This is a genomic window from Adhaeribacter rhizoryzae, from assembly GCF_008629685.1.
GTDB lineage: Bacteria > Bacteroidota > Bacteroidia > Cytophagales > Hymenobacteraceae > Adhaeribacter > Adhaeribacter rhizoryzae.
Genome location: NZ_VWSF01000002.1, coordinates 266,854 through 317,944, shown reverse-complemented (window position 1 = coordinate 317,944; position 51,091 = coordinate 266,854). Strand labels below are relative to the sequence as shown.

The 51,091-nt window shown below is 42.6% G+C and carries 35 protein-coding genes, 1 tRNA gene and 1 pseudogene; 18 read left to right on the top strand and 19 right to left on the bottom strand.

Features of this window, described 5'->3' with window-relative positions:
* Together F0145_RS04440 and F0145_RS04435 are read right to left on the bottom strand one after the other, a co-directional pair.
* A partial coding sequence (locus F0145_RS04440; protein WP_150087218.1) for a glycosyltransferase family 2 protein occupies positions 1 to 776 on the bottom strand: 776 nt, incomplete at its 3' end.
* Positions 777 to 1,455: 679 nt separating this feature from the next.
* Entirely contained in the window at positions 1,456 to 2,289 is an 834-nt protein-coding gene (locus F0145_RS04435) for a glycosyltransferase family 2 protein (protein ID WP_150087090.1), read from the bottom strand.
* Between the two features lie 930 nt (positions 2,290 to 3,219).
* On the opposite strand from F0145_RS04435, the gene F0145_RS04430 reads away from it, so the two are divergent.
* The 8 genes from F0145_RS04430 to F0145_RS26925 all read left to right on the top strand — a co-directional run bounded on the left by F0145_RS04430 (position 3,220) and on the right by F0145_RS26925 (position 12,538).
* Positions 3,220 to 3,405, top strand: coding sequence for a hypothetical protein (locus F0145_RS04430; protein WP_150087089.1), 186 nt, complete (start codon positions 3,220 to 3,222; stop codon positions 3,403 to 3,405).
* A 506-nt stretch (positions 3,406 to 3,911) separates the two neighbouring features.
* A complete protein-coding gene (locus F0145_RS04425) occupies positions 3,912 to 4,658 on the top strand; it encodes a hypothetical protein (RefSeq protein WP_150087088.1) in 747 nt (248 codons plus the stop codon).
* 658 nt (positions 4,659 to 5,316) lie between these two features.
* Positions 5,317 to 8,142 carry a T9SS type A sorting domain-containing protein gene (locus F0145_RS04420; RefSeq protein ID WP_150087087.1) on the top strand — a complete coding sequence of 942 codons (2,826 nt, stop codon included), beginning with the start codon at positions 5,317 to 5,319 and terminating at the stop codon, positions 8,140 to 8,142.
* 352 nt (positions 8,143 to 8,494) lie between these two features.
* A complete protein-coding gene (locus tag F0145_RS04415) occupies positions 8,495 to 8,962 on the top strand; it encodes a hypothetical protein (protein ID WP_150087086.1) in 468 nt (155 codons plus the stop codon).
* 440 nt (positions 8,963 to 9,402) lie between these two features.
* Positions 9,403 to 10,323, top strand: a complete 921-nt coding sequence (locus F0145_RS04410) for a hypothetical protein (protein WP_150087085.1) — start codon at positions 9,403 to 9,405, stop codon at positions 10,321 to 10,323.
* A gap of 399 nt (positions 10,324 to 10,722) precedes the next feature.
* Positions 10,723 to 11,289: a hypothetical protein gene (locus F0145_RS04405; protein WP_150087084.1), complete on the top strand. Its 567-nt coding sequence runs from the start codon at positions 10,723 to 10,725 to the stop codon at positions 11,287 to 11,289.
* A 281-nt stretch (positions 11,290 to 11,570) separates the two neighbouring features.
* Positions 11,571 to 12,335 carry a PA0069 family radical SAM protein gene (locus F0145_RS04400; RefSeq protein ID WP_317133165.1) on the top strand — a complete coding sequence of 255 codons (765 nt, stop codon included), beginning with the start codon at positions 11,571 to 11,573 and terminating at the stop codon, positions 12,333 to 12,335.
* On the top strand, positions 12,293 to 12,538 hold the full coding sequence (locus tag F0145_RS26925) for a hypothetical protein (protein ID WP_317133166.1): 246 nt from the start codon (positions 12,293 to 12,295) through the stop codon (positions 12,536 to 12,538). Before F0145_RS04400 ends, F0145_RS26925 begins: the two co-directional genes overlap by 43 nt.
* A 30-nt stretch (positions 12,539 to 12,568) precedes the next feature.
* Here the strand turns inward: F0145_RS26925 and F0145_RS04395 are convergent, their stop codons facing one another.
* The 3 genes from F0145_RS04395 to F0145_RS04385 all read right to left on the bottom strand — a co-directional run bounded on the left by F0145_RS04395 (position 12,569) and on the right by F0145_RS04385 (position 19,235).
* A complete protein-coding gene (locus tag F0145_RS04395; RefSeq protein WP_150087083.1) occupies positions 12,569 to 12,817 on the bottom strand; it encodes a hypothetical protein in 249 nt (82 codons plus the stop codon).
* A gap of 260 nt (positions 12,818 to 13,077) precedes the next feature.
* Positions 13,078 to 18,117 carry a putative type IX secretion system sortase PorU2 gene (gene porU2, locus F0145_RS04390; RefSeq protein WP_150087082.1) on the bottom strand — a complete coding sequence of 1,680 codons (5,040 nt, stop codon included), beginning with the start codon at positions 18,115 to 18,117 and terminating at the stop codon, positions 13,078 to 13,080.
* A 14-nt stretch (positions 18,118 to 18,131) separates the two neighbouring features.
* The gene (locus tag F0145_RS04385; protein WP_223815811.1) at positions 18,132 to 19,235 is read right to left on the bottom strand and encodes a putative type IX sorting system protein PorV2; all 1,104 of its coding nucleotides are present in this window, start codon (positions 19,233 to 19,235) and stop codon (positions 18,132 to 18,134) included.
* Positions 19,236 to 19,569: 334 nt separating this feature from the next.
* Between F0145_RS04385 and F0145_RS04380 the strand changes: the two genes are divergently transcribed.
* A complete protein-coding gene (locus tag F0145_RS04380; RefSeq protein ID WP_150087081.1) occupies positions 19,570 to 19,908 on the top strand; it encodes a PadR family transcriptional regulator in 339 nt (112 codons plus the stop codon).
* A gap of 4 nt (positions 19,909 to 19,912) precedes the next feature.
* Complete coding sequence (locus F0145_RS04375; protein WP_150087080.1) at positions 19,913 to 22,435, top strand: PspC domain-containing protein; 2,523 nt, start codon at positions 19,913 to 19,915, stop codon at positions 22,433 to 22,435.
* 191 nt (positions 22,436 to 22,626) lie between these two features.
* Here the strand turns inward: F0145_RS04375 and F0145_RS04370 are convergent, their stop codons facing one another.
* Positions 22,627 to 24,048, bottom strand: coding sequence for a CCA tRNA nucleotidyltransferase (locus F0145_RS04370; protein WP_150087079.1), 1,422 nt, complete (start codon positions 24,046 to 24,048; stop codon positions 22,627 to 22,629).
* Positions 24,049 to 24,126: 78 nt separating this feature from the next.
* Positions 24,127 to 24,528 (bottom strand): methylmalonyl-CoA epimerase, encoded by a 402-nt coding sequence (gene mce, locus F0145_RS04365; RefSeq protein WP_150087078.1) that lies wholly within the window; start codon positions 24,526 to 24,528, stop codon positions 24,127 to 24,129.
* A gap of 129 nt (positions 24,529 to 24,657) precedes the next feature.
* On the opposite strand from mce, the gene F0145_RS04360 reads away from it, so the two are divergent.
* The 3 genes from F0145_RS04360 to F0145_RS04350 all read left to right on the top strand — a co-directional run bounded on the left by F0145_RS04360 (position 24,658) and on the right by F0145_RS04350 (position 26,923).
* Entirely contained in the window at positions 24,658 to 25,872 is a 1,215-nt protein-coding gene (locus F0145_RS04360) for an IscS subfamily cysteine desulfurase (RefSeq protein ID WP_150087077.1), read from the top strand.
* A gap of 156 nt (positions 25,873 to 26,028) precedes the next feature.
* Positions 26,029 to 26,442, top strand: a complete 414-nt coding sequence (gene iscU / locus F0145_RS04355) for a Fe-S cluster assembly scaffold IscU (RefSeq protein ID WP_150087076.1) — start codon at positions 26,029 to 26,031, stop codon at positions 26,440 to 26,442.
* Positions 26,443 to 26,596: 154 nt separating this feature from the next.
* A complete protein-coding gene (locus F0145_RS04350) occupies positions 26,597 to 26,923 on the top strand; it encodes a HesB/IscA family protein (RefSeq protein WP_150087075.1) in 327 nt (108 codons plus the stop codon).
* Positions 26,924 to 27,523: 600 nt separating this feature from the next.
* Here the strand turns inward: F0145_RS04350 and F0145_RS04345 are convergent.
* From F0145_RS04345 to F0145_RS04335, 3 genes are all read right to left on the bottom strand, one after another.
* Entirely contained in the window at positions 27,524 to 30,853 is a 3,330-nt protein-coding gene (locus tag F0145_RS04345; protein ID WP_150087074.1) for a UTP--glucose-1-phosphate uridylyltransferase, read from the bottom strand.
* A 78-nt stretch (positions 30,854 to 30,931) separates the two neighbouring features.
* Positions 30,932 to 31,882 carry a UTP--glucose-1-phosphate uridylyltransferase gene (locus tag F0145_RS04340; RefSeq protein WP_150087073.1) on the bottom strand — a complete coding sequence of 317 codons (951 nt, stop codon included), beginning with the start codon at positions 31,880 to 31,882 and terminating at the stop codon, positions 30,932 to 30,934.
* Positions 31,883 to 32,105: 223 nt separating this feature from the next.
* Positions 32,106 to 32,179 (bottom strand) — tRNA-Ile (locus F0145_RS04335).
* 106 nt (positions 32,180 to 32,285) lie between these two features.
* Here F0145_RS04335 and F0145_RS04330 point away from each other — a divergent pair.
* Together F0145_RS04330 and F0145_RS04325 are read left to right on the top strand one after the other, a co-directional pair.
* A complete protein-coding gene (locus F0145_RS04330; RefSeq protein ID WP_150087072.1) occupies positions 32,286 to 32,915 on the top strand; it encodes an HAD family hydrolase in 630 nt (209 codons plus the stop codon).
* Entirely contained in the window at positions 32,905 to 34,044 is a 1,140-nt protein-coding gene (locus tag F0145_RS04325) for a site-2 protease family protein (RefSeq protein ID WP_150087071.1), read from the top strand. The genes F0145_RS04330 and F0145_RS04325 overlap by 11 nt, the downstream gene beginning before the upstream one ends.
* A gap of 194 nt (positions 34,045 to 34,238) precedes the next feature.
* On the opposite strand, the gene F0145_RS04320 is transcribed toward F0145_RS04325, so the two are convergent.
* The 3 genes from F0145_RS04320 to F0145_RS04310 form a co-directional block, all read right to left on the bottom strand.
* Complete coding sequence (locus F0145_RS04320) at positions 34,239 to 34,535, bottom strand: rhodanese-like domain-containing protein (RefSeq protein ID WP_150087070.1); 297 nt, start codon at positions 34,533 to 34,535, stop codon at positions 34,239 to 34,241.
* Between the two features lie 11 nt (positions 34,536 to 34,546).
* Positions 34,547 to 36,394, bottom strand: coding sequence for a T9SS type A sorting domain-containing protein (locus F0145_RS04315; protein ID WP_150087069.1), 1,848 nt, complete (start codon positions 36,392 to 36,394; stop codon positions 34,547 to 34,549).
* A 131-nt stretch (positions 36,395 to 36,525) separates the two neighbouring features.
* Positions 36,526 to 37,308, bottom strand: a complete 783-nt coding sequence (locus F0145_RS04310) for a PASTA domain-containing protein (protein WP_223815809.1) — start codon at positions 37,306 to 37,308, stop codon at positions 36,526 to 36,528.
* A gap of 355 nt (positions 37,309 to 37,663) precedes the next feature.
* Here F0145_RS04310 and F0145_RS04305 point away from each other — a divergent pair, with 355 nt between their 5' ends.
* Positions 37,664 to 38,860 carry a phosphoglycerate kinase gene (locus F0145_RS04305; protein ID WP_150087068.1) on the top strand — a complete coding sequence of 399 codons (1,197 nt, stop codon included), beginning with the start codon at positions 37,664 to 37,666 and terminating at the stop codon, positions 38,858 to 38,860.
* 571 nt (positions 38,861 to 39,431) lie between these two features.
* On the opposite strand, the gene F0145_RS04300 is transcribed toward F0145_RS04305, so the two are convergent.
* The 4 genes from F0145_RS04300 to F0145_RS04285 all read right to left on the bottom strand — a co-directional run bounded on the left by F0145_RS04300 (position 39,432) and on the right by F0145_RS04285 (position 44,815).
* The gene (locus F0145_RS04300) at positions 39,432 to 41,345 is read right to left on the bottom strand and encodes a RecQ family ATP-dependent DNA helicase (RefSeq protein WP_150087067.1); all 1,914 of its coding nucleotides are present in this window, start codon (positions 41,343 to 41,345) and stop codon (positions 39,432 to 39,434) included.
* A 212-nt stretch (positions 41,346 to 41,557) separates the two neighbouring features.
* Positions 41,558 to 42,346, bottom strand: coding sequence for a hypothetical protein (locus F0145_RS04295; RefSeq protein WP_150087066.1), 789 nt, complete (start codon positions 42,344 to 42,346; stop codon positions 41,558 to 41,560).
* A 517-nt stretch (positions 42,347 to 42,863) separates the two neighbouring features.
* The gene (locus F0145_RS04290) at positions 42,864 to 43,517 is read right to left on the bottom strand and encodes an ABC transporter ATP-binding protein (RefSeq protein WP_150087065.1); all 654 of its coding nucleotides are present in this window, start codon (positions 43,515 to 43,517) and stop codon (positions 42,864 to 42,866) included.
* Positions 43,518 to 43,828: 311 nt separating this feature from the next.
* Positions 43,829 to 44,815: a glycosyltransferase gene (locus tag F0145_RS04285; protein ID WP_150087064.1), complete on the bottom strand. Its 987-nt coding sequence runs from the start codon at positions 44,813 to 44,815 to the stop codon at positions 43,829 to 43,831.
* A gap of 370 nt (positions 44,816 to 45,185) precedes the next feature.
* On the opposite strand from F0145_RS04285, the gene F0145_RS04280 reads away from it, so the two are divergent.
* Positions 45,186 to 47,675 (top strand): glycoside hydrolase family 31 protein, encoded by a 2,490-nt coding sequence (locus tag F0145_RS04280; protein WP_223815807.1) that lies wholly within the window; start codon positions 45,186 to 45,188, stop codon positions 47,673 to 47,675.
* Between the two features lie 68 nt (positions 47,676 to 47,743).
* Here F0145_RS04280 and fbaA read toward each other — a convergent pair whose 3' ends face one another.
* Together fbaA and F0145_RS04270 are read right to left on the bottom strand one after the other, a co-directional pair.
* The gene (gene fbaA, locus F0145_RS04275) at positions 47,744 to 48,823 is read right to left on the bottom strand and encodes a class II fructose-bisphosphate aldolase (protein ID WP_150087063.1); all 1,080 of its coding nucleotides are present in this window, start codon (positions 48,821 to 48,823) and stop codon (positions 47,744 to 47,746) included.
* A 161-nt stretch (positions 48,824 to 48,984) separates the two neighbouring features.
* A complete protein-coding gene (locus tag F0145_RS04270) occupies positions 48,985 to 50,352 on the bottom strand; it encodes a lysophospholipid acyltransferase family protein (RefSeq protein ID WP_150087062.1) in 1,368 nt (455 codons plus the stop codon).
* A 484-nt stretch (positions 50,353 to 50,836) separates the two neighbouring features.
* Between F0145_RS04270 and F0145_RS04265 the strand changes: the two are divergent.
* Positions 50,837 to 51,091: pseudogene (locus F0145_RS04265) on the top strand (ammonium transporter); the annotation flags it as partial.

The window sequence follows — 51,091 nt, the reverse complement described above, 5'->3', positions numbered from 1 at the left end:
ACTTGTTTAAGCATGCGCAGTTCAGGCGAAACAATGGCAAACTGCTGCAGTTTACGCAAAGGCTTCAGCATTAAGGTATAAAGCTTCGGGTTCAGCTTGTTGTACTCCCAGGCTAATCTATCTTCCCGGTTGGCTTTAAACCGGTTCAATAAACTGGCATTACTCACCCCTCCGGCCCGCATCTTCACCAATGTTTCCGGTATGTAAGCCACCGATATTTTAAACCGGTGAATAAAGCGCAGCATCAACTCGTAATCGGCCGCTGATTTTAAGCGCACATCAAACTGGCTGTACTTCTGGTACACGCTCCGCTGCACAAAAAAGGTCGGGTGCGGCGGCATCCAGCCTTCCAGGAAACTGCCTTCTTTGTACTGCCCGGATTTCCAGTAACGTACTATCTTGTTTACGTCGCTGGCATCTACGTACGCCAAATCGCTGTACACGCTTTCTACCTGCTGCTCCTGGAAAGTACGGGCTACTTTGCTCAACACCTGCTGGTCAGTATAAAAATCATCAGAGTTTAAGATGCCGATAATATCGCCGGTTGCCAGCTGTACACCTTTGTTCATGGCATCGTAAATGCCTTTGTCCGGCTCGCTTATCCAACGGATGCTCGGGTGGTCGTAAGACCGAATAATGTCTAAGGTCCCGTCCGTGGATTGCCCGTCTACTAAGATGTATTCAAAATCGGCGTAGTCCTGCGACAACACCGAGTCTATCGTGTCCCGTATCGTAGAACTGCTGTTGTAAGAAACCGTAATTATCGAAATCTTCATTTTCAGAAATATTATTAATCAAAAATAAGCCTAATATGCCTAAGAAACCTAACAAAAGTTAAACCACAAATTGTTTTCTTTATAGAAAGTTCAGAAATGCTTAACTTTTCTGGTATACTGTTTTATTTTGGCACTATTTAGCAATTAATTTCCATATATTCAAATTATCTAATATTATTTTAACTATTCTTTTTGTTCTGCCGCTTAAAGCCACAAAATAATATTATAAGATTACTATTTTTTAGGTTGTCCGGAGCATTATTTCTTCGGGCTGATAAGAGTTACTACTACGCTATTTCGGGTAAGATTAATGCAGACTGCGGGTAATAGATAAGCTGTAAAAAATATAGATCTGATAAAAATTTAATTAAAGCCCAACCTACTATTACCGGCTTGTAACTATTTGGTAACTTGCCCGGCAGCCGCATACTCATTTAAAGTACGGCTTTGTTATTCAGGATTAAAGAGAAAGCAAAATATTCGGGTTTAGGATTAAATAAAAATGTACCCTGTGCTATTCCGGAAGCAAGTGGCTCCCTTTAAAACAGGCAGTGGCCAGCTAAATATTTTGCTTTTAAATACTGGGCACATACTACAAACCCTCCTGAATAAAAATAAAAAAAGAAGTACCCTGTACTTCCTTTCTTTTACGACTTATATTAAAAAAATAGTGAACAGCTTAAAATGTCCGTTTGGCATGCCGACCCCGCAATATTAATCGGGCAATTAATTTCACGGCTTGTTTAAGCATGCGCAGTTCAGGCGAAACAATGGCAAACTGCTGCAGTTTACGCAAAGGCTTCAGCATTAAGGTATAAAGCTTCGGGTTCAGCTTGTTGTACTCCCAGGCTAATCTATCTTCCCGGTTGGCTTTAAACCGGTTCAATAAACTGGCATTACTCACCCCTCCGGCCCGCATCTTCACCAATGTTTCCGGTATGTAAGCCACCGATATTTTAAACCGGTGAATAAAGCGCAGCATCAACTCGTAATCGGCCGCTGATTTTAAGCGCACATCAAACTGGCTGTACTTCTGGTACACGCTCCGCTGCACAAAAAAGGTCGGGTGCGGCGGCATCCAGCCTTCCAGGAAACTGCCTTCTTTGTACTGCCCGGATTTCCAGTAACGTACTATCTTGTTTACGTCGCTGGCATCTACGTACGCCAAATCGCTGTACACGCTTTCTACCTGCTGCTCCTGGAAAGTACGGGCTACTTTGCTCAACACCTGCTGGTCAGTATAAAAATCATCAGAGTTTAAGATGCCGATAATATCGCCGGTTGCCAGTTGTACGCCTTTGTTCATGGCATCGTAAATGCCTTTGTCCGGCTCGCTTATCCAACGGATGCTCGGGTGGTCGTAAGACCGAATAATGTCTAAGGTCCCGTCCGTGGATTGCCCGTCTACTAAGATGTATTCAAAATCGGCGTAGTCCTGCGACAACACCGAGTCTATCGTGTCCCGTATCGTAGAACTGCTGTTGTAAGAAACCGTAATTATCGAAATCTTCATGATAATAACTTTAATGGTGTTAGTAGATAGCCCGCTTTGTAATAAAATTTATAGCGATATCAATACTGTTGTAACAATAATCAAACCAGATCTAAACAGTTAGTTATTGTTTCATTTTATTGATGTCGTCGAATAGTTAATTAAAATACTAATTAAATAATATTTCAGATAAAAACAAATATAGCTAAATTATTTTCAAACAATTCAGGCAATATTTACGATTAAATAAGAAAGAGGTTTACATATTTAAATATAAATATTAAAATTTATTATTATTATATTTTGAATTAATTTGCATAACAAATCTTATACTCTAAGCCTAAAAATTAACCGGACAAGATAAATTAAGGTAATTAAGCGAACCCTTTAATTATACGGCACCTGTATTTATTATTTATATTAGTTGGAGCTAAATTCACCTTAGTCTTACCCTATTGTTGTTGCTTTAAGCAAAGGCCTAAAAAATCGCGTATTTTGTTAAAAGGTTTAACACGCTAATATTACTATGGGTAAAACCAACGGGTGAGCAGCGTATAACTATAAAATATAATGTAAAACACTGGCAGTTTTGTATAATAAAGCTATTGCATACCCTTTATTCTACTTTTTAGCAGCAAGGTTTTTTGCTTTCCGAAGTAACATATTTAGTATACGCTAAAAAGCTAATCTTAGACTTTATTACTACATCTTCTTCTGATAGGTAGCTTACCCATTTAGCGCAGTGTTTGGTAAGAAATACTAATGCAACACTATTTTGGCCCACGCAGTAGTACAGATTTATACTGAAAAATAGAAATTAATACTTAATCTGAAGAAAGCATTTTGCGATTTTATCAATAATTTATTATTTTTAATACTACTTAATAAGGCGTATGCAAGATATAGATAAAAATATTCGAATATTATTGTACTAAAATAATTAAAAGTAAAATGGTAGTTCAGAATAAAGTAGATGAGGTAAGCCTTAGTAAATTAAATCAGTTTGATTGCCAGGAATACCTGTCGCATTTGCGCCAGTCGTTAGGGCAAGCGCAAAAAAAGGCCGTAATGAATGAAATGCGCCGAACCATCCATATTATTGAAAACCGTTTGCGTAAACTGAACGAGAGCAGATAATAAAAATAACGTTATTGTTAGTACCAGGTTAATTAAACCTTCTCTTTTTACTTCCGGCGTAATAATCCGTATACCTTAGTTTATTGGCTAAGGCCATAATGTAACTCCTTTCCAATCCGTTTAAACAACGGCTTTTTTATTATCCGGTTGAAATTTTTGGTTAGGCATAGCCATCACATTATATAACAGGTTGTATGTCCAAGCTAAGGGTATAAGCTTCGGAACAACCATAATTTTACGCAAACTGCATACTTTCCGCTTTCCTGCCTATTCAGCAAAATTCAAATAGCTGCAACACATCTTTAAAAGGCTTATTAAAGCATTTAGCGAAGTTCCTTAAGAAGCCTGTCTGTAAGTCAAAAAATTATTTATTTAACCCCCTGCCACTACAGAACTTCTAGTATGTAAATAAAAGATTTATTAACTAATATTAAATATATATATTTTTATATATTTGTACTGAAATTTAAATTAAGGTTATAAAATTTTATACTTAAACATCTCTTATGAGAACCACACACCTCCGGTTCCTGATCTTGCCAACTACTTTGGCCTTTGCCATTCCATTAATTATGCTGCTTTTGCCGGTTCAGCGGTATTTTTCTTTTTTGCCGTTGTTTAGCGGCGAACTTACCTGGCCCATTGGTGTTACTTTTGGCAGCATAGCTACGCCATTGCTGCTGCTAGCGGGAATTATGGTTACTCTGGCTGCTTTTAAAGAATATCAGCAAACGAACCTTGTACAGCAAAACATCCACACCTCTGAGAAAGAGCGGCTTCATGCCGAAGTAGCCACCCGGTATATTCTGGAATTGTTTACCCTGTTTAAACAAGAAAACGAAAAGTTTTGCCCCGAAGAAGTAGAAAAAGCCCTGAAAACAATTTTGGAGTCTCACCAGAATTACCACAACGGGCAAATTCCACCACTTATTTTTACCAGCCACTTACGATATACGCTGAAAACTTCACCGGTGGGTCAGCACCTGCACCACATTACGCGGCTGCTAACCCAATTAATTAAAGTAGTGCGCAGCAAGCAACCCACTTTGCCCCCCGACGAATACGCGTTAATACTTTCCTTTCTCGATGGTTTTAATACGGCTATTTATCCAAAGTTAAAAGCGCTGGTACAGCTTAATCATACTTGCGACCTTTGCGGGGCTAATCCTTACGAATATTTTGTAGGTAAAGACCAACTTACCGCCTTGAACAAGGCCTTAGAAAGTATAAATAGTATGCCTTACAAAGTTTAACAGAGAAGTATCAGCAAACAAGTAAAAAGCGGCATTCTGTTTACTTTAATAGTAATATTGATTACTGTTAAGGTTATAAATGTATAGTGCGTGTTATTACAGGTTTCAAAGTTTGATGACAACTAATTCTTTGTAAACATTATTAAATATATAACCAAAAATTTATAAACACTCAAGTAGTTCTAAGATCAGTTCAAAAAGCCTTTCTATGCAAATAGAGGCACTTTTTATTATATTAATAATAATATTTAAAATAATATTGCAAATTAAAGAACGTTTTTTGTATAATAGGATGTTGAACCTTCAATTCTTATTTAAATCTGTTTAATTAAACATCTAACATATATCATAAATAAGGCTTGCTGTTTATTTGTTTCTCACAGAATTAAGTAAGATAAATATTTAATAATCATAGAATATCTGATAGTCAGCTTTTACTCATCTAAAGAGTATAATGGTTCGGCGCGCAAAATTAACGATTAATCGAAACTTTATACAATCATCTCTTTATTAAGCCATATTTGTAACAGTAAACTATTACCTAATTAATAAATCCCTTGAACAACTTACAATTTAAAACAAAACGCCTCTTGTCGCTGGCTAGGCCCCAGGTATTAGCAAACCTAATAATCAACTAAACACCATTAAAAAACTATTTATGATTAAACACTTACCCCCCATTCTTTTAAGGGAAAACTCCAGGTGCTACGGCATCCTGCTTTTCCTATTCTTTAGTTTATTCCTCACGGCCGGCGCTTTTGCGCAAACGGTTACAACTGATAAGTTAGATTACCAACCGGGTGATATTGTTAAAGTAACTGGTACAGGATGGCAACCAGGTGAAACCGTGCAATTGCATTTTGATGAAACCCCTGCTGTTTGTGCTAATGGTCATAATCGTTATGCAGTAGCTGATGCAAATGGGAACATTTATAATGATCAATATCTAATTGAAATTAGACATTTAGGTGTTTCATTTGTTTTGACGGCTACAGGACAAACATCTCTATTAACTGCTCAAACTAAATTTACTGATGGTGGTTTTCAATTTGCAGCATCCGGTCTCCCAACTGGGACATCAGTAACAGTTAATTTTACCTCTGGAAATTCTCCTGGAACTGCAACTTTTACACCGCCATTAACGGCTGGAAGTACAGCTTCAAATAATACAGTTATTACTGTAAATAGCTTCACTCCAACCTTTATTGTGACTCCTTCTATTAGTTATTCTATTCTTAATTATAGTTATAGAGTAGGTACTAATTTGTCTCCAACTACTCAACAGACACGCAATTCATTCACCGCAGGCCCAAATAATGAAGCAAGTGCTATTTTATTTACGGCAAATTATGGTGCTTTAGAAGTAAGTAAAGTAGAGGGTTCTTACGGCGAAACAGTTTCACTAACTGCTACCTTTTATTCAAATTACCAAATCACGCCTAAAACAACACTAAATAATAAGCCTATTACATTTAAGATAGGAAATACAATTGTAGGAACAGTAAATACTAATGCAAATGGGATTGCTACACTTACCGGAGTTAATTTGGAAAATAGAAATGTTGGTAATTATACAATAACAGCATCATTTACAGGAGAAACAAATACTTATTTGCCAATTGAAGGAACTGGTGAATTAGTTATTACCAAAGCTAACCAGACCATTGCCTTTGCTCCTTTAGCAGGTAAGACGTTCGGTGATGCACCGTTTACTGTATCGGCTTCCGCTACTTCTGGTGATGCTGTAAGCTTCGCCATTGTAAGTGGTCCGGCTTCTATCAACACTACCACCAACACCATCACCATCACTGGTGCCGGTGATGTAACCGTAAGAGCTTCTCAGGCTGGTAATACTAATTACAATGCGGCTGAAAACGTAGATAGAACCTTCACGGTAGCCAAAGCTAACCAGACCATTGCCTTTGCTCCTTTAGCAGGTAAGACGTTCGGTGATGCACCGTTTACTGTATCGGCTTCCGCTACTTCTGGTGATGCTGTAAGCTTCGCCATTGTAAGTGGTCCGGCTTCTATCAACACTACCACCAACACCATCACCATCACTGGTGCCGGTGATGTAACCGTAAGAGCTTCTCAGGCTGGTAATACTAATTACAATGCGGCTGAAAACGTAGATAGAACCTTCACGGTAGCCAAAGCTAACCCTGTAATTACATGGACACCGAATCCGTTAGCACCTATCACTTACGGTACAGACTTGACTGGTAAACTGAATGCTACTGCTTCTTTCGGTAGTGCTGCTGTTGCTGGTACTTTTGTCTACAAGAAAGGCACTGATGTAATCACTTCTTCAACTGTTCTTTCTGCTGGTAATGCTCAAGAATTATCAGTTGTATTTACTCCAACTAACGGAACTAACTACAACAATGCTTCTAGTAGAAATAGTATAGATGTGACTTGTGTAACTGTTAATGCTTCTGCAAACAGTACACCACAAGCTGTTAAGAGCACTGCAACAACAATCTCTATCAAAGTAACAAATAGTGTTACAGGTACAATTGCAGTTGGAGTTCCAGTCACTTTATATTTAGATCAACGTACTCCAATGGTATGTAAATCTGATGCTCAAGGTTTTGCCAAGTTTGATGTTGGAGTTTTACAAACCGATGTTTATAAGATAAAGGCAGTCACGGAATGTGGAGAAGATGTAGCCTATCTTCCTATTTATGATCCAAATGGTGGTTTTGTAACTGGTGGTGGTTGGATTAATTCTCCTGCAGGTGCTCTTAAGGCAGATGTTTCAAAAACTGGAAAAGCTAACTTTGGTTTTGTTGCTAAATACAAAAAAGGAACAACCATCCCGGATGGGCAAACTGAATTCCAATTCCAAGCTGGTAATCTAAACTTTAATAGCAACGCTTACGATGATATGCGTTTAGTTATTGCTACTTATAAAGCTAATTATACCGGTACTGGTAAAATTAACGGAGATGGGAACTATGGTTTCATGGTATCAGGAATTGATGGCCAGATTAATGGTGGAGGCGGTGTAGATAAGTTCCGTATTAAGATTTGGGATAAGGATAAAAACGATTTGGTAGTTTACGATAATAATGTTCCAACTAGTTCTACTGACGTTACTACCACTGACATTAACGCAGTCCCTGCATCAGCTTTGGCTGGCGGTTCAATTGTGATCCATGAAGCCAAAACTAATGGTAAATCCGAACGCGTAGCTACCGAAGCCGAAGTATTCACCGGTACCGAAGAAACCAAACTGACCAGCTATCCAAATCCGTTCACCAACCAGGCTACTATTGAGTTCGCCTTGGATACCGATGAAGAATATAACCTGATGGTTTACAGTGTACGTGGTTCTTTGGTAAAAGCTTTGAAATCTGGTAAAGCTCAGGCGAAGACTCCGGTTAAGGTACAATGGGGCGATGCTACTACACCGGCTGGTGTGTACATTATCCGGTTAACTACCAAAAGCGGTGTTAAAACCCTGCGGATAGTAAAAGACTAACTATACCGTTCTAATTAAAAACCAAAAGCCCCTTGCTTTAAAAGTAAGGGGCTTTTTTATGTTCTAAAGCTAAATCCTATCCGGTCTTACACGGTCTTTCCCACATGGTCTATAAGCAGCAACTGCTGTTTAGGGAATAAAATTAGTTTATCTTATATTTTATTTAATTTTGTTAATTATAATATTTGCAGTTCTTACATACTTGCATCAAGTATTAATTAGTTTTTAGACGAAGGTTAAGGAATATTTTACGGAGTTCTTGCCCATAAATTAAGGGCAAATTTATTAAACCAAAATAACTTAGTGCATCCTGGCAAGAATAAATATAAAGTATGCACGTTATGACCTAAATATGCTGAACACCGAAACTACTATACTGCTGGAAAACCCTACCCAGGAACTGGAACTGGAAACCTGTTCGGTATTGATATACCGGCGACTCTCATTTATGCAGGTTCTCTGGAAAGCCAGCATTTCGCCGAAAGAGTATCGGGCTAATATTTTGCAGGTACTGCAAATTGTAAAAAAGTTAAAAATTAAATATTTGCTCAGCGATGCCCACCAACTCGCCCTCGTTAATAACAACGAATGGTTTCTGGAAGTTTGTGGCCCTATACTGACCAAATCCGGAATAGAAAAATTGGCGCGTATTGTTCCGTATAACCCAACTTCTATTACCCAAAGCAAAAAGCTGCTCGAAGTAATAGAACTTAGGGGCCAAAATAAGAAACCGGCTTTCGTATTCGAGGCTTTTACCGATTTAGACGATGCTTTTCACTGGCTCGAAATAAAACAACCCGGCTTTTCTGGTAACTACTAATCAGCCCGATTTAACATCTTAACAGGTAACCGATTCAAAATTATCCGGTTGCTGCTCTCTTCATGCCCTATTTTAAATTAATGAATAAATCATTCTTGTTCATATAAGTTTGATTTCTCCCAGAAGTGCAATCCTTTTCCGGCTAATAAATTTCATAAATGCTAGCCAAAACTGTTGCTTATAAAATATTGCCTAATCTCAACCTTTGCTCTTCCTAATTCTGAACCCAAATCGTCCGTAACGTTCTACAAAACAACTGCATCAACTTAAGTTTTTTTTTAATCTTGAAGTGTTCTTAGCTATGAGCTGGGTAGTTGGCTTAATGGCTTTTCGAATAAAAATAGTCGAATTGCTTAACTGCCAACCGAATTTCCCGTTAAAACAAGAAAGTACACTACCAGGTACTTTAACAGTATAGTTCAATTTTTAAAGAAAATACTATGAATAGAAGAGATGAGGAAAATAACCGCCGCGACCGCGACAATCGTGAAAACCGTAGCGGCAACCGGAATATGGGCCAGGACCAGGAATCTATGTATAGAGGAGCTTACCGTTTCGACGACCACCGTACTACCCGCGACCAGTACGGCGACCGGCACGATAACCACCAGGACGACCGGGGACAAGCTAACCAACGCAATACTTACGGACAATCCAATAATTATGGCAATATGGGCAGTTACGGCGGCGCCCAAGGATTTGGTTCTTCCCGGGGCGGCCGGGGTCACCGCGAAGAAAACCGGTCCGGCTTCGATTCTACCAGCGGACATGGCCGTCATACCGTACCTGGCAACAACCGCCAGATATACGGCGCTTATTGGGATAAAAACAGCTTTAGCGACCGTGACCACGACCGTTTTTCGGAAGAGCACCGGGAACACCGCCAAGACCCCAACCGCGATTTACGCCGCGACGATAACAACCAGGAAGATAACAGCCGGTACGAAATTTACGATACCTCGCAGAGCTTTTATAACTCCATGCCCGAACAAACTTCTATCAGCTACAACCCCAACCACCGGATAGACGAAGATTTCCGCCGCGACCAGGAACGTGATTATGGCTCAAACCAACGTCCGCGTAACCGCCAGGGCAGCGGCAATGACCAAGATCGCCATTACGGCACCGACTATAACGAAAGAAATGAAGGCAACATGGCTGGTTCATCAAGCAGGGGTTACGATGGCCAGCGCGGCGACGAAGATCGTTCGCGCCACTACGACCCAATGAGCGGCAGCGTTAACCGTGACCCCAGCCGTAACCGCAACAACGACCGTGCTGATCGCGAGAACCGGGACCGTCAACGGGGAGGTTACGACGGCAACAACCGCCACCGCAACGAACGGGATCAGAACCGGTAAGTAAAAACAGACAAAAAAAATATTACTGGCCATAGTCGATTACTGATGGTCGGTAATATTTTTTTTTAATAGCACGTATACTCTTTTGAAAAACCAGGAAATTTAAGACACCGAGCCGTTCTTCTTTAATTTGGCTCTAATTTATCAGACCTGTTATTAATAATAAGGCTAATCTTATATTGCTGCTACTCATAGCTTCTGATCAAAGAAATATTCTTGTGCTTAACTGCTACTAAACAACAGTATGCCACTAGAATATCCGGAATATTTCATCTTTTTGCTGTAGCCGTTTCGTTTATTATAATCAGCCTGAAAGCCTCTCCCCTACTTAACCGGTTTAGGCGGCTATTAATCTTTTTAGCTGTTAGGCCGTATGGCAAAATAGCAAACTAAAAATATATGCAAGACAACAGACACATTTACGGCCACAACGAAGATGAAGTGTGGCAGCAACTTGCCCAGGATTTAACCCAGAACCCTGATTTATTACAATACCAGGCAATTATTCACCAGCAAAACAAAGAAATTGCCCTGGATATTGATATAGACTTAGGTGGCGGCTTTGAAGGAGGTTTTGCCACCACCATTTTTAGTGCCCCCTTCCGGAACCCCGATGGTTTCAGGTTTGCGTTACACGAAGAAAGCTTTTTCGACGATTTAGGGAAATTTTTCGGGATGCAGGATATACAAATTGGCTACCCCGATTTTGACGAGCGCATAATTGTTAAAACCACCGACGAATCGCGGGTACGCACCATTTTTACCGACGATGACACCCGCGCAGCTTTATTAAGCCTGAAAGACTTTACTTACGAGATTGTATTACCCGACGATGGCGATACCGAAACTAATGATTCGAGGCTGGAGTTAATTATTGAGGAAGGCATAACCGATCCTGTGCGCTTACGCCAACTCTACCATATTTTCTTCGCTACGCTAAACCTGATAGATCCTTTCAGCTTATAAAATTCGAAAACAAAAAGCTGGTTTCTATATTCATTAATTAATATTTGCAGAAAACTTTGATTTAGCTAAATATTCAAGCATTTTTCTAGCCTTACGATTAAAACCTATATATTCGCAATATTAAACTAATTATTTTAGTAATTAAAACTAAATATATTAGCTTAAATTCATATATTTACCCTATGGAAACAGCGGATAATTATATGAAAGGCCGGGGCGCTCAGTTCAATCCGGCCAATCCTTACCTAAAAAAGGAATATGTAACCGAACATCCCTAAGGCTTGGATGAGCCTTTCCTGCAAAATACGCCTACCGAATTTTTTACGGAGCACCCGCGTAAAATTGTAAACTCCGTCGAAAGTCCTGATTTGGGTTTATCTTATTCTATGAATCCGTACCAAGGCTGCGAGCACGGCTGTATATACTGTTACGCCCGCAATACACACCAATACTGGGGTTACGGTGCCGGGCTGGATTTTGAGCGTAAAATTATTATTAAGGAAAATGCACCGGAAATTCTGATCCAGCAACTCGAACATCCTAAATGGGAAGTCCGGCCAATTATGCTGGCTGGCAACACCGATTGCTATCAGCCAATTGAAAAAGAGAAGAAACTAACCCGTCGCTTATTACAGGTTTTACTGCAATATCGTCATCCGGTAAGCCTCATCACCAAAAACGCTTTAATATTGCGGGATTTAGATATATTACAAGAACTGAATGCGCTGGATTTAGTACACGTCAATATTTCGGTAACTACCTTGGATGAACACCTGCGCCAGAAACTAGAACCGCGCACGGCCACTGCGGTCCGCCGCCTGGAAGTAATCCGGCAGTTAGCTTTGGCCAATATTCCGGTAAATGTAATGGTAGCGCCTATTATTCCGGGTTTAACCGATCATGAAATGCCTAAGATTATGCAGGCTGCGGCACAAAACGGAGCTGTTTCCGCGGCCTATAATATTGTGCGCCTAAACGGGGCCATAGGTGGCATCTTTGAAGATTGGATAAAAAAACCTTTCCGGAACGTGCCGACAAAGTATTAAAGCAGATTGCCGCGTGCCACGGAGGAAACCTAAACGATAGCGTTTACGGTCGGCGTATGACTGGTGAAGGCAGATTAGCTGAATTTATCGGCAATTTATTCCGGGTCAGCCGTACTAAATATTTTAAAGAACTACAGATGAAGCCTTTTCGCTTCGACTTATTTTGCCGGCGAAGCGGTAATCAGCTTTCGCTCTTTTCGTAAAAAATATTAAATCAGAAAAAACAGATAATATTATTCCTGAACATCTCTCTGTTCCATGTATTCCCATACCCATTCTTCACTAGCCCCAATTACTACGGCATACACCAGCATAATGGTATAAACCACCGCCAGAATAATGCTTAGCGGAATATTAAAGATAAAAGCAAAAAGGGTTGTTCTTACCGGGTGCAGTTTGTTTTTCATTTTGGTGGAGGCATACATGAAAAACAAAAGATTGAAGGCTACTGCTAATGCTATAAAATTTATCAGGTCTAACATGCGCTTAAAAAATGGTGGCTGCTGCTGTTTTAACTTTATTAACTGCTTACAAAGATTTGCAACTGGATAAACCTTTGAAACTGCATAACTAACCAAATATAAAAAATAAAAGTTTATAAAATCAAACCTTTACAGTAACAAAATTAAAAAAAAAACGTAAATCACTGATTATTTATACATTACAAAATTAATATATAAATAAATTTGATTAAAATAAAAAGCCAGATTTTAAATAATCTGGCTTTTATAGTATTAATGCCTTATCTTAAAATATAAATCTTACCGTAATCTTTCTTAAACGACTTATCGCCAGCGGTATTGCGGTGCTTAAAATCCTGGTCGCCGGTGTCCATTATTACCCGGTACAGGTACACGCCATTGGCTAATTTATCGCCAAATTCATCGGTTCCGTCCCAGGCGAATTCGCTTATGTTATTGCCAATTTTAAGCGGGCCCAGTTCATCTTTCATAATTTCGCGCACCACCTTACCCGTTACTGTCATAATCTGAATTTTCATATCCTGCGGAATGGTGCTGCCGGTTAAGGTAAAAACAAACCGGGTTTTGCTGGAGAAAGGATTCGGGTACGGGTAAAAATGAGAAACAGCCGATTCGTTTATTACCTCAAAGTTAATGGTGTAAGGTTCAAAACCTGCTTTATTCTCGGCAACATCACGGCCCTGCACCCGCAACGTATATACGCCATCGGGCAAGTTCTTAGGAGAATATTCTAACCGGAAATCGTTGTTTTTATCGGCGGTAAAATATTTAATATCGTTTCCGGCAAGATTTACCGGCGTAAAGTCAGAAGCTCCGGGCACTTTCACAAACACTTCCATGTGGCTGGGGTCTTTCAGGAAAGTATACTGGTCCTCATCTTTCAGCGTCATGCTAATTAATGGGTTTGGCGAAACAATATCGCCATCCAGAATATGCTGGCCATCGAATACCACATCCAGCACTGGGTGCAGGTTAGTATTTAAAGCAAAAGGTACTTCCAGCGTATTATTAAAGTAATATTGCTCTGGCCGCAGCATCGGGTTTTGCGTTAGGGGGTTTACCGTTACCCGTAGCGTATAATTGCCGGTCAGGTTATTGGTGGCAAAAGTGTACGGGATAATGATAGTTTCGTCTTTGGCTACGGCTTTCAGCTTCACATCTTTGCTAAAGCCATTGGCGCCAATCAAGGTTACCCGTGCCAGCAAAGAATCGGCAAAATTATGGTTAGAAATATTCTGAAAAGCAACCTGCGCGTCTATTTTACCTTTCAGGGCTTGCGTAGCAAAACTGTTATAATTATCTAAACCTATTACATCTGGCCGCACAATGCCTTCTGGTACCCCCGTGTAATGCACACGCCACTCTTCTAACTGGGGCGCGCTGGCGTCTACGCTATCAACCAAGGTTAAACTTAATTGTAAATACGGGTATATATTGGCATCTATAGCCGAAATATCCAGGTTCCGCGCTTTTACGTTGGAATATAGCACCCGCTCGTTTTTACCTTCTACATCTAAACCACTTACTTTAAGGGTATACCTATCGGAACCAGCGCCGTTTTTGCGTACGGCATGATACAAGGTTTGCCAGTTTGTAGCCGGCCCAATCAGGGTAGATGTAAGGCTGCCTTTATTACCAAAACCAGAAATATTATAATTAAGCTCTATTGTTTGTAAAGCAGGGTCGGTACTATTGGCGGTAAGTTCTTGCGCAGTGCCGGCCGCTGCTCCTTTTTGCCCAATTAAAGCAAGCGGCGCTCCCGAAGCCAGATTTTCAATTAATTTAGAACCCACTGCTCGAAATGCATTTTTTAACTCGATAGGGAAATCGGCAAAAGGTACTGGGTTTATGGTAACCATGGCAACGTAATAACCTGTTGGCACGGCTTCTAAAAACCGACGCAGGTAATCTCGCCGGGCAGCTTGCCGTAAATCGCCGAAGAAGTACAATGCCTGCGATAACTCACCACACCGGGAAGTAGCAATAGAAGTCGGCATTACGTACGGTTCTAAGGTTCGATTATTAAATACCTCAATTAATATATTGGGCACCCCCATAGAACAATTATCGGTAGCTGCATTTAAATTATTAAAGAAAATGCCGTACCGTAGCCGGTCAGTAGAAATATTGCCTGGAATGGTGCGTAAGCTTAAGCTTTTGGTAATTGGTGCAAACTCCCATTGGCGCTTCTGATCGTTTATGTTTACCTGGTTCGTACGCGCCTTGGTAAACTGCCCGGGCTGACTTTGCGACCAACCTTCCGGGCCTGCCGGTATAAACCGGAAAGAACTTTCGCCCCAAATGGTATCTGCACTCGCGATTATTTCTTTGGGCCGGAAGCGCCAATAATATACCAAACTGTCGTTGGGTGCCACTTCCGACAATAATTTAACCGTCCAGGAAGGTAGTGAACCAGCGGTTATTTCCTGCGTTTGCTTAACCGGGCTGTTAAATGTACGGGTAGTATCCAGTTCAAACGTATAAAGTCGGCTAGGTTGCAGCAGATTACTGGCCTGACCTATTAATTTTACTTCTGGCGTATTTACAATAGCATATTCAACCGGCATTAAAGGGCGAGAACCGGTAGCCGGAAAATTATATTCAAACTGAACGGTATTGTTACTTTCATCCAGCTCATCAACCGTGTTTTCGGCATCTACCATTATTTTAAAGGTATTAATACCAGCTACACGGCCCTGGGTAGATGAAAACACAAAAGATATGGTATCCTGATTATAAATTGGCGGATAAAGCTCCGAAATAACTTCTACCTGATCGTTGCGGGTAACCTTAATTTTAAAAGAATCCTGGGTAGCTTTACCTAAGTTTTTTACCGGTATTAAAATCCGGAAACTTTCGGAATTAGCAGTAACGGTTTCCTGTTCGTTAATGGGCGCAATGCTAATGTTATTATTCTTGAGCGCATAATCTGGTTTATCTGGGCCAAACAAAACAACTGCCGGGTCGGCTTGCATCACCATTTCTACCGCCGTAGAAACCAGTTGTTCGTTGCCGGACTCAGCGGTTCGTTTTACCACCTCCTGGTTAATAACCCCCACCGACTTGCCGTAAAAATCTGGTTCGGTAAAAGCTATAGTATAAAAATTACGGCTATATATATGCAAGGGAGTGGTATAACCAAAAGCCGAATGGGCAATAAAAATAAGTGCTCCTTTTTGGGGGGCTAAAATCCAGTCTTCGCCAAAAGAACGGGCACTGGTAGCACTGAAGGTATTACCGGAAAAACACCCGTTAAGTAAAATCATGGGGTATTTGCCTGTATTATTATAATTATTAACCGGGTTAGTGGCATATCCTATATCAACATCCGGAATACTGGGCGAAGAGTGTCCGAAAAAGGTAATCAGCGATAAACCATTATTTACCTGGCTCGAAACATTAATATAGCTGGTAGAGGAAGTAGAACCGGCGCGGGAAAAGCTTTCAACCAATGCTCCGTAGAGCGGGTTTTCGGCCGTGTTTTCGTAAGACCGCAAATAATTTCTGAAAAGGTTTTGCTCCTGCAGGTTAATACCGCCGCCCAAATGCAAAATATTCTTGCGCCATTCGGCATTTTGCGGAGTAGCTTCGTGTTGTTTTACTTTTTCTAAATAAGCGGCTACATCAGTTGCATTAACTGCCGAAACACGACCGGTTGCCACTTTCGGGAAGAAGGATCGGTTTTGAAAATCGGCAGTGAACACAATATCGGAACCTGGTGCACCACCAGTAGGCACCAAATCCTGCACCGGATAACCTTTAGGATTGTTCCGGAACCCACTACCGCCGTAATCCGGTTCAATGCCTTTTCCTAATAAAAATAAGTATTGCGGTTTACCATTAGCTAATAAATACTGCATTAGCCGCCGGATAGCTGTCGCTGACCGATCTCCGTAATGAAACTGATCGTATAATTGGTCAGCATAAAAAACCAAAGTATCGTGTTTACCTCCAGCCGTCGAGGCGCGGTATTCGGCGTAGGCTTTTACCGGATTAGGATAATTGGCTACGGGTTTGGCCAAAAATTTATTACTAACTATAACAAACCCAGCTTTTGCCGGATTAATCTGCCTAAACGTTTTACGCCCCGCGTTTAAAGGGGTAAAATATTTCCCATCGGTGGTAATTAAAACTTTGCGCTGTTTACCCGGCGAGCCATTTAAAACAAAACCCCGCTGGCTACCTACTGTAGAGATACTCGTTCGGATAATATTTTCTTTATCGGTAATGTCATATGCTACACTATTGGCCGATGGGTTATCAAATACCAGAAAGGAAGGCGTGGTTTTGTTTGAATCGGCGGGTGAAACAAATAAATCTTTGCTGGTAAGAATATTTTTGCGGGGATAACGAACTTTCACGTAGGATAACCTGATTAAATCGGCTACGCCGCCGGCCGGAACCTGCGTATTAACTTTAACCCGCACATTTAAATTACCTGTAGTACTAATTTCATCAAACTGCACGGGGTATTTAAGCTTAACATGATCAAAAGTGCCAAACTTGTGGTTGGCCACTAGTATTCTTTCGGCTCCCGATGGGGCAATAATAGAAACGGTAACATCATGGTCGATGTAAAAAGAACCAACTATAGCAATTTCTACGGTAGGTACCGGCCCGGTTCTTTCCAGGTTAAACAAAGAATCTACCCGCACATTATAAGGGTTGCGCAAAGCCCGGTTACCGGCCTGTACGCCAAAAAAATCAGAAAAAAAACCTTCTGCTTTATCGCCCCAAGGCATTTGGCTATCGTTCCAGGCAATACCCCGGGAATAATGCGAGGTAATTAAGGTAAGCCGGGTCTGGTAGTGCCAGGATTCGGGGGTAATATTACTGGCGTCGGTGCTCTGGTTAGTTACTCTTTTGCCGTTAGCTGCCGAAACAGTTAAAAAATAGGCAGCAGTATCGGTGTATATACTATGGTAATCGTGTACTTTGTAGGCGGGGCTTTGGTAAAGTTCTACGTCGGTTTTGCCATCGTTGCGTTCTCCGTAAAACTCCACATAATCACCGGCATCTAAACGTCCGTCGGTTTCGCCGTTTACAAATAAAGGTACCTCTTTGCCCTTTCTGAATAATTGTAACTTTTGCGGATTAGCCGATGATAAACCCGCATTATTTAAAAAGTTATAATCGAGCCGATGAATACCGTTCCGGATAACCTTTATTTTATAATACGTTTGGGAATAATTAATCCATTCGTTGCCATAATTTTGCGCCTGCACCTTACCAGCAACAGCTAAACTAAGCAGTAAAAAGAATAAAATATTGATTTTAATTTTATGGGTAATAGTGTTCATATACACTTTAAATATTAATCGAAAGAATAACCCAAAGAAACAATTACTGACGAGAGCCGGACGTTGCTGGAAAAATTATTAGTAGGGGTAGTGTCGGCAATGCGGGTTAACGCCAAATCTAGTTTTAAGCCGTTGGAGGCAATACCTACTCCAAAATTGGGCTGAAATTTCCAGCTTTGCGTATAATCAAAGTTCCGGACCTGCTGCACATTATTAATCCCGGTCCGCACAAATACCAGTCGGTTATAATTTACTTCCAAACCTAAATGCGGGTCCAGAGAAAGTACCTCAGAATCCAGTAAAACATTGCGCCGGCCATCAAAAGTAAAATCTAAATCGGCGGCTACCAGGGCTCCTACTTTATCGTTAAATTTAATATAATGCGCTACGCCGGCTACCAAACGAGGCAGCGTTATTTCTACACTGCTTTTAATCAGCAAGCTGTCGCCGGTTATGGCGGCTACTTCCCTAAATTCATCGGGGTTATGCACCCAGGCATTAAAAGTGGTGGTAATATCTTTGGCCATTAAACCAAACTGCCACCCCTGGCGCTCAAGTTGTACGCCGGCATCCAGCCCAAAACCATAAGCATTGGCAAACTGCCCCACATTGCGATAAATTATTTTAGCCGAGCCGCCCACGCGCAAACCTTTTATAAGATTGCTTTTACGGGCATAAGAAAGCAGCAAAGCATAATCGGCTACCGAAAACAACTTAATATTATCGTAATTAATATACCCGTACTCATTTACTAAGTTGCGGGTATCGGCAATATCATCTACCCCGGTGCGGATAATTGAAACGGCAAACGCGCTGGTGCTATCTAAAGGCGCGGCATACGTGGCAAAATCGTTTTTAACAATGCCGGCAAAAAGTTCGGAGTGCATCAGGGCTACGTTGTGCTTGTTGGGCAATTGCAACAACCCGGCCGGATTCCAGAAGCCGGCTGTAGCATCGTTAGCAATAGCCGACTGTACATTGCCCATGCCCAAAGCACGGCCGCCTACCCCAATATTTAAAAATTCATTACTGTATTTGGGGGTGCGAACCTGGGCATTAGCCTGCATACAAGCTATACCAACTAAAATGCAGCACAGCTTGGCTATTCTATAAAACATACGCGGTGTAAAAAATATAATAATAATGCTCCCTTTTCTTTAGCTTTCTGCGTGCAAATTACGAATAAATAATTTAATATACAGAAGAGTAGTTCCAGAAATTATCCAATATTTTTTTATAAGTATTATCTGTATAAAGCAGCAAAACACTTAGTAGTTAACACCTGCCCAACACAACCTTCTTTTAACGTTTCTGGCTACTCCTGCTTATATCCAAATCTGGGCTAAATTTAAGTTGTACTGCTAATTATGAAACAAAAATATTTTACATCCAGTACCTTGCTTTACATAGTACCTTCTATTATATTTGTCTTATTAATAAATCGTAACCAGCATGAAAGTAGAAAACACACAGGTACAAATGCGGAAGGGAATTCTCGAATTCTGCATTTTGGAGATTATCTCCCGGGGTGAAGTCTATGCTTCAGATATGCTTGATGAGTTAACGGCAGCCAAAATGATTGTGGTTGAGGGTACCCTATATCCGTTGCTAACCCGGCTTAAAAACGCAGGACTTCTGGATTATACATGGGTCGAATCTTCTTCGGGCCCGCCGCGCAAATATTACAAGCTTACCGAGGTTGGCAAAGAGTTTCTGGCGCAACTCCGACAAACCTGGCTGGAGGTGGTAGCCTCTATCGAACATATTACCAAAAAAAATAAAGCATCTTAAAACAATGAAAAAGAATATCAGCATCAACTTACAAGGCATGATTTTTCATATAGAAGAAGATGGCTATGAACAGCTCAGCCAATATTTGGCCGCTATTAAAGCTTATTTCTCGGCGTACGCCGGGCACGAAGAAATAATAGCCGATATTGAAGCCCGGATTGCCGAAATATTCTTCTCAAAGTTATCGCCTACCAAACAGGTAATTACCCGCGAAGATGTGCAGGCCCTGGTAGCCCAAATGGGCAGCGTAAAAGACTTCCAAACGTTAGAAGAAGATGAACCCGAATTTGCCACCGGTTCCACGAACCAGCAGCAACAGGCTTATTCTTCAACAGCCGGTTCTTCAAATGGCGGCCCAACCACAGAACCTACCGCCGGCCGGCGCATTCATCGCGATGAAAACCGTAAAGTATTGGGCGGGGTAGCAGCCGGCATTGCCAATTACCTGAACGTAGACCCGCTTTGGATACGTTTGGTATTTGTAGTGCTTACTTTATTATTTGCCATTCCGGGCGGTGCGCCGGCCGGTATTATTATAGTGGCTTATATTCTGTGCTGGGTGGCTTTTCCGCGGAGCTATGACTTACCCGAAAGTACCACTAAAAAATTGTTCCGGAACCCCGACGATAAAAAGCTGGGCGGCGTAGCCAGTGGTATGGCCTCTTACTTTGGCTTGGATGTAGCAGTTATCCGGTTATTATTCTTAATTTCTTTCTTCATGGGCGGTTTTGGCCTCGTGGCATATATTATCCTCTGGATAATATTGCCCGAGGCAAACTCGATTACTGACCGTGTGCAGATGCAGGGAAACCCGATTACGCTTAACAGTATTGAAGAATCGCTGAAAAACAACCTGTACATGCGCGATGAATACGGCCGCGAAAGCAATTTAGCCCGGGCGGTATTATTTCCGGTGCGGTTTGTAGCGCAGGTCTTTGGCGTTTTAGCCCGCTTTTTAGGCCCTTTAATTTCGTTTCTGATAGCGCTAATCCGGATATTGGCCGGTGTGCTGCTCATCTTAATTGCCGGTTCTTTTATTTTTGCCTTAATCTTAATGGCCTTCACTGTTTCAGGCCTCATAGATGGTTCTGAATTTATTGGTACCGATGTTCCTTTCGCCCTATTTACAAACACCTACCCTGTTTATGGCTTAATAGCCGGCTTTTTTGCTGGCCTTATTCCAGCAATATTTATTTTTGTTTTAGCGCTTGGTTTGCTGCTTAAACGCTTTTATTTACGTCCGGCAATAGGCTGGTCGTTCTTCGGCATCTGGATTCTGAGCATTTTTGTGCTGGTACTTTCTATTATTCAGTTTCGCAATAATTTCCGCGAATCTGGCGAATATATTGTTCATAAAGATTTTCCGGTAACTGCATACCAAACCGTTTTATTAAAAGCCCGCGACACCGACTCTTTTCGGAACGGTTACGCCAATATAGAAGTGCAAAGTTACCCTGGCAACACCGTTAAGTTAATACAGGAATTTCGGGCCAAAGGTAAAACCGAAGCCGAAGCGGCCCACAATGCCACCATGGTTAGCTACCGGGCCACCCAGCAAGACTCTACCATCACTTTTGATTATAACTATAAATTTAAACCCAACGCTATTTACCGGGAGCAATATTTAGCTTTAAAATTATTATTGCCCGAAAACAAAAATTTCCGGGTAACCGAAAGTTTTGCCCGCTTGCTTCCTTCCTCTGCCTTCGATCGCGAATATGGTAACGAAGAAATTAGCAACTACCTGTGGCAGGTAAAAAAAGATGGTTTTGTTTGCCTCGACTGCCCTCCGATTGATACAACTGCAACCGACCCGGATGCACCCGAAGCCGAGTGGGAGACCGAAAACCGGGCCTACCTGGACTCGCCGCTGCGCAACGAAAACGACTACGGCAACGATAACCGTACTTTTAATAACCAAGACTTTAGCCGGGTACAGGTAAGTGGTATTTACCATGTAAGAGTGCGGCGGGGCGATAACTTTTCGATAGCTGCCCGCGGAAACAACGATGAACTGCGGGAATTGGAAATAAGCCAGAATGGCGACCGCTTAGAAATAAAGCCACGAAACAGCCGCTTTCGCTTTTCGCTCGCCGACCGCGAACCCGTGCTAATTACGGTTGTAATGCCGGAACTTAACGAGTTAAATTTGTCGGGTGCCGTAAAAGCCGAAGCCAGTGGCTTTACTACCGATGCTTTTCGCCTGAACCAGTCCGGCGCGGTGCAAAGTGCCCTATCGGTTAAGTGCGATATTTTAGATATTGATTTAAGCGGCGCGAGTGAAACTTCCGTAGCTGGTAGTGGTCAGCACATTAGAATAGAGGCTGCCGGTGCCTGTCAGGTACGGGCAGGTGGTTTTAAAGCAACAAACGCCGAGGTAGATTTGGCTGGTGCCAGCAGCGCCCGAATATTTGTAACCGAGCATTTAAGAGCCGATGTTTCTGGTCCCAGCAACTTAACTTATAAAGGCAACCCTAAAACCGTAGACGCCGACCAATCTGGTATGGGCAGCATTGAAGAAGATTAAGTTTTTTTAGAACAAAGAATTTTCTGGTTGCCATTTAAACTAAACCAGTTATTAATAATAAACCAGTTGAAATAGAACTATGAAAATTACTTAACCTGTTAGCTCGTATGGCCTGATGCAGCCATATGGGTTAGCAGGTTTAAGTTTTTAAAGCTGATTAAATATAGTTAGATCTGTCCTTCCGAATGTACTTAATTTGCTTGTACCGGCATAAACCCCAGCTTCTTTCCTTTTTCTAATAAAAAAGCAAAAGCTTGGTCATATTCATTTCTAATTTCCCCTTCCAGGATTGCCTCAGTAATAGCCTCTTTTAAAATACCAACTTCGCGCGAAGGCTTTAAATTAAAAGTTTCCATAATTATTTCGCCGGTAATTACGGGCTGAAAGTTGCGTAACTTATCACTTTCTTCTACTTGCTTTAATTTTTCTTCTACTTTGGTAAAGTTCTGCAAATAGCGTTTTACCCGGTTATGGTCTTTGGAAGTAATATCGGCTTTGCACAATTGCATGAGCGCATCAATATCTTCGCCGGCCTCAAACAATAAACGACGCACCGCCGACTCCGTAACCGTTTCTTTTACCAGGGCTATAGGGCGTAGGTGCAGTTTTACCAGTTTTTGTACAAACTTCATGTGCTCGTTTAGCGGCAGCTTTAACTCCTGAAACAGCCGGGGCACCATGCGGGCGCCTTTGTCTTCGTGTCCGTGAAAAGTCCAGCCTACTTTAGGATGGTAGCGCTTGGTATCGGGCTTGGCTATATCGTGCATAATGGCAGCCCACCGCAACCACAAATCCTTCGATACTTTGGTTATATTATCTAATACTTGTAAGGTATGGTAAAAATTATCTTTGTGGGTGTTGCCGTTAATAGTATCAACGCCTTGCAAAGCCGTCATTTTCGGAAATATTAGCTGTAACAAGCCCGCCTGAAACAATAATTTAAAACCGTAAGAAGGCGTATCTGCCAGAATAATTTTGTTCAACTCATCAATAATGCGCTCTTTTGAAATAATCTCGATGCGGTTTTTATTGGCTATTATGGCATCAAAGGTATCGGGTTCAATATCGAAATGTAGTTGGGTAGCAAACCGGATGGCGCGCAACATGCGCAAAGGGTCGTCGGAAAAAGTAATACCGGCCTCTAACGGCGTACGGATGGTCTTGCGTTTAATATCCTGCATACCGCCAAACATATCAACGAGTTGGCCAAAATCAGTTTTATTCAGACTAATTCCTAAAGCATTAATCGTAAAATCACGGCGTTTTAAATCATCCTCTAATGTACCGGCTTCTACCTCGGGTTTGCGCGAATGCCGCTGGTACGATTCTTTGCGGGCACCTACAAACTCTACTTCCCAATCGCCGGCCCGCAGCATAGCGGTGCCAAAGTTTTTAAAAACTGTAACCTTGGGGTTTCCCGGCAATGCTTTAGATACGGCTTCTGCCAGTTTAATGCCATTGCCTACGCAAACCACATCAATATCTTTAGAAGGCCGCTTTAATACCAGGTCACGGACAAAGCCCCCAATAACATAGGCCGGCATTTCCAATGCCGCCGCCGCTTCGGCAACTATTTTAAATATTTTATGGTCGGGAAGTTGAACAGTATTCATGAAAAGGGGAAACCAAAAGTTTCAGCAATTTTTAGATTGGCAAGTAAACCGTAAAATTAGGCGATAAACATTAAAACGCTATTTTATTTCCTGGCACAACTCTATCAGAACGCCATTGGCACTTTTGGGATGCACAAAACAAACCAATTTATTATCGGCACCCGGTTTTGGAATATCGCTTAATAATAGAAACCCTTCATTTTTTAAACGTTCCATTTCGGCCAGAATGTCATCTACTTCAAAAGCTATGTGATGAATACCTTCGCCGTGCTTGTCTAAATATTTGGCAATGGGGCTATCGGCACTCAAAGCTTCGAGTAATTCTATTTTGGAATTTCCAACCCTAAAAAAAGAAGTTGATACCTGCTCCGACTCTACCACCTCGGTTTTATAAGGTTCCTGACCCAGCAATTTATAAAACAAGCCGTTGGCGGCACTAAAATCTTTTACGGCAATGCCAATGTGTTCTATGTTCTTCATTTTGATTTATTCTAAATAAGTATATATTTTTAGCTGATAATTCTGTATTTTTGCGCGTAAAATAAAACTATTACCAGTGTAAAGGTGTTTTTATTACACGACCATACGCTAAATATTTAAGGAAATACTATGTTAAAGTTACCTATATACCTCGATAACAACGCCACCACGCCCATGGACCCGCGGGTATTGGAAGCGATGATTCCGTACATGACCGAACACTTCGGCAATGCGGCTTCTCGTAATCACCCTTTTGGGTGGGCTGCCGAAGAGGCCGTTGATTATGCCCGCGAACAAATTGCGGCCCTGATTAACTGTAATCCAAAAGAAATTATTTTCACCTCGGGCGCTACCGAATCTGACAACCTGGCTATTAAAGGGGTGTTCGAAATGTATGCTTCCAAAGGAAATCATATTATTACGGCTACTACCGAACACAAAGCAGTTCTGGATACCTGTAAGCACATTGAGAAACTGGGTGGCAAGGTAACTTACCTGCCCGTTGATGCCGAAGGTTTAATTAACTTGCAAGAACTGGAAGCCGCTATAACCGATAAAACCATTTTAATTGCCATCATGTACGGCAATAACGAAGTGGGCGTTCTGCAACCTATCCGCGAAATTTCGGCTATGGCCAAAAAACGCGGTATTCTGTTTATGACCGATGGTACCCAGGCCGTAGGTAAAATACCGGTTGACGTAGAAGCTGACGGCATTGACCTGATGGCCTTTACTGGCCATAAAATGTACGGCCCGAAAGGTATAGGTGCCCTGTATGTGCGCCGAAAAAACCCACGCGTTAAAGTTACAGCTCAGATGGACGGTGGCGGCCACGAGCGCGGTATGCGTTCTGGTACCCTTAACGTGCCTGGCATTGTTGGTTTAGGCAAAGCCTGCGAACTGGCCCGCCTGGAAATGCAACGCGATATTGAGCATACTTCCCGTCTGCGCGACCGCCTGGAAAAAGAGTTATTAAAAATTGAAGAATCTTACGTAAACGGTTCGCGCGAACACCGCCTGCCGCACGTTACCAATATTTCTTTTAAATACGTAGAAGGCGAAGGCCTGATGATGGGCGTGAAAGATTTAGCTGTATCTTCTGGTTCGGCTTGTACTTCAGCCTCTTTGGAACCTTCTTACGTGTTAAAAGCTTTAGGCTTAAGCGATGACCTGGCACACTCTTCGTTGCGCTTTGGCTTAAGCCGCTTTACCACCGATGAGCAGATAGATTACGCTATCAGCCACGTAACCGAAGCGGTTAATAAGCTGCGTGAAATGTCGCCGTTGTGGGAAATGTTTAAAGAAGGCATCGACCTGAACTCTATTGAGTGGGCTGAGCACTAATAATATTAAATTAGAAATTATGAATTATAAATTAGAAATGGTTCTGGCACTTAACACTATAATGTTCAGGTCCAGCAACCTAAATCATTCTAATTTATAATTCGTATTTCTAAGTAATTCATAATTTTTAATTCATAATTTTTAATTGATAAAGAAATGGCTTATTCAGATAAAGTAATTGATCATTACAGCAACCCACGTAACGTAGGTACGCTGGATAAATCTAAAGCCAATGTTGGTACTGGCTTAGTTGGCGCCCCTGAGTGTGGCGACGTAATGCGTTTGCAAATTGAAGTAGACGAAAACCAGGTTATTACCGACGCTAAATTCAAAACCTTTGGTTGTGGTTCTGCCATTGCGTCATCTTCTTTAGCCACCGAATGGTTAAAAGGTAAATCTATTAATGCTGCTTTATCCATCGATAACATGGAAATTGTGGAAGAACTGGCCTTACCACCGGTAAAAATTCACTGCTCGGTATTAGCCGAAGATGCGATTAAAGCTGCTATTAACGACTACCGGGTGAAAAATGGCTTACCCGCTCTAGAAGAAGCGAAAGCGCATCACTAATAATAATTAGTAACCCATCTGGGTTATTTAACGCAAAAAGCAGACTAGCCCCTTACCGGAATTTGGTCTGCTTTTTGCAATTAATATTTTAAAGAAAGAAGCGGCAATTCTGACATAAATGTAGTTAGAAACAACTTCCTAAAATTGCAAAGCCATGATAACAGTATCAGATTTAGCCAAAGAAAAAGTAGAAAAGCTGAAAGCCGATGCCCAACTGACCGATAGTTTTCGTTTGCGGGCTTCAGTGGCTGGCGGTGGCTGCTCTGGCTTATCGTACAAACTCGACTTTGACGACGAAGTAAAACCAATGGACCAGGAGTTTGAAGACAAAGGCGTAAAGATAGTAGTAGATATGAAAAGCTTCCTGTACCTGGCCGGTACCGAACTTAATTTTTCAGATGGCCTAAACGGTAAAGGCTTTTACTTCGATAACCCGAATGCTTCGCGTACCTGCGGTTGCGGCGACAGCTTCTCGGTATAATTTCATTTAAATAGATAAACCTGTTTGTAGAACGGGTTTTAAAGCAATAAGCAAAGTGCTGGTTCCCTAAGAATTGGCGCTTTTTGTTTTAAAATATTCGGTTCTAAACCTCATAGTTTCATTTAACCAAACCTACCCCTTGCACCAAGGTTTGTGCCCTCACAAACCTTCGGAATAGCGTCAACATCCAATTTTCTTCCGGTTTGTGAGGGCACAAACCAAGGAGTGGAGGAACGAAGAAGCAAACCAGATTATTCTTTACAAAAAATTTTTCCCTATCAGAACAAACATAAAAAGCCGCTCTTGTTTAAGAGCGGCTTTACAATATTAAATATTACCTGGATATTAAAAAGTACAGAGCAAAGCAATATAATCTTTAACTCACCAAGGTCTGTGCCCTCACAGACCTTCAGTATAGCGGTAGCAATTGGTTTCCTTTCGGTTTGTGAGGGCACAAACCGAAGAGCAGTTATAGCTGATGAAAAAAAGGCGATTAAGCCTTTCAAGATGAATTTTACCAGCACCAGAACAATCATAAAAAAAGCCACTCTTTAAAATAAGAGCGGCTTTTTTTACGCGTTTGAGATCTTTAATTAATTATTAAAAGGTGCAAAGCGAGGCAATGTAATCTTTACTGCCATCGGTTACCCAAGCATCTAACTGCGCTGGATCTTTCATTTGCTGGCCGCGCAAACGTGGCACCGCAATATACCCGCACTGAATATCGGTTAAGCCCGACATATCACTCCAGAGTTTTTCGATTTGGGCTACCGGGTAAATATCTTCCTGGCCGTGTCCCCAGCGGTATTTAACATCTTTAATGGTAACGTAAGTCGGCATCCGGTGTGCTACTTTCCGAACAGCCTTCGCCAGCAATGCCGCATCGCCTTTTAAATCCTGGCGGGTAAGCCCGAATAATGCTAACAGCGGATCTACCTGAATCCAGGTGGTCATGGTGTTATAATAGCTTAGGTTCAGTTCGTCTTCTTCGCGAGGCTGCGCCAACCCTTCAAGTAAGCGTACGTGGCCGTTTACGCGGGCTAACCCGCCACCCCGGTCCTCAATGCGACGCGGTACCACTTCAAAAGTCAGTACATTGCCCGAGGCCAGGTGATGCCCCAAAGCAGCCGGGTTTATGTCGGCGCCTAAGGTATCAATATTATGCAGCATAATGGTTTCTACCTGCGGATTCTCATCAAGGAGTTTAGCTAAAGTACCGTTGCGCAGGAGGTTCGATACTTCGTACCAGTGGCCTAACGGTGAGAACCGTTGCGAGGCAATATTATCGACGTAATCGGTACCTTCGCCTTTACCTCTGGCCCAATTAATCATCGACTGCCGTACCGATTCCCGTACTTTTTGCTTGTTTTCGTCGAGGGTTTCTTGCGGCATTTCTTCCCACATAAAGCGTAAATCACGCTCCATCGGAACAAAGCGTTGCCCAATAGAACGGCCCGGCGACAAGTAAACTGGTCCATTGTACCCAAAATTATCCGTTTGGTTTAGCTTCCTTTCAATAGGCTTGTGCGTGAGGTAACTGGTAGCTACCAGGTGCGGAATAACGGCCTGATATTTTTCGCCTACCGTGCGGGTCTTAGCCAAGTGGATTTCCAGGAAGCTGCGATGCACGCCATCTATTTCTACAAACGGATTTAGGGCTTTAATTACCCCGGCCCCTTTGGTCCAGCGGCTACCTACCCCGGCGGCCAAACTTAATACCCCAACTTTGCCGGCTTTGATGGCTTCTTCGCCAATATTTGATTCGGCAGTTAATTCTTCCAGTTGCACCACATCGGTTGAGCGCACATCTTCAATGGTAGTTTCGGCGTGCAAACGGTTACGCGACAACCCAATACGGCCTTTCTGCAGCTCTTCGCGTATTTCTTCGTGCTGAATAAAATCAAAGCCGTTTTCTTTTTTAATGCGGTCCGATTTGTCGTTTTCGTCGCTGCGGTTGCTTTGCGAGGATGGGTCAGATACTTTAAATAAGTTGCTGACAATGGTTCGTAGCAGCGGATACGCCAAGTGGTGCTGCTCCGCTAAAGTCGTAAAATGGTCAATTTCGGCCCGGCGAATGTAAGAAATGGCATTAGGATCTTTGCGGACCAGTTCCGACACATGGATACCGTAATATTGCTCCGGCATTAGCGCTTCGGCGCCTTCGTGCAACGACGACCAGGTGCCGCGTTGGTTAATGCGCCAGTTGTACACCACTGGTTCCATGGCAAAAGGCAAAGCATCCGACAGCTCCGCTTTGGTAGTACGCAATAAATCCAGCACCCGCATTTTGTAATGCTCGTACTTTTCGGGGTTTACAAACATACCCATACCGCCGCCCGACATACCACCCAGCATCAGGAAGCCATAATAATCAGCGCCAAATTCTTTTTTAGCTTTGGCAATAATTTGTTCGGTAAAGTAAGTAGAAGCCCACGGAATTATGGTTTTAATGGGGTATTCCCAGTTGCGGGCCGTGTTAGCACCTAACTTCTGAATATCGCCTTCTTTTAAGGCCCCCAGAATATTATCGAATATTTGGTTCGTTTGCTGACGTGCTTCCCATTCTCTATCGCCGCGCAGCAGGTACTTTTCGGTTACCATTTCCAGGATTGGGCCTACGTTAGAGGCCATGCCTCCGTGCATCAATACCAGCGAGTTGGTAATTTTATCGGAGATGTCCGGGTGAATAGCTTCGCCTTGTAAAACCCGGTGACGGGGCAATAAAGTACCGCGGCTAATACCGGCTTCAGGATCACCTGCCTGGGCAAACGTACCCGTAATGGCTTTGATGCCCGGCCAAACCCCGCCAGAATCCTGCCAACCACCACCCGAACCGCCAATCCATTCGCCCAATATAGCGCGGGAAGCTACCAACCGACGCTCGCTTTCTTCCAGACCACCCACCAGGTTTTTGGTTTGGCCGGTTGCCCGCATGAGTAAGCTAATAATTGAACCTAATAAATTGGTAGAAACCGCAAAACGCGAACCCTTCGGAATATCGTTTACCTTGGTTACTACTTCAATGCCCATGCCAGGCGCCACCATCCGGGATAATATTTTCTCCAGCGATTGGTTAGTTCCTTCAAAGGACGGTGGGATTAAACCCGAAGCAATAACCCCGGCTTTTACCAAACTCAGGTAATCGTTACCGAAGTTAAATAAATCGGCCAGGTCATGAATATCTTTAGTCGTGTTCAGGTCGATGCTGGTGAGGCGGAGCACCGGTTCTTCGATAACCCGGATGTAGGTTTGCAGCGGCGGTTTAATTTCTTTGTCGCGACCAAATACACCCAAATCAATCGAAATATTAATAACCCGTGCGCCTTCCGGGTAATCCATGCCTAAAAAGAAAATATCAGACCAGCCGCTGTGCGTTAAGTCCATGCGCACGGATGTTTGCTCTTCCAGAACCGGGTAAAACAAACTGTTTTCGGCCCGTTGCAATAGTTTCGGGTGAATCTTGATAGGGTGCTCATCCTGGTGCCCTACCCGGAACATCCACTGGTTGCCTTTGCTGGACCGCACACTTTTGCGCACCTGGTCGGCCAGAATCTGGAACGACAAATGATGATAGCTATCAGCCAGGCCGCTAAACAAGGTAGCATTGGGACCGTGCAGTTTAACTTCCTGCAAAAATGTGGTAATCGCCTGCTCAAAACGCCGACCCAATAAATCTTCGAAACCAGCGTAAGGAATTTTGCCGGTAGCCGGTACATCTTTTGCTTCCATCAGGAAGAAGCGGTAACCGGAGTATAGGAACAGAATAGCCCGTACTTTCTCGTAAAGGTTAGGGGTATTTTTCCGAAAGTCATCCAACTCCTGCAGGGCCCGGAATAATTCTGCGGAAGAAAACGCCTGAGCCATTTGATGAAATGAGCGGTTTCTAACTTCCGGGTCTGGTGAAGTAATGGTATTTATAAAAATATTCATGAAGCCTTAATTCTTAAACATGCCAGCCCAGATACAGCTATTCTAATAACTATTCTGTTTTGCCGGCACTAAATATTTTTAGTTAAGTTGACGCAGATTAGCTTCGGCCAGCAATTCTACCAACGTGGTTAAGGTTTCGTCGTGGGCCTCACCGGCCAAACCCAACGCAATCTGGGCTTGCAGCATGCCTAACTTTTTGCTTAAATCGTAGCGGTTGCCTTTTACTTCCAGAGCCAGGTATTTATCGGTGGCAGCCAGTTCCTGCAAAGCCGGCGTTAACTGAATATTGGTTTCGCCGGTGTTCAGGTGTTTTTCCAGAATATCAAAAACGGCCGGCACTAAAACGTGCATCCCGAAGAAGCATAAATAATAGCCCATGCGCAAGCCAGGAGTTTGCAACTCCAGTTCGGCTACGCTCAGCGACGGCTTTTCAATTATTTTATCTATCTGGTAAACGCCGGGTTGGTTGGGCAAGTGCTTACCGGTTAAAGTACCGTAGCGGCTTATCTGGTGCTCGACTGTCGGGTTTACCGCCGATACCGAACAATTTTCCTGCAAGGCTATTTCTATTAACTGAGCTGCACAACGTTTTTCGCGTAGGTTCGAAACGTATAAATAATCGCCGAGCAACAGCAAAAACGGTTCGTTGTTTACGAAATTACGGGCGCAGTAAACCGCTTGTCCGTAGCCCAATGCTTCGGTTTGTTCTACAAACTGGATGCGGCTGGTTAAATGGTCAATTTTTTCGGCTTCTTCGCGGGCCCATTGTACGCCTTTATAAGATTTCAGCAAATTATTCCGGAGCGAAGTAAAAGCCTCCTGGTAACGAGATCCATCGCCGGGCGCACAAACCACACAAATTTCTTCGATGCCACTGGCAAATGCTTCTTCACAAATAATCTGGATAGCCGGTTTGTGCAAACCATCAATATCAATTACGGGCAACATGGCTTTCTGAACCGTATCGGCTACCGGGTAAAGTCTTTCGCCCCGGGCCGCAGCCGTAATTACTGCTTTTTTTATTCTCATAATAAATGAATAGGGTACAATATTAACAGCGCAAATTTACAGAATATTTAAATAACCTAATATTATACCGGTATATATATTGTTAAACTTACAAGCTAAAAACTAGTTTCCTTACCTATTTTTTAACCCCAATAATCCTAATTAAAGGAATTTGCAGGAAGCAAAGAGCAGGCAATAAAAAAGCCACTTACCAGTTTTACCTTGTAAGTGGCTGATTTTAAAGTGGGCCCACTTGGAATCGAACCAAGCACCTACTGATTATGAGTCAGTTGCTCTAACCGAATGAGCTATAGGCCCGTCAAAAAGAATTTTGGTTCTCTTTGATTTTGGAGGTGCAATTCTACATATTTGCACCGCATTTTCCAAACAATTATTTAACCTTTTTAGAATAAATTTGAATTGTATGCTACCAGACGGCATTAAAAATATTATTTTCGACTTAGGCGGTGTTATTATTAATATCAAATTTCAGTTATCGTTGGATGCTTTTCAGAAACTGAGTAAAAGCGGCAAGGTGCTGGAATTTACACAAAAACAGCAATCGGCTTTGTTCGATGCCTACGAAACCGGCCGTATTTCTGATGCTGAATTTCGGGCCGGCCTCCGGGAACATTATGAAATAGAAGCTACTGATGAAGAAATAGATGCCGCCTGGAACGCGCTGCTGCTGGATATTCCGGCCGAACGCATTGAGTTGTTACAAGCGTTAGGCAAAAAATACCGGCTGTTTTTGCTCAGCAATACCAATGCTATTCATTTGGTAAAATTCACCCAAATTGTAGCTGATAACTTTACCATTCCGAGCCTCGACTCCTTGTTCGAGAAAACGTATTATTCGCACCTGATAGGGCAACGTAAGCCCGATGCCATCGTATTTGAGCAGATATTGGCCCAGAATAATTTACAGGCAGGCGAAACACTTTTTGTCGACGACAGCATACAACACATTGAGGGGGCGAAAACCGTAGGGTTACACACGTTATTTCTGGCGCCTCCCCTTACCATAAACGAGGCTTTTAAAGATGCTTTATAAAAAAGCAAAGGGGTACGCCCTGCATATATTTTTATTTTTACTCACTTTATTCACTACCACCATTGCCGGAGCCGAATGGCTTTACGGGCGGCCTATTTATGGCTATGCGCCCGATAGCGAGTTGGTGCAATGGATGGACTGGCAGCACGCAAAAGGCGGTTTATTATTTTCTTTACCGTTTTTATTTGTTCTGACTTGCCATGAGTTTGGGCATTATTTTACAGCGCGGTATTACAAAATTCGGGTAACGCTGCCTTACTACATTCCTATGTGGCTGGGGTTTACCTCTACCATTGGTACCATGGGTGCCTTTATCCGGATTAAAGACCGAATATTTTCGAAGAAAGAGTTTTTTGATGTGGGTATTGCGGGCCCGCTGGCTGGGTTTGTGGTAGCTTTGCCTTTGCTGTACTACGGTTTTACCCATTTACCTGAGCCCGAATATATTTTTCAGATTCACCCGGCTTACGAGCAATATGGCTTAAACTATCCGCAGTACGTGTATAAAAACACCTTGGGCACCATTACGTTAGGCGATAATTTATTATTTCTGTTTTTTGAAAACTATGTGGCCGATGCCCGACTGTTACCAAATAAGTACGAGTTAATTCATTACCCGCTGCTGTTTGCCGGCTATTTATCTTTATTTTTCACAGCGCTGAATTTATTACCTATCGGGCAACTCGATGGGGGGCATATTTTGTACGGTTTAATTGGGTACCGCAATTTTAACCGGTTGTCGCCGGTGCTGTTTTTCGTATTTATTCTTTACGCCGGCTTAGGAATATTATCGCCTGATACGCCCATGGAAACAGCCCAATGGGCTTACCCAACTTATGCAATTTACCTATTCCTGGTATTTCAGCGCACCGTACCGCATATAAAATATGCCTTTATGCTAATAGCTGTAACAATGGCGATCCAGTTTGGTTTGGCCTGGTTATTTCCCGATTTAAACGGTTATCCGGGCTGGCTTTTGTTCGGGCTGATTTTGTCGCGGTTTTTAGGAATATTTCACCCGCCGGCTCCCGACGAACGGCCCCTCTCAACGGGGCGGAAAGTTTTAGGTTGTGTAGCGCTGCTGGTTTTTATTTTGTGCTTCTCGCCTACCCCTTTGGTAATAAAATAAGGTTTATGCCCATACATAAATTTTAAGCCAATATATAAACGGGAGCGCCTAAGCTAAACCTTATCCTACTTTATTGGAATAGCTAATCCTCTTTAAACAAGAGAATTAGCTATTCCAATGTGTTTGAAAGCGGGAAGATTAAATTATAGAATACTTTTCCTGACTTTTGGGCAGCCAATATAATTGCCCTTTCTTTAAGCATTATAGGCCAAAATACCACCGGTTAAGTTGCGGACATTCTTAAAACCTTGCTGTTCCAGGAAAGCTTTGGCCGAAGCTGAACGCGCACCAGAACGGCAATGCACAATTACTTCCTGCTCTTTGTAATCTTCTAAATCATCTAAACGGGTTGGCAGGGCACCCAACGGAATATTGATGGCGCCAATATTTTGTTCGGCGTACTCGTAAGGTTCGCGTACATCAATTACCACTAAATCCGGTTCCTGGGCCATCCGTTCTTTTAATTCGGCGGGCGTTATATCTTGGGCCATTAGTTTTAAAACTAGTTAGTTAAAATTATTTTTTTAGTGATGGCAATATTTTTTTGAGTAAAGCGCAGTAAATAAAGTCCTTTAGACAAATTATTCAGATTTAACTGATTGCCAGCCTCAGCTTTGGTTTTACAAAAAATTACTTTACCCGCTACATCGGTCAGGCAAACTTGCTGGTAATTACCGGCTATGTTAATTAATCCCGTGCTGGGGTTCGGGAATATATTTAAAGCTTTTTCTGGGTCGGGCTGCTGAATGGGCTCTTCGGGTTCTTCGGGGCTGGATAATACATTGCCCATCACGGGGCGCATGAGCAAAGCCCCTTTTTCATCGGTAAAACTAAGCCAGCCGCCACCATTGTTATGATATATTTGGCCCAAGGCTTCTTCGTTTAAATCAAATCCTATATTCACAAAATCGGGCACTGACGAGGTTAAGCTATAGCCAATATAGAATTGGTTTCTAACGGCTACCGGCGTAGGAAAAGTAATTTCGTAAAACCGGTTTAAAGAATCGATGGGCGGTATGGTAAACGTTTTTTGGGTAGCCGAAGCACCGGCCGGGCTGCCATTTTCATCGGTCCAGATCCGAAAATTTATAACCGTGCCGGGCACATTGGTTTTGGTTAAGTAAACCCGAATGGCGGTTACGTTATCGGGCATATTTAAATCGAAGCGGTAAGCTAATTGCCGGGAGCCAAAATTATTCAGTGAGAAATTGGTTTCGGCGGTACCATCGTCGTAAGCAAAATAATCGCCCAGCACCGTAATCCGCGACACAGTATCGTTTTGCCGGAGGCGGGCATTTGTTTCGCGGGTACTTAAAAAGAGTGAATGTTTTATTTCGAGGAAATTACCGGCATTGCTAATTGCAGTTGCGTTTGGTTTACCGTTAATTAAATATTGCTGCACCAATGGTTCAATAGCCGCATTACCCCGCAAAAAAGTATCGGCGGGCGTTACCGGATTTATGCCTTTTACATAGCCCCGCCAGGCAATAGGCGCAAACAGGTTATTAAAATTATTAATTCGGGTAAAAGCCGAGTCGTTAGTTTCGGCTTGGGGCTGCGCGAAAAAATGCGGTGCCGGCATGGCGGTATACCTTTTTAGCAACGAATTAAGGTTCTGGCTAATGGCTACATCGCGCAAATCAGGAGCCGACGCCCGCCGGTTTCTATCCAGGTAAATATAATCCAGGTTCCAGGTATCGCCGGTTCCCCGCTGCAGGCCAGAACTCCGGAAACGAAACTGAAAGCCCTGGTGAAAATAACTGGCATTCGTAATGGGCAATATTACGCGGGCAAAATTGGTGCGCAAGTTTGCCCCGGGCTGCCGCCAGACTTGTTGCCAATTACCGGTGCGGTCTTTAAATTCCAGTTCCAGAAAAGAAGGCTGACTTTCGGAATTGATTTCCGGGAAGCCGCCCAAGCCGCCAGCCTGCCAGTAAAAACTGATGTAAACCGAATCGGTGGGGTTTAAATTATTTAAGCGGATAGGTTTGGACGTAAGGGTATCGGTGTAGCCGTAGGTAGCAGTGGGGCTGTATGGCCGGCCGGCCGCATCAACGCCTTCAAAAGTAGCTACATGCACCGAGGGCGGATTTACCCCAAACTGGTTATTAACGTGAACACCCCCGCCCTTTTGCCAATAACCAGCACTAGGTACGCCGGTATAAGCGGCAAAATCATCGAAAAAAGGCAAGCTTACCGTATCGCCTTCGGCATTCGTGCGGGCGTGGCGGGTAAGCGAAGTTTTGGCCGATTGCGTAACCGGATAAGATTCTAAAGGCGTAATAACCTGCCCCCAACTATTCAAAACAAAACCCAGCGAGCAGAAGAGCCCTATCAGAAACTTTGGCATCTTACGTATGATAGAATTTGGCAATAGGCAAAAATATTCAGTAATATGTTTACGGAAAATTTAACTAAATATTGCTAAACAGATTCATTTTCGGTAGCATCCATAAATTACTGCTCTTGCTATAAAATAAATTATTCAATGGCCGGCGCCGGATTGGCACCAACTACCCAAATATCTACCAATTCACCTACCCGTATTTTGGCACCTGGCGTAGATATAGGCCGTTGGCGAACCACGGTACCTTCAGGTTCGCCGTTAGGGGCAGCAATATATTGAACGGCTCCCATTTGCAAACCGGCACCAACCAGCAACGTAGTAGCTTCGTCGGCAGGCATGCCTACCACATTCGGCACCTGAAACTCGGCATTACCCAAGCCATCGCCTACTACTAAGTCTACAGATGAACCTTTCGGGATGAGATCACCCGCTGCTATTTCCTTACCTTTTAACAGTTGTTTTAACACTGCGTTCTGGGCTAAATCCGGCACAAATTCTATTTTACCCACCTGCAAATCAGAAGTTTTCAGAATCATTTGGGCATTTTTCAAGGAAAGATCAACCAGCTTGGGCATTTTAATCATGGGCGCAGTTTTCATGTTATAGGTGATATAAATCTTGCGATCTTCTTTCACCTTAGCGCCCGGCTGCGGATCTTGTTTGGTAACGGTAAACGGCTCTTTGGTTGAACTGTAGCTGGAGTCGCTTACATAATATTGCAGCGAATGCTCCGCCAAAAAATCTTCAATTTCGTTCAGCTTCATGCCTTCTACTTTGGGTACCGTTATGGTTTCGCCGTGGTTGGTAGTAGACGGCAGGTAAACAAAGAAGAAGAAAAACAACATTAAAGCTACAATAATAATAATAACGGCTATGTGCTTGATAACGTCGCCTAAAGAATCTGCTTTAAAAAACACTGTTTATTTGGTTTTAATTTTAAATTAAAGTCTGTGGCCCCTAACCTGCCGCAACCTGTTACTGGTTACATCAGCTAAACGTTAGGTAAGGCTTTGTTTATATTAGAAACAAAAGTACTAATATCTACATTCTTTCTTTTGTTATGCGAAAAAAATCCTGTAAACCATTTTAATATATATTTTGCCAGTTGCCAATAAATGGCAGAAAGGTTGGCAGCTTGCTCCAAATTATTTTACCAGGAGATTTATATACTTAAGCCTTGGGATTGAAAGCTTCTTTTCGCAAAATATTATACATTTGCCCAGCTTCACGTAAAAGCTAATTCCACCTGTTCTAAAAAATATAAGAAATACTATGAAGACAGTAGACCAGTATAATTTTGCCGGCAAACGTGCCCTGATTCGGGTAGATTTTAACGTGCCCCTAAACGATCAATACGAAATTACCGACGATACCCGCATCCGGGCCGCCGTACCTACTATTCAGAAAATATTAAACGATGGCGGCGCGGTTATTTTAATGTCGCACCTGGGCCGGCCCAAAAATGGCCCCACCGAAAAATATTCGTTGCGGCACCTGGTTCCGCACCTTTCCCGGGCTTTTAATACCGACGTAAAATTTGCTCCGGATTGTATTGGGCCCGAAGCTTACGAATTAGCCCAAAGCCTGCAACCCGGCCAGATTTTATTATTAGAAAACCTGCGTTTTTATCCCGAAGAAGAAAAAGGCGACGTAGCTTTCGCGGAAAAATTAAGCAAACTGGGCGATGTATACGTGAACGATGCCTTTGGTACCGCTCACCGCGCCCACGCCTCTACCGCCGTTATTGCCCAGTTCTTCCCGCAAGATAAAATGACCGGCTACGTGATGCAGGCCGAACTGGAAAATGCCAAGCGGGTGCTGGACAATGTAGAACGGCCTTACACCGCCATAATGGGCGGTGCTAAAATATCCGACAAAATATTAATTATTGAGCGCCTGCTGGATAAAGTTGATAACCTGATTATTGGCGGTGGCATGTCTTATACCTTCTCGAAGGCTGAAGGCGGCGAAATTGGTAATTCTTTGCTGGAAGCCGATAAAACGGACTTAGCATTGGAGCTGATAAACAAGGCCCGGGAAAAAGGAGTTAATCTTTATTTGCCCGAAGATTCGATTATTGCCAATGCTTTCAGCAACGATGCCGATACCGATATTAAACACAACCACCACATACCCGCTACCTGGATGGGCCTGGATATTGGACCCGAAGCCCGCGAACAATTTGCCGAGGTCATCCGGAATTCGCGTACTATTCTCTGGAATGGCCCCATGGGCGTATTTGAAATGTCGAATTTCTCGCTGGGTACCCAAACCGTTGCCGAAGCCGTGGTAGAAGCGACCCGCAACGGCGCTTTCTCGTTAATTGGCGGCGGCGACTCAGCGGCGGCAGTTAACCAGTTTGGCTACGGCAACGATGTTTCTTACGTATCTACGGGTGGTGGCGCTTTGCTGGAATATATGGAAGGTAAAACCCTGCCGGGTGTAGCGGCTTTAGAAACGGTTTATTAGTTTAATAAAGAAGAACTCTGAATATTAGAAAATCCCCGACTTATTCAGTTGGGGATTTTTGTTTATTAGGTTTTAATGTAAAAGGGCTGAGTTTGTCTTTTGAAAGAATTCATCTTTCAATGCGGAGGTGCTAACTAAATATAGAAGCCTAAGTTTGCTCTTGGCCGCGAGGCCCCGTTTGGTCATTCGGGCTGCTCATCTTTCCTTTCCTCCTACGTCGGAATGCTGCGCACCGGAAACCTGAAAGGCCTCATCGCCCAAACTGACGTAGTTTGCTTCGTAGCTACGGCCTTTCTGTTTTATTTAAATTTTGGCTGTTTTACTTACTGATGTTACGCAATAATTTGGGAAAGATAAACTTTTGGTATCTTGAGCCCACTCGTGTTATTCAGGAGGAAACTATTTGGCTGCCTGCTACATAGTTTCTTCCTGAATGACAAGATTGGATGACTTGAACTTTTATTTCTTTTGCTTTTGCGTAAAAGCAGTCACTCAGAAATTCTTAAAGAAGTAGACTCTAGTAGCTTATTGCTTCACCTTATCAAAAAAAAAGAATAAATATTAAACTGCGCTACTTAACCCATTTTAATTTACCATCGGCTTCGTACTGCACCTGTCCTACTTCCAGTAACTGGCTGATTACGTCCGAAATATAATTCGTGTCTTTGGTATTAAGTTGTTGGGCGAGTTCGTTTGGGTGCAAATTGGTTTCGTTTAGGAATATTTGTATTTGCTGGCGCAACTGTTCCCGAATAGTTTGCGCGCGTTTCGCTTTGCGCTGCTGCAAACAATAATCGCAGATGCGGCACGCCTCATCCGAAATCTCTCCGAAATATTCGAGCAACAGTTGGGTGCGGCATTTATTCTGGGTAAAAGCGTACCGAATAACCGCTTCCATTTTATCCTGGGCATTTTTCCGGAGAGTATTGTACCGTTTAGTATTAATAGGTAAATCAGCGGCATCGTAGCGCTGGGTGGTAAAAACTACCTGGGGTTTATCGCGCAGCGGTTCGTAAATCAGAATACCCCGCTGGTGCAAATACAACAGGATTTTTTTAATGTTAGGGATATTGGTTTGCAGCTTTTCGGCCAGGGCTTTTTCCGATATTTTTACAAACATGGTGTACACGTTGCCGCCGTAAATGCGCAAAATCATTTTTAGCAAAGGATCATGCTCCGGGTTAGCTACCTGAAATTTATATAACTCTTCGTGCGCAGTGGTAATTAATATTTTAGATGGCGAAAAATAAGCATCGTTCAGTTGCAGAAAACCTTCGGTTTGTAGTTTTTGCAAAGCATAATGCGCCTCCAGGGCTCTTAGTTTATAAGTTCGGGTAAAATCTTCCAGATCAAAATCGAACGACTGAAAGGCTCCACTCCCTACGGCTAACTGGTAATAATTGGCCAAACATTGATAAACCTTTCGTAAAATTTCGATGGGTGGATTAGCTTCTGCCACTTTGTTCCGCAATATTTCTGCATCGTTGGGTCCCCGCAAAAGCGTAGCATAAGCATATTTTTCGTCGCGCCCGGCCCGGCCAGCTTCCTGGTAATAAGCTTCAAGCGATTCAGGCATATCTAAATGCACCACCAGCCGCACATCGGGTTTATCAATACCCATTCCAAAGGCATTGGTGGCTACCATAACAGTAATTTTACCTTGTAACCACTCGGTTTGTACCCGGTGGCGCTCCTGGTGCGTTAAGCCAGCGTGGTAAGCCGCGGCCGAAATCCGGTATTGACTCAAATATTTGGCTATTTCTACCGTAAGCCGACGCGTACCCGCGTAAACAATAGCTGTGCCCGGCACGCCCTCTAAAATGCTGCGCAAACGGCCGGGTTTATCTTCAGTTTCGAGGCAAGAATAAGATAAATTAGCGCGGGCAAAACTTTTCTGGAAAACCTGGCCGTTCCGGAACTGTAATTTCTCCTGAATATCAGTTTTTACCTCGGCGGTAGCGGTAGCTGTAAGCGCAATAACGGGCACATTCGGCAATAATTCCCGTAGCTCGGCAATTTGCAGGTAAGGCGGCCGGAACTCGTAACCCCAAGCTGAAATACAATGGGCTTCGTCTACGGCAATCAGGCTCACCTTCATGCGAGTTACCCGCTCCCGGAAAATATCAGTCAGCAGGCGCTCCGGCGACAAATACAGAAACTTAACGTTGCCGTAAACGCAATTATCCAAGGCAATGTCTATTTCGCGCTTGTGCAAACCCGAATGAATAGCTATAGCCGGAATTTCGCGCCGCTGCAGTTGGGCTACCTGGTCTTTCATGAGGGCTACCAACGGCGAAATAACCAAACACAGCCCATCTTTAGCCAAAGCCGGCACCTGAAAACAAATAGATTTTCCGCCCCCGGTAGGCAGCAAGGCCAACGTATCATGCCCCGCCAGCACCGAATTAACAATATCTTCCTGTAAAGGCCGGAATTTATCGTACCCCCAATATTTATTTAATATTTCTCTTACTGCCAACACCATTCACTTAAAACAAAAAGCGAAGTTACGTGAATGGCCGGAATAGTAAGAACCCGCTTAACGCTAAAAATAATTACCGCTAGCGTACTTTCCTGAAATGATAAGCTAAACCAATGGCGCTAAAAACATTAACCAAATAACAGGATATAAAAACAAAAAACCCGGTTCGTTAAGAACCGGGTTTTGCAGGAGACTATTTTTATTGTATATATTTTTTAAGCAGCGGCAGATTGCTCTTCGCGCTCTTCAATTACTTTTCTAAGCTTGGCAATAGCTTGTATAGCCCGCTCTTCGTCTAGTTTATTAATATTCAGGAGCATTTTAGTTTTCTCCTGACGGGTAATTACCGGGTTGTTTAACAACCTGATAATTTCTTCTTTTTGCTTAGCCGAGGCATATTTTACACCATTAGATACCGCTGGTTCAGCTACTACCGTTTGCGGCGCATCTTCCGGAACAGCCTTAATAGCTGGTTTAGCCGCTGCCGCTACCGGCTGCTGTTCAACCTTAACTTCGGGCGTATTGCCGTTATAGTCCATTTCTTCGGCCGGCGTAGGCTCGTAACCCGCCGCCCGAATAATCCAGGCCAGAATATTGCGGTAAGCTTTACCAATTGCCCGGGTTTGCGCCATAGATGCTATCGCAAATTCCTGGTAAAATTTCTTGCCTTGTTCTTTATTCGAGCAGATAGCAAAGCCAGCGCCTACTACTTGTTCGGTACGCAGGTTTAATAGGTTAACCTTGGCCTGGTACTTCAACTCGGTATCGGTGCTCACGTTTATCACGTGCTCAACTACCGGCAGAATACCCAAACGAGAACCTGCGTATTGCCAGCCTTCTACGTTTACATACTCTTTGCCCTGTATATTCTGATACAGTTTGTTCTCTTTAATGAACTTAGCCAGATCTATTGCCAGGTGCATGGTCTCGTCAGACTTCGCAATATCGTAGCTCTCGATTTTGTTCTTCTTAACCAATTTGTTATCCATATTTTCCTGATTCATCTCTTTTTATCTTATATAGTATTTAAACGTAATATACTAAATATAAGTGCAAAATAAGAGTACTTTTTTATAAATTATTCACACTGATAATCAACAACTTATCTATTATATTCTATTCTTATAAAAATAATTTCTCTTTGTTTACTTAATAAATTTCGAATTGCTAAAATATTTAGTTTTAAGCTGTTTCTTATATATTTATACGAAACAGAATAAAATAAGACAACAGATAAAATGATAAAGAGGAGCGGTTAGTTATAATAACCGATACATTATATTATGTTCAGGTTTTAGATATTTAGAATATTTGCTCCTGGCCTTGGGGCTTTCCCTCAAAATTATATTGCCCTAAGTGGAAACTACTTGCGGTGAGCACTCAATAAGGTGAGATTAAAGCCTAAGTAACCCACTCGTGTCATTTAGGAGGAAACTATGTAGCAGGCAGCCAAATAGTTTCCTCCTGAATGACACGAGTGGGCATCGTAGCCTTATATAAAGTATATAGGCAAATTAACTTTTAACTAAGAATAATTCCGTCCTTCATTACCAGCTTGCGGTCGGCCATATTAGCGAGCTGCTCGTTGTGGGTAATAATTACAAAAGTTTGGTTTAGCTGTTGGCGGAGGCGGAAAAATATTTCGTGTAATTCCTGGGCGTTAGCCGAATCGAGGTTGCCGCTGGGCTCATCGGCAAATATTATTTCGGGGGAGTTAATTAAAGCGCGGGCCACGGCCGTACGTTGTTGCTCGCCGCCCGACATTTCGGAAGGTTTGTGGTCGAGGCGATGGCCCAGGTTCAGCATTTTAAGCAAATCGGCTGCCCGTTTTTTAACCTCATCTTCGGGGTTATTCGCTAAAAAACCCGGCAAACATACGTTTTCCAAAGCGGTAAACTCGGGCAATAAATTATGAAACTGAAATATAAAACCAATATGCTGGTTCCGGAAACGGGCCAGTTGATTGCCATTAAAAGCATTTACAAGCTGTCCGCTAAAGCGCACCTCTCCTTGGTCAGCATTGTCTAAAGTACCTAAAATATGCAACAACGTGCTTTTCCCGGCTCCGGAAGCCCCCACAATAGAAACAACTTCTCCTTGCTGAATGGTAAGATCGATGCCTTTTAATACTTGCAACGATCCGTAGGCTTTGTGTATGTTGGTAGCTTGTAGCAATGTTCTTAATTTAATATTTGGGCAAATTTACAATATTGCCGCTATTCTTTTTTAAAACCTTGTTGGGCAATCTTAATACGAACCTGCCGAAATAAGTTTAGCTAAATAAATAGCAAATAAAAATATTAACTCAGCCCTTGCGTAATATCCATTTTCCGAAACTTTTTAAATATGGGTAATGGCTTCAAAAAACTTCTTAAAAACTGCTAAGTTGTTAAGCTTAAATTAATTGGTAAAGCCAGAAAAAGAAAAAGAGCCTGTGCAGGCTCTTTTTAAATCTTTGGTGTTAATTATCAGTAGGAATATAAAATTTATTTGTCGGTTAATTGCGGCTTTTGTAATAACTTCTGAAACACAGTTACCATGTTTTCAGCGGCTTGCTGCCAATCTAATGGTTCTGATTCTGTTTCAGCCACAGCTAATTCCGGCGTAGCAGCGGTTTGGGCAGTTGGTTCAGCAATAGTAGGTTCGTTAGTTGCCGTTACCACTGTCTCTTCTTCTTCTTTTTCTTCGGCCGTAAACGGTTCATCTAAGCGGTACAAACTCCGGATTTTTGAAGCCGGAATATCGTAACGGGTTTCAATAGCGTTTACCAGGCTTTCGGATTGGGCAATAATTAAATCGGCTTTTTCCAGAGCTTGTTTCTCTATTTCGTAAGCCCAGCCTTTGCTATCGGGGCCACCCCGCTCTTCGCAAAGCGATTGTACGTGTACTACCAATAATTTACCGCTCACCAGTTTCAGTTCTATCCCGGCCAGGTAAGTCATCCAGTCGTAAGCATAAATAACATCGTAATGTTTTTGCGATGCCAAACGGGTGGCATAACGGGCAAAATGAATTACCTGTGTATTATAATCTAACTGCGTAAAATCAGTCTGCCCGAAAATATTCAACGTTTCAACTGGTTCGGTTGGCACAGCATCCGTGCGTTCACCGGCTAATTCTCCTACCGCTTCCGCTTCACCTGGTTGTTCGTAAGCCGGCGTAACAAGTTCTTCCTGCCCGGTATAGGTTGGCGCGCCGTACGGCTTTATTTCGGGCTGCGGCACCGCCTGATGCCCAAATACCTGGTAATCTGGTTTAGAAACAGCAACCGGGGTTTCCTGCAGGTTAATATTGTTTAATCCGGTTAGTTCTACGTTGCTTAAAACGTATTGCGGATCCGCTTTTGGCAAAATAAGCGATAAATTAACTTGTGCGGCTAATTCCTTAGCCAGTTCATAACAAGCAACACCCGAGTCGCCGGCCACCAAAGGCGGAAATTCCCAACCTAATAGTAGTACATCTAACTTTTTCATATAATTTATTTAAATAGATTCTGCTTTCCGGACGAATTTAAAATATTAATATTCTTGTATATTAGACAAAAATAATATTACCTTGGGTGAGGGGTTATTATTTTCTTTTATTTTGCGCTTTTATTGCCGTATCAAAACTACTGTACAAGTATTAATTTTAAAAGCTGATTCAAAAAGAATTAAGCTTTTTAGTTAATTACCCGTATACTATTTTGTTTTTCAAATTTAGTGATAAAATTGATACAACAATAAAAAAATTTTAAATATTTACGTATTTAGCTAAATATTTTCTTTTGATATAGGCAAAACACCTGAATATTTATTCAGTTTTGGTTTTTATTAAGATTTTTTTCAACAGTACCAGCTAATTATGCGAGATCCGATACAAGAAACTAATTACATGCTGAATGACCTGGTGAACAGAAAAGAAAATCTATTCCCAGGTAAAATTATAGATTACCAGCAAGAAGAAAATAAGTTTCATTTCTATACCAATACCGATGTTATTTTGTTTGTACAGGTATTAAACCCTAAGATAATCCGTTTCCGGTACGCTGCTGATGGCAATTTTCCACCGGATTTTTCTTATGCCCGCGATCCTGATTTTACGCCCGAACTGCCTTTGCTGGAGTTTATTGCCCACCCCGATTTTTTCCAACTTTCCACCGACCAGGTGGTGTGCCTTATTCAGAAAGAAGGCATGCATATCCGGATATTAGACAAAGCCGGCAATACCATTATGGACGATGAAAAAGGTTACCATTGGGAGTACGACCTGCATACCGGCAATAATATTGTAAAAATGAGCAAGTGGGTGCAGAGTGGCGAGCATTATTACGGCTTAGGCGATAAATCTTGTAATATGAATTTACGGGGACGCCGGCTGCAAAACTGGAGTAGCGATACCTATGGTTATAGCCGCAACTCCGACCCGCTGTACAAAAATGTGCCTTTTTATATTGGCCTGCACCAGAAAATTGCTTACGGAATATTCTTTGACAACACCTTCCGGACGTATTTTGATTTTGCCCACGAGCGTTCTAATGTAACCAGTTTTTGGGCCCACGGCGAAGAAATGAATTATTATTTTATTTACGGGCCAAGCTTAATAGAAGTATCAGAACAATACGCTTTTTTAACCGGTCGCCCCGAAATGCCGCCGCTTTGGGCTTTAGGCTACCAGCAATGCAAGTGGAGCTATTACCCAGAACAAACTTTTAAAGCCATTGCCAGCGGTTTCCGGGAACGCCAAATTCCCTGCGATGCCCTTTACCTCGATATTGACTACATGGATGGTTTCCGGTGTTTTACCTGGAACAAAGAATATTTCCCGGACCCGCAACGCATGATTCGTGAATTGGCGGCCGATGGTTTTAAAACAGTAATAATTATTGACCCAGGCATTAAAATAGATAAAAACTATTGGATATACCAGGAAGGATGTGCGCAGGATTATTTTTGTCGACGCAGCGACGGCCCATTTATGAAGGGTTCGGTATGGCCCGGCTTATGCCATTTCCCGGATTATACCCACCCCGAGGTGCGCGACTGGTGGGCCAATTTGTTTAAAGAACTGATTACCGTTGACGGTGTTAGAGGCGTGTGGAACGATATGAACGAACCAGCGGTATTTGAGCAAGGCACTTTCCCCGACGATGTACGGTTTAACTACGACGGCCAACCTTGCAGCCACCGCAAAGCTCATAATATTTACGGTATGCAAATGGCCCGCGCCACTTACCAGGGTGTTAAAAAATTCTGTTACCCTAACCGGCCACTGGTAATTACTCGTTCGGCTTTCTCGGGTACGCAACGCTTTTCGGCTACCTGGACCGGCGATAACGTAGCTTCCTGGGATCATCTTTGGATGGCTAATATTCAGTGCCAACGCCTCAGTATTTCGGGAATGTCGTTTGTTGGCTCCGATATTGGCGGATTTATCGAAACTCCAACCGGCGAACTCTACATCCGCTGGCTACAATTAGGCATTTTTCACCCTTTTTGCCGCACCCACTCTTCCGGCGACCACGGCGATCAGGAACCCTGGTCTTTTGGCGAGGAATATACCCAACTGGCCAAAAAATTTATAGAACTGCGTTACCAGTTGCTGCCCTATATTTATACTGCTTTCTGGCAACACATTACGTATGGCACGCCCATGTTACGGCCCCTGCCTTTCTTAAACCAGGACGATACCGAATCATATCACCGCATGGCTGAATTTGGCTTAGGCGATAATTTACTGATTTGCCCGATAACCCAACCCGAAGTAGATGGCCGCTGGCTGTACGTACCCAGTGGCACGTGGTATTATTACTGGGACGATGCCGAAGTGGTGGGCGGAAAAGAAGTTTGGGCCAACGCAAAACTCGATCGCATTCCGCTTTACGTGCGGGCCGGTGCTGTACTGCCGTTTTACCCGGTAATGCAATACGTAGGCGAAATAGAAATTACCCAACTTACCTTACACGTTTATTTTGTTCAGGGTAGTGTGTCCAGTGTTTTATACGAAGATGCCGGCGATGGCTATGATTACGAAAAAGGTATTTGCTCCGAGAAAATATTTCTGGTAACTGGCAGCAATACAGGTTTATCTATTTCGCAGGAAGTAAAAGGAAGTTATGCGCCTATCTACACTACATACAATATTGTGTTACATGGTTTACCTTTCGTGCTTAAAACCGTTGAAGTAGATGGCGTACTGATAACCCCAGAACCAAATCCGGAATCTGCAGCAGAAACAGAACAGCGGGAAAATAAATTACCCGAAATACTGGTAAGCAAAGATTTTGAACAAATAAATATTCAAGGCATTATTCCGGAGTCAGCTGAACCTGATGCGCTCATAAATCCGGAATAAATAAAACCGCAATAAATAAAAAAGGTGGAGTTGCAGCTCCACCTTTTTTGTCCCTGAAAATTATATTATTAAGCGTTGCGGTTATTGGCATTTAAATCGGTAAAAGCTTCTTTTAACCGCGCAATAAATACTTTTTCGCCTTCGCGCAGCCAAACCCGTGGGTCGTAATATTTTTTATTAGGAGAATCTTCGCCTTCGGGGTTACCAATCTGGTCTTGCAAAAAGTCTTTTTTGGCTTCGTAGTAATTTTTAATACCTTCCCAGAAAGCCCACTGCATGTCGGTATCAATATTCATTTTAACGGCGCCGTATTCAATGGCTTCGGTAATTTTGTGTTTTTCAGAACCAGAACCACCGTGGAATACAAAGTTTACGGAGTTAGGATTGGTGCCAAATTTCTCCTGAATATATTCCTGCGAATTTTTCAGAATTTCGGGACGCAGCTCTACGTTACCTGGTTTATAAACGCCGTGCACGTTGCCAAAAGCCGCCGCAATGGTAAAGCGCTTGCTAATTTTGCTTAACACTTCGTAGGCATAAGCTACTTCTTCGGGTTGGGTATATAAATGCGCGCTGTCTACATCTGAGTTATCTACGCCATCTTCTTCACCACCGGTTACACCCAGTTCAATTTCTACGGTCATGCCTAGTTTATCCATCCGCTCCAGGTACCGGGCGCAAGTTTCTACGTTCTCGTTCAGCGGCTCTTCCGATAAATCCAGCATGTGCGAGCTGAACAACGGTTTTCCGTGCTCGGCAAAATATTTTTCGCCGGCATCCAGCAAACCATCTATCCAGGGCAATAATTTTTTAGCAGCGTGGTCGGTGTGCAAAATTACCGGTACACCGTAGGCTTCGGCCATTAAATGTACGTGCTGGGCGCCCGAGATAGCACCGGCAATAGCGGCTTTCTGCTGGTCGTTAGCTAAACCTTTACCGGCAAAAAACTGAGCACCGCCGTGCGAAAACTGAATAATTACTGGTGAATTTACAGCTCTGGCAGTTTCCAGAACGGCATTTACCGAGTTAGTACCGATTACGTTTACAGCCGGCAGGGCAAAATTATTCTCGTTCGCGTAGTTAAATAGTTCTGTTACTTCGTCCCCGAATAATACCCCGGGCCGGAATTTGGTGGTCACTTCACTCATTTTTCTAATTATTAGGAATTACTATTTAATTATAATTAATAAAACAGATCGGGTGTTTTATTTTAAAGTTTCAATACTAAACCTATTTTATTTAAATTAAAAGCAAAACCGTAAAATTCATTATGTTAGGAGTTCAGAAAGCGTAAACTTTTACGATACCTTTAAGAATTGCTGGTAATTTTAGTTAAGTGCTGCAAGTAAATGGCTTTGGCTTCTTCTAATTTTTGTATAATCTCTTGCCGTTGCCGACGGATATTATTTACTAAACTACTCCGGCGATAAAATAGCGCTACAAATTTGAGATAACTACGCGTTAGCCGCAAGCGGTAACTGTAATGCAAAGAAAGCAACCCGCTTATGGGCAGCGACACCGCAAAAAGTAAACAAGCGCCTATATTATTGTGCCAGCTATAAAAAGCCCATATTAATAAAGCATAATAAATAGGGAAGGTAAAAATGCCAGTCGTCATCATAATGGGTGCCCGAAACTCTTCTTCCCTGGTAATAACTGTGGCCATTTTATCGGGTATATAATAAGGTATGTAGTTGGTAAGCAAACCCCAGCAGAAAACCGGCAACCCTAACAACAAAAACAGCATAGCCGGCACACTTTTCCGGCGAAGGCCCGTATTTTCCAGCGTATTATTCAGAAATATATCCTGCAGGCCCAGCTTTTTTAAACTAAGAGCATACTGGTGAATTTTTTTGCTAATATTTCTGACACGCTCCGGCTCATGCTGGTTAAAATAACGGATACTCTCGGCAATGGCTTTGGTTAACACAAACTGGTCTTCCTGCTCCTGGCTTAAATTAAATTCGGCAGCTAAATTGGTATTATAAATAGCGCTAATGCGGGCTACCAGCTCATCTTCTTCCGGCGAATCTACGGTTACCAATAAATCTTCGAGTTGATGGCGCAAATAATCTGTTAGCTGCTGCACTGTATTTATTGGATCTTGCTGGTAAGCCTGGGCATAAGCAGCTACCCGAATGGGTTCTCCTATATTAATAAATAAATCGCTTCTGAACCGCGTAGGTTCGGAGTAGTTAAGCCCAACTGGTAACAGCAGCACTTCGCTGCCGTTGGGTTCCTGCGCCAGTGTACCCAAAGCTATGCGGGCAGTTCCGGTTTTTAAGGGCCGCAAGCACCGTTCGTTGTAACTATTGCCTTCCGGAAAAATTAAGAGCGTACCCCGCTGGTTTAAAAACCGGAAACATTGTTCAAAAGTCTGGTTGTTATTGCCAGATGATGCCACTCCATCTTCCCGCCGGTAAACAGGAATCAGGTTCATGCGCTGAAGCAGCCATTTATAAAACGGCGTACTAAACAAGGTGCTTTTAGCTAAAAAATTAACTTCTGGTTTAATAACTGCCGCAATGGCAATTGGGTCCATAAAAGTATTGGGGTGGTTGGCAGCAATGAGCAAAGGCCCATTAACCGGAATAAGACTTTTATTACTAACTACTATCCGGCGAAAGAAAATACGCAGGGCTATTTTAAAGATGATCTTGAGAAAAGCGTAAAACATGCCGCGAAGAAACTAAATCAGATTAGGCTATTCTCCTAAATATAAAGTTAAGCCGGCATATATCCGCATCATGTATGGGTTTTATGCATAACGATTACAACTTACGCTTTTCAGGTATTTCCTCCCGATACTACTCATATATATAATAAATAAAAACTCAAACTGATAAACTTTGCCCAATATTTTAGAATACTTATACATTTTAAGAGCCATATTTTAATTATTTGCCAATATTTTCAAAAACACACCTCCAATTTCAACCATATCTTCCCTAACACTTAAACAACTTTAATATCTTCCTTTAAAAATTTTACACTATTTACCTTAAAATCATTTTAATTTTAATTTACCCTTTAAATATTAAGGCATATCTCTTGAAAATTCATAAATTTTTCTGATATGGCATATTTTTTTAGGCATTTTTAAACACATTAATATATATTTGATAAAATTTACATTAATAAACAACCAAAAAAACAAAAGCATGAAAGAAAAACTATCTATCGTCCCTTTCACAACGCTGCTCCTGGTTAGCATCCTTGGAGTGGTATTTTCAGGTATACCTGGCACAATTTCTACCGAAGGCATTATTGCGGGCGATGTAGCCTGGATGTTGGCTGCCTCTGCCCTGGTATTACTCATGACGCCCGGCCTGGCTTTGTTCTACGGCGGGATGGTGAATGCCAAGAACGTTATTTCGACCATGCTCCAAAGCTTTATTTGCATGGGCATTATTAGT

Excerpts from the sequence above, each read along its gene's own strand:
- F0145_RS04320 (WP_150087070.1), bottom strand. The coding sequence starts at position 34,535 with ATGGCCCAAGATATAACGCCCGCCGAATTAAAAGAACGGATGGCCCAG.
- F0145_RS04280 (WP_223815807.1), top strand. The coding sequence starts at position 45,186 with ATGCGAGATCCGATACAAGAAACTAATTACATGCTGAATGACCTGGTG.
- F0145_RS04435 (WP_150087090.1), bottom strand. The coding sequence starts at position 2,289 with ATGAAGATTTCGATAATTACGGTTTCTTACAACAGCAGTTCTACGATA.
- F0145_RS04420 (WP_150087087.1), top strand. The coding sequence starts at position 5,317 with ATGATTAAACACTTACCCCCCATTCTTTTAAGGGAAAACTCCAGGTGC.
- F0145_RS04430 (WP_150087089.1), top strand. The coding sequence starts at position 3,220 with ATGGTAGTTCAGAATAAAGTAGATGAGGTAAGCCTTAGTAAATTAAAT.
- mce (WP_150087078.1), bottom strand. The coding sequence starts at position 24,528 with ATGAAGAACATAGAACACATTGGCATTGCCGTAAAAGATTTTAGTGCC.
- F0145_RS04385 (WP_223815811.1), bottom strand. The coding sequence starts at position 19,235 with ATGTTTTATAGAATAGCCAAGCTGTGCTGCATTTTAGTTGGTATAGCT.
- F0145_RS04380 (WP_150087081.1), top strand. The coding sequence starts at position 19,570 with ATGAAAGTAGAAAACACACAGGTACAAATGCGGAAGGGAATTCTCGAA.
- F0145_RS04295 (WP_150087066.1), bottom strand. The coding sequence starts at position 42,346 with ATGAATCAGGAAAATATGGATAACAAATTGGTTAAGAAGAACAAAATC.
- F0145_RS04325 (WP_150087071.1), top strand. The coding sequence starts at position 32,905 with ATGCTTTATAAAAAAGCAAAGGGGTACGCCCTGCATATATTTTTATTT.
- F0145_RS04285 (WP_150087064.1), bottom strand. The coding sequence starts at position 44,815 with ATGAAAAAGTTAGATGTACTACTATTAGGTTGGGAATTTCCGCCTTTG.
- F0145_RS04345 (WP_150087074.1), bottom strand. The coding sequence starts at position 30,853 with ATGAATATTTTTATAAATACCATTACTTCACCAGACCCGGAAGTTAGA.
- F0145_RS04405 (WP_150087084.1), top strand. The coding sequence starts at position 10,723 with ATGCAAGACAACAGACACATTTACGGCCACAACGAAGATGAAGTGTGG.
- F0145_RS04305 (WP_150087068.1), top strand. The coding sequence starts at position 37,664 with ATGAAGACAGTAGACCAGTATAATTTTGCCGGCAAACGTGCCCTGATT.
- F0145_RS04375 (WP_150087080.1), top strand. The coding sequence starts at position 19,913 with ATGAAAAAGAATATCAGCATCAACTTACAAGGCATGATTTTTCATATA.
- F0145_RS04340 (WP_150087073.1), bottom strand. The coding sequence starts at position 31,882 with ATGAGAATAAAAAAAGCAGTAATTACGGCTGCGGCCCGGGGCGAAAGA.
- F0145_RS04350 (WP_150087075.1), top strand. The coding sequence starts at position 26,597 with ATGATAACAGTATCAGATTTAGCCAAAGAAAAAGTAGAAAAGCTGAAA.
- F0145_RS04330 (WP_150087072.1), top strand. The coding sequence starts at position 32,286 with ATGCTACCAGACGGCATTAAAAATATTATTTTCGACTTAGGCGGTGTT.
- porU2 (WP_150087082.1), bottom strand. The coding sequence starts at position 18,117 with ATGAACACTATTACCCATAAAATTAAAATCAATATTTTATTCTTTTTA.
- F0145_RS04410 (WP_150087085.1), top strand. The coding sequence starts at position 9,403 with ATGAATAGAAGAGATGAGGAAAATAACCGCCGCGACCGCGACAATCGT.
- fbaA (WP_150087063.1), bottom strand. The coding sequence starts at position 48,823 with ATGAGTGAAGTGACCACCAAATTCCGGCCCGGGGTATTATTCGGGGAC.
- iscU (WP_150087076.1), top strand. The coding sequence starts at position 26,029 with ATGGCTTATTCAGATAAAGTAATTGATCATTACAGCAACCCACGTAAC.
- F0145_RS04315 (WP_150087069.1), bottom strand. The coding sequence starts at position 36,394 with ATGCCAAAGTTTCTGATAGGGCTCTTCTGCTCGCTGGGTTTTGTTTTG.
- F0145_RS04395 (WP_150087083.1), bottom strand. The coding sequence starts at position 12,817 with ATGTTAGACCTGATAAATTTTATAGCATTAGCAGTAGCCTTCAATCTT.
- F0145_RS04415 (WP_150087086.1), top strand. The coding sequence starts at position 8,495 with ATGCTGAACACCGAAACTACTATACTGCTGGAAAACCCTACCCAGGAA.
- F0145_RS04270 (WP_150087062.1), bottom strand. The coding sequence starts at position 50,352 with ATGTTTTACGCTTTTCTCAAGATCATCTTTAAAATAGCCCTGCGTATT.
- F0145_RS04300 (WP_150087067.1), bottom strand. The coding sequence starts at position 41,345 with ATGGTGTTGGCAGTAAGAGAAATATTAAATAAATATTGGGGGTACGAT.
- F0145_RS04370 (WP_150087079.1), bottom strand. The coding sequence starts at position 24,048 with ATGAATACTGTTCAACTTCCCGACCATAAAATATTTAAAATAGTTGCC.
- F0145_RS04425 (WP_150087088.1), top strand. The coding sequence starts at position 3,912 with ATGAGAACCACACACCTCCGGTTCCTGATCTTGCCAACTACTTTGGCC.
- F0145_RS04360 (WP_150087077.1), top strand. The coding sequence starts at position 24,658 with ATGTTAAAGTTACCTATATACCTCGATAACAACGCCACCACGCCCATG.